The organism is Serratia sp. AKBS12, from assembly GCF_024793895.1.
Lineage (GTDB): Bacteria > Pseudomonadota > Gammaproteobacteria > Enterobacterales > Enterobacteriaceae > Serratia_F.
On the sequence record NZ_JANUSB010000015.1, the window covers coordinates 286,615 to 342,693 of the forward strand.

Here is a 56,079-nt window from a genome sequence, read left to right on the forward strand (position 1 = left end):
ATTGATGCTGAAATTGCTGCGCCCGGCCGGTGTCGTCTGTTCCTGCGTCGTTACCGCCGCGGGCCGCTGATGCAGGGCTTCCAGCTTTTGCAGCATGGTAATGATACGCGCTTCGTGATAGGGCTTGAGAATGTAATCAAAGGCCTCGATTTCAAACGCTTCTACCGCATGTTCCTTGTAGGCAGTAATGAAGATAATCGAGGGGCGCTGCGCGAATTTACTGATGTTTTGCGCCAGCAGCACGCCGTCAAGCGACGGAATGTTGATGTCGAGGAAAATGGCGTCCACCTGGTGATTCTGCAGGTATTTCAGCACGTCCAGCCCGTCTTCGAAGGTCGCTTCGATGCTGATGTTGCTGTGTTTCTTGATCAGATAATGCAGCTCTTCCTGTGCGAGAAATTCATCTTCGACAATTATGGCTTTCATCAATGTTCCCCCGCCGGTAATACGGCAGCGTCGTGATGCAGTTTGTTGCCGTTTTTGGTGATGACAAATGAAATTTCGGTGCCCGGCTCCAGGCGCCGGATCTGCAAGCCTTCGCCATACAGCAGCGATACGCGATGATGCACGTTGAGCAAGCCGATATTATGGCCAGGCATTTCGTTGCGCGCTACGCGGTCGATGACCTGCTGACTGATGCCGTTACCGGTGTCCTTTACCGAAATCTTGACCCGGTCAGCCAAATCTTTTACCGCAATCACCACGACTCCTTTGCCTTTGCAGGGCTGTATGCCGTGCACAATGGCATTTTCCACCAATGGCTGGATCAGCAGACTGGGGATGCGCACCGCAATATCGTCGTCCACGTCATAAATCACCGTCAGCTTGCTGCCGAACCGCGCCTGCTCGATGGCGATATAATCCTGGATCTGGTGCAGTTCCTTGCGGATATCAATCAGTTCGTCGCTGAGCTCCAGATTGTAACGCAGATAGCGCGACAGGTTGATGATCAACTGACGTGCGATGTCCGGATTGATGCGAATCGATGATGAAATGGCGTTCAGCGCGTTGAACAGAAAGTGCGGGTTGATCTTGCTTTGCAGCGCGCGCATTTCGGCTTTGTCGGCCATTTGGCGCAGCTGTTCAATACGTGATACTTCCATTTGTGTCGAGATAATCTGCGATAGTCCGACGGCCATCACCTTCAGCGTGTTGGTGATCTGGTGGGCGTGGCAGTAGTAAATTTTCAACGTACCGCTGACCTCGCCCTTTTCCCATAGCGGGATCACCAATTGTGAATGTATCTGCGGCGTAGCCGGGTTTTCCAGGTTGTTTTTTATGATGATCTTGCCGTGGCGCAGGCTTTCACGCGTCACGCGGCTCAGGCTTTCACGGCCCACCGGATAATGCTCTTCGCCAATGCCGACGTAGGCCAGCACGCGTTGGGTATCGGTCATCGCCACCGCATCCGCCTGAATATCGCGGCGGATAATTTCACAGATAGTGCTCAGCGATTCACTGTTGAAATTACGAAAGTACGGCAGCGTTTTACGAGCAATATCCAGCGCCAGCTTGGCCTGCCGCGCGGCGATCACCTCTTTTTCATCCTCGACGCTTTGCACCAGCAGCACGATCAGGCCTATACAGACGGTACCGAGGATCATCGGCAGGGCGATTTTCGCCACGATGTCCAGCCCGAGCTCGGTGGGCCTGGCCCACAGTACGATCAACAACATGGTCAGGCTTTCACATAGCATGCCGCCGAGGATGCCCACCCGCCAGCGCTGTTCCTTCTTGACCTTCAGGTGGATATACGCCGCGCAGATACCGGCGATGATACTGGTGATCAGGCAGGGGACCGAGGTAATGCCGTCGATATCGATCAGATAGCGGTGCGTACCGGCGATGATGCCGGTGACGATACCTACCCAGGGGCCGAACAGGATGCCGCCCGCCATGATGGCGATAACGCGCACGTTGACCAGCGATCCTTCGACGTTAATGCCGGAATAGGTACTGAAAATGGCGAACAGCGAAAAGATGGCGGTTACCGCCGCCAGTTCCAGCGGCGTATGATGCTCTTTTTGCAGTAATTGCCGGAACTGCCGGGTGCGGGTGAGGAAAAACAGGCAAATCAACATCAGTGCGGCGCGATCGAACACCGCTAACAGCATTTCAAAAACTGAGTGCACAACCGGTACTCGCTGCGGCGAAAAGATGCGGCAAGTATATCACAGCGCGGGCGACGCCCAGAACCGCCTCGGCCTGTCAGGGCTGAGGCGATGCTCGCCGCCGCTGCCGGATCCGGCCAGCCGCCAGAGGACAAAAGCGCGCGCCGGCCAGCAGTCTGCGCGCGGAGGCGATTATTTGATGCCCAGTTGCGTTCTGCCCAACGGCGTGAGCAAGGCTTCGGTTGCCCGGCCGACAAAGTCCACCTCGAAATCATCCGGGGCAAAGTCTGGCGGTGTGCGGCCAGTCAGGAAGCTCGGCAACTGGCGTTGCAGATAGGCGTCGTTTTTCTCGCAGCCTGGCGCGGCGGCGATATACATCACGTTGCTGTCGAATTCACCATTGTGCTGGTTTTCCACCGCATGGATCACGTCACAGTGCCAGAATACCGTATCACCAGGTTCTAAATCGGGAATAGGGGAAATCCCTTGCAGTAAAAGGGGATGCCATTTTTCGGAAATCGACAAGGCTCGGCCCGGCGCGGCGTCGCACAGATCGTCGTCGGCGACGTCATCTTGCAGGGCGCGCAGCAAGATATAGGCCATGGCGTTGGCGATCGGCACCAGATTCAGCGTGCCGGCATTGGTGCGCTGCGGTGTCAGTGCGGTCCAGCCCTGGAAGGTGCGGAACATCGAACAGACCGCCGGCGAGGCGATTTCACGCACTGCGGTGCGGCCATCGGCGGCAAACGGATCGTATTGCTGCCAATCACCGGAAAAAACGTGGCGGTAAACGTAGCGGAAGTTTTCATCCAGCCAGCGTTCGATAGTGCCGCTGTCGACGTGCGGTGACAGGCCGAGCGAGGACGAATTTGGCGGGCGGCGGCGCGTACGGTCGGCGTAGGTAGCGACGCGCTGCGGATCGAAGTGCTGTTTGCCGTTGCTTTCGGTTTCCCACAGGCCGTTGAGGAACACCTGCACCGCATGCATGCGTTGATCCTGACGGGCCTCTACCTGCGGCTTTGACCAGTAAATGCCGTAAATCTGCGGTTTGCTGGCGGCCAGCTTGCCAAAGTAGTTGTCTTCGGCGGCGTTTTTCAGCCGTTCGACGAAGTTATTGCGCTCCAGATAGTCACCAATTTCACGGTTCCACTCTACGGCCTGATCGCGGGGAAAGACGCCGCGAATGGCACAGGCGCCGCGTTGTTTGATCAAGGCTATCTGCCGTTGGCTGACGCGCTGTTGCAGAATGTCTTCCGCGTCAATTTGCGGTACCGGGTTCTGCCCGGCGGCCAGTTCACTGCGGATCTGTTCCACCTGTTGGCGGATGTTGTCCTCCAGCGCCAGGAAAACCTGGTGATAGTTGGGCAAAGCCTGACGCAATTGCTGTTTGACGCGTTTAATGGCGGTTGGAATATCGTCAATGACCAGTGATGCCATGATGTTCTCCTCATGTCGCCGGCGACGGCGGCAGGTGTTGTCGGATACCGGGGTAAAGGGTTATGGTTTTGTTGTTTTGACGTTAACGATTATCTAAATTTAATTGCGGAAAATAAAGGGTTGTCTTTCATTCGTAACTTCCCCTTTTTCGCTTTTCGGAGGTAAAGCATGAAACTGGAAACAGAACGGCTGATGCTGCACAGCCTGACTGAAGAAGACTGGCCGCTGTTTTTGCAGCTGTATCGTGACCCACAGGTGATTCGTTATCTGGCCGACCCGCTGGACGAGGCGGAAATCCATGCGCGCTTTGCCGGTCGATTACCGGCCTGGAACAAACATAGTCAACACTGGTTGTGCCTGGTGATGCGTGAAAAGGCCAGCGGCGCTGCGCTGGGATTGACCGGCTTACGTGCCGAATGGCTGCCGTTTCAGCAGGCGGAGGTGGGCTTTGCCAGCCTGCCGGTGGGTCAGGGCAAGGGCTACGGTAAAGAATCGCTGCGCAAGCTGGTGGACTTTGCTTTCCACGCTTGCGGTTTTCACAAGCTCAACGCCACGGTAACCGAAGGTAACATTGCGTCGCGGCGTCTGCTGGAAAGCTGTGGTTTTCAGCTTGAAGGCACGCTGCGCGATAATTTCCGTCTGGCAGGGCAATGGTGTAACGACTGGCAGCTTGGCTTGCTGGCGAATGAATACGCTGTTGCCAAAAAGTAAAAAATTGCGCCAGGAGACTCGACAGCCTGTCGGCGCTGCGATATGTTCGTCGTCAGGCCAAAAATTGGCCAGCGTCGCTCGGACGGTCCGGGCGCTAACGTATCTTCGAGGATCCTATGGCTGACAATAACAGTCCACGCCGCTTTACGCGTATTGAACGTCTTCCCCCTTATGTATTCAACATCACCGCCGAACTGAAGATGGCCGCACGCCGTCGCGGCGAGGATATTATCGATTTCAGCATGGGCAACCCCGATGGCCCGACGCCGCCGCACATCGTTGAGAAACTGTGCACCGTGGCGCAGCGCGACGATACTCATGGCTATTCAACCTCGCGCGGCATTCCACGCCTGCGCCGCGCTATTTCACGCTGGTATGCCGAACGCTACCAGGTGGAAATCGATCCGGAAGACGAAGCCATCGTTACCATTGGCTCGAAAGAGGGGCTGGCGCACCTGATGCTGGCGACGCTCGATCACGGCGATACCGTGCTGGTGCCGAACCCGAGCTATCCGATCCATATTTACGGAGCGGTCATCGCCGGTGCGCAGGTTCGTTCGGTGCCGCTGGTGGAAGGCGGCGACTTCTTTGGCGAGCTGGAACGTGCGATCCGCGAAACCATTCCGCGGCCAAAAATGATGATCCTCGGCTTCCCCTCCAACCCGACCGCGCAGTGCGTGGAGCTTGATTTCTTTGAGCGGGTGGTGGAACTGGCGAAGCAGTACAACGTGTTGGTAATCCACGATCTGGCCTACGCCGACATCGTTTATGACGGCTGGAAAGCGCCGTCGATCATGCAGGTGCCCGGCGCCAAAGACATTGCGGTGGAGTTCTTTACTCTGTCGAAAAGTTACAACATGGCCGGTTGGCGCATCGGCTTTATGGTTGGTAATCCGGAACTGGTGAGCGCGCTGGCGCGCATCAAGAGTTATCACGACTATGGCACCTTTACGCCACTCCAGGTGGCAGCGATTGCCGCGTTGGAAGGCGATCAGCAATGCGTGCGCGATATTGCCGAACAATATCGCCAGCGTCGCAACGTACTGGTAAAGGGCCTGCACGAAGCCGGCTGGATGGTGGCAAACCCGAAAGCGTCAATGTACGTGTGGGCGAAAATCCCGCAGCCCTATGCGCATCTCGGATCGCTGGAGTTTGCCAAGCGCCTGCTGGCGGAGGCCAAAGTCTGCGTATCGCCGGGCATTGGTTTTGGCGACTATGGTGACGATCACGTGCGCTTTGCCTTGATCGAAAATCAGGATCGGATCCGGCAGGCGGTGCGGGGTATCAAAGCGATGTTCCGTGCCGATGGGCTGATTGCGCCATCGGTCAAGGCGGCGAAAAGCGCGGTGAAATAAACTGCCCGTTGGCGGTAAAACAACAAAGGGGCGCTAATGCGCCCCTTTGTCCATGTTCCCGGTACGGTTACCGTTAAGCAACCATCAGCATGAAAGTGCCGACCCATGCAACCAGCATGAATGAAACGCCCATCAGAAAATATTTCACAAATCACTCCCCTATGGAGTTCCTCGCAAGCCAACGATCCCGATTGTTGTGCTGAGTATTATAAGGAATGCCAATCAGCATCAGCGGGTTGTTTATCAATAACAACAATGGCTTGAATTAGCGGCATTCCGGTCGTCGCGTTTCGCTTGCTGCAGACTGGGCAGCAACCACGACAGGATCGGCGCTAATGTACTCCCAATTCACGCTTGATTTCAATACTGTGTTTTTGATCACACTTTTTGCGCATTTTTTAACCGCTGATTACTGTTTTTACACACTTTTCATTGTCATCCGGTTTTATGGCAAACAGGCAATAAAGCCCGCTTCTACGGGCTTTGTCATGTTTGCAGGTCGGGTGGGGAAGGCTTAGGCGACGGCGTTGATGCCGGTCAGCAGCATGGCCCAGAAGACAAGGCACGTCAGCAGAATAACGCACCAGATATTACGGCGGCTCCACTCCATTTTGGCCTTTACTACCTTTATTGTTATTGGGTAGCGATTACATCGGCGTAAAACGGAGAATATTTAGCCCGCCGCGATAATATTTATTTCCCGTTGATTGCGTTGACCGTCAGCCGGATTTCATGACCCAGCAGGTATAACGCCTGCTCCAGCGCTTCCACTTTGGAGGCATAGCCAATATCCAGCAGGCGATCTATTTGCGCCGCGTTGTAACCCAGTTTGCGCGCCAGGTCGGCTTTGGAGGTCGTTTGCGCCAGCATGATATTGTGCAGTTCCAGTTTCAGCGTCACCAGCACCGGCAGATGAATGGCGATCTCGTCAGGCCGCGGGGCTGAGGCCGGCGGTAACGGGCGGCGCTCGGCCATTTCGCTGGCGATGGCGATCAGCAGGCTTTCCTGTGCCTCCAGCTCAATGTCATCACGGCTATAGCACGCCGCCTGCTGTTGTGGGAAATCGCGAAAGGTAATGTGCCAGGCATCGCTTTCGTCGTCGAAGGCGTAGCTGGCAGGGTAATCATGGGTCATGGCATATCCAAATGGAAAACTGCGGCTGAAAGGACGGTGCGGTGACCGCGTGACATGTTGGCATTAGGGTACAGGAAGTGGCGTAACGATGGGAATGGAATTCAGAAAATGCATAAATACATAAGCTATAGTAGGTAACATGATCGGACAAAGGAATGCGAATAATGTCCAAGTGGCATTGGTTATTGAGTCAGTTAACGCGCAAGTTATGGTTCCGCACCTGCTTGTTTGCTTTGCTTGCCGTGCTTTCGGCACTAGTTTCCATTGTGCTTAAACCGATTATTCCCACCAGTATCGGTGGGGTGGTTGGAGCCGATGCGGTTGATAACATACTCAACATTTTGGCGTCCAGCATGCTGGCGGTAACCACGTTCTCGCTGAATATCATGGTATCAGCATACAGTTCGGCAACCACCAGTGTTACGCCTCGAGCAACACGTTTGGTGATGGAAGACAGCACCACGCAAAACGTACTGGCTACCTTTATGGGCTCCTTCTTATTTAGCCTGGTGGGGATTATTGCACTCAGCATGGGAGCCTACGGAGAGCAGGGCCGCGTGGTTCTCTTTGTGGTGACACTGGCCGTTATCGCTCTGATCATTATCACGCTATTACGCTGGATCCAGCATCTCTCGCTGCTTGGACGCGTTGGTGAAACCACCTCACGGGTAGAAGATGCTGCGCGAAAAGCGCTGGAAAGCCGTATAAACATTCCTTATCTAGGGGCCAATCCCTGGCCTTCACATATTCAACTCCCTCAGGATGCGCTGGCGATATATCCGCGAGACATCGGCTATATACAACATATTGATATGCAGATACTTGATGACTACGTTCAGAGTATTGAAGGTCAACTCTATTTGGCATGTCAGACCGGGGCGTTTGTGCATCCGGGGCAACCCGTGGCTTTGTTGTTGTCGCCTCAGCGAAACATCGAGACAGCAGCATTATTGCGTGCCATCACTATCAGTACAGAACGTTCATTTGATCAAGATCCGCGCTTTGGTTTGTCGGTGTTGGCAGAAATCGCCTCGAGAGCGTTATCGCCAGCGGTCAATGACCCTGGAACAGCGATTGATGTCATTGGCCGTGCCGTGAGGCTGTTAGCGATGTGGGGCAATAAACTGCCACAACAGGAAGAGGTCATCTATCCGAGCATCTACGTAAAGCCGATTTTGACCGCAGACCTGTTCGATGACATTTTTAATCCTATCGCGCGTGACGGGGCCGCTCTTATAGAAGTACAACTACGCTTGGTAAAAGGCCTGTTGGCACTGTACCAGATTAATAAAACGATATTTTCCGCTGACGTGCACAGATATGTCTTGATAGTAAAAACATTGGCAGAGAGTCAGATGGTATCTCAAACGGATGGCGATAAACTAAATGAATGGATACAGCAGTCTGGCTTGATGGAAAAAGATAACAGTGGCTAGAGCAGTAAAACATGCGCAATGTTTGGTACCCGACGCCAAGGTTCCAGCGGTTGCTTATGCGATGAATTTTCTATCGTTGGGCGTAATACACCTGGTCGGCATCAACGCTAATGGTGGCCGGTAATAATCCGACGCTCTGTTACTCACTCGGGGGGCACCGCTTGTCGTCAATAAATCCCGCTTGCTATTTATCTCTGATGTTGGTCAAAAGAGCCTTGCCGCGGGAGGTAGCTCAAAAGGGGTGATAGATGGCAGAGGTTGGCAAACCCAAAGTGGCGTCCCCGACTGGAATCGAACCAGTAACTAGCCCTTAGGAGGGGCTTGTTATATCCGTTTAACTACGGAGACACTGCGAGCGGAAGTATTATACCCTTTTTTCGTCGCAGAATAAGCGCTTAGCGGTTCGTTTGCTCAATCCCTCACCAATTGGCCGTGTTTTTGTCGCTTGGCGAGGGGGGAGTCAGGGTTTGTTTGCCGGGTCGGCTTCTCGCTGTGCCTTTGTCCGTTCGGCTTCCCGCTTGGCTTTGGCTTTGTTGCTCATGTCGTTACGGATTTGTGCGTGGCTGATCAGCGCAAAGATAAACGATCCGCCGATGATATTGCCTGCCAGCGTCGGGATCGCGAAGGGATAGAAGAAATCCTGCCAGGGGAGCGCACCGCTGAACACCAGATACAGTATTTCCACCGAGCCCACCACGATGTGCGTCAGATCGGCGATCGCCACCAGGTAGGTCATCAGCACGATCACCCAAATCTTGGCGGCGCCAGATGATGGAAACATCCAGACCATGGTGGCGATGATCCAGCCGGCCAAGATGCCGTTGGCAAACATTTCTTCGGGACTATTTTGCATTACCTCCTCGGCGAGTTCGGTAAACGCCTGACGGGTAGCGTCGTCGAACAACGGAAGCTGGATAAACGCTTCGGCGGCCAGCCCGGTGCCAATCAGGTTGCCGAGCAGCACCACCCCCCATAACCGGAACAGGATCAGGAAGTTTTTCGGCGTGGGTTTATGCATGATTGGCAACACCGCGGTGACGGTATTTTCAGTGAACAGCTGCTGGCGCGCCATGATCACGATGACAAAACCGAAGGTGTAACCGATATTCTCGATGAAAAATCGACTGGGGTCGTCCGGCAGTCGGGCGTGGAAGATGCCCTTGGCCATTAGCGATGCTCCCATTGACAGCCCGGCCGCCACCGCTGACCATAACAGCGCCAGCCAATCGCGCTCCAGCTCCTTTTCCCCTTCCATGCGGATCTGCTCATGCACGGCAGCAGCGCGTGACGGCAGTTTTTCCTCATCGACTTCTATTTCTGCCTTGCCCTGTTCCTGTTCTTTGCTTTCGACCTTGACCTCACCTTCGGCGTCGTGTTTCTCATTACCCAATCCGAGATTCGGTTTATCGCTCATCTTCATTTCCCTCTGGCAGCAAAAATCACGTGGTTGATTTAAGCGTAGTTGCCGTTACGCTCGGCTGAAAGTGAGGGCCGCTATTGCAATAAAAAGTAACAAGATTTTAACCGAGGCGTTTTTTTCTACGCATTATTGATCTTGTACAGGATATTACCCCCATTGGAGTAGTTGCGCGGGCTTTGGCAGGCTACGTGAGCCCTGTCGCTTATGCTATGATTCGCATTCCCAACGAAAACTGTCGAGTCCCCTGATGCTGGAAGTCAGAAACCTGAGTTGTGTCCGCGATGAACGCGTCCTGTTTAGCGGGCTGAGTTTTTCGCTAAGTTCGGGAGAGATTGTCCAGATTGAAGGTGCCAACGGCGCGGGCAAAACCAGCCTGCTGCGTATTCTCGCCGGGCTGGCGCGGCCTGACGGCGGTGAGGTGCTGTGGCACGGCGAAAGCACGCTGCGCAGCCGCGAACGTTATCACTGGGAACTGCTGTATCTGGGGCACCACCCCGGCATCAACGCCATGCTGACGCCGTTTGAAAACCTGCATTTTTATCAGCAGGTTCGGCGCGCTACCGACGGCCAGGCTATCTGGCAGGCGCTGGAGCAGGTGGGGTTGGTGGGATACGAAGACTTGCCGGTCGGGCAGCTTTCTGCCGGTCAGCAACGGCGAGTTGCGCTGGCGCGTCTGTGGCTGAGCGACTGCCCGTTGTGGATCCTCGATGAGCCGCTGACGGCCATCGACAAGCAGGGGGTGGCTGACTTGATTCGCCTTTTTGATCAACATGCGCGGCAGGGGGGAATGGTATTGTTGACCTCCCATCAGGATGTCGTCGGTACTACCCAGGCGGTTGAGAAAATTCGCCTGGTTGACGCAGGCGGGGAGCATCTCTGATGTTTTTGACCCTGGTGCGCCGTGAACTGAAAATCGCCTTTCGCAAAGGCGCGGAAATAGTTAACCCGCTGTGGTTCTTTTTGATCGTTATTACGCTGTTTCCGTTGGGCGTTGGCCCCGAACCGCAGTTGCTGGCGCGGATTGCGCCGGGGATCATCTGGGTGGCGGCATTGCTGGCTTCGCTGCTGTCGCTGGAAAGGCTGTTTCGTGATGACCTGCTGGATGGTTCGCTGGAGCAATTGTTGCTGTTGCCGACGCCGTTGCCGATAACGGTGTTAGGCAAAGTATGTGCTCACTGGGTAGTGACCGGCCTGCCGCTGTTAATTTTGTCGCCATTGGTGGCGTTGCTGCTGTCGCTGGACTTCAATAGCTGGCTGGCGGTGGCATTGACCTTGCTGTTGGGCACCCCGACGCTTAGCCTGATCGGCGCCATCGGCGTAGGCTTGACCGTTGGGTTGCGTAAGGGCGGCGTGCTGCTCAGCCTGCTGGTGCTGCCGTTATATATTCCGGTGCTGATTTTTGCTACCGGCGCCATTGACGCCGCTGCGATGAACATGCCGATTGACGGTTATCTGGCGATCCTGGGCGCGATGCTGGCGGGCAGCGTGACGTTGGCGCCTTTTGCCACCGCGGCTGCACTTCGGGTTAGCGTACACTAGCCAACCGTATGATGCGCTGAATAACGTCGCCAAGAACGTTGCAGCCAGGATGCTTTTTCACCGCTTTGCCGGCGCAAGGCGGACCGAATTTTCATTTATCGTGAGCAATGACAACAATGTGGAAATGGTTACATCAATTTGCCAGGCCTGAGCGGCTCTACCATGTCTGCGGGCGTTTTGTTCCCTGGCTGGGCATGGCCGGAGCGGCATGTTTGCTGATTGGCTGGGTGTGGGGCTTTGGCTTTGCGCCCAGGGATTATCAGCAGGGCGACAGCTTTCGCATCATGTACATTCATGTCCCTGCCGCCATGTGGTCGATGGGCATCTATGCCTCGATGGCGGTGGCGGCATTTATTGGCCTGGTATGGCAGATGAAAATGTCGGACACCGTGGTGGCGGCGATGGCACCGGTGGGTGCGGTGTTTACCTTTATTGCCCTGGTCACCGGCTCTGCCTGGGGTAAACCGATGTGGGGCACCTGGTGGGTCTGGGACGCGCGTCTGACCTCGGAGCTGGTGTTGCTGTTCCTTTATATGGGTATCATCGCCCTGTATAACGCCTTTGAGGACCGCCGTCTGGCGGGCCGGGCCGCCGGTATCCTGGTGTTGGTCGGGGTGGTTAACATTCCGATTATTCATTTCTCCGTTGAATGGTGGAACACGCTCCACCAGGGCTCAACCAATATGCAGCAAAGCATCGCGCCGAGCATGCGCACCCCGCTGCGCTGGGCGATCCTCGGCTATCTGCTGTTCTTCGTGACCCTGACGCTGATGCGCCTGCGCAACCTGATTCTGGTGCAGGAACGTCACCGTCCGTGGGTTGCCAACCTGGTGAACAAGGAGCGTCAGCCATGAGTAATAGCGCATTTGACTCCTGGCAGGCCTTCTTCGCCATGGGCGGCTATGCCTTCTACGTCTGGCTGGCGGTGGCCGCTACCCTGATCCCGCTATTGGCATTGATGCTGCATACCTGGTGGCAGCGTCGGCAACTGCTGGCTGATGTCAGTCGCCGTCAGGCGCGCGAGCGCCGCATTCGCCAATCGCAGCAGCATAACCACGCCATCGAGCCAACCGAGCCATCCGCCAGGCCGCGGGAGAAATCATTGTGAATCCACGTCGTAAAAGTCGTCTGTATCTGGCGATTGTCGTCCTGATAGGCGTTGCGCTGACCGCAGCGCTGGCGCTGTACGCGCTGCGATCGAATATCGATCTGTTTTATACCCCGAGCGAAATTTTGCAGGGGAAGGGTGAAAACCACCTGAAACCGGAGGTCGGCCAGCGCCTGCGCATCGGCGGTATGGTGATGCCGGGCTCGGTGAAGCGTGACCAGCAAACGCTCCAGGTCAGTTTTAAAATCTACGATGCGCGCGGTGCCATCGACGTCACTTATGTCGGCATCTTGCCGGATCTGTTCCGTGAAGGGCAGGGCGTAGTGGCTCAAGGGGTGCTGGCTGCGGGCAACGTGGTGCAAGCCAAAGAGGTGCTGGCGAAGCATGATGAAAAATACACGCCGCCAGAAGTGGCCGACGCGATGAAGGAAAATCACCAGGGCCCGGCTTCGGCCTATGCCGCTCCGCAGGAGGGCCGCAAGTCATGATGCCGGAAATCGGGAGTTTTCTGCTATGTCTGGCGCTGGCGATATCGCTGCTGCTGAGTATCTATCCACAGTGGGGGGCGTCGCGGCAGGATCGGCGCATGATGGCGGTGGCTCGTCCGCTGACCTATGGCATGTTTGTCGCCATCGGCCTGGCGTTCTTCTGCCTGGTTTACGCGTTTGTGGTCAATGACTTTACCGTCGCCTACGTGGCGGCCAACTCCAACAGCCAGTTGCCGGTATATTATCGCATCGCCGCAACCTGGGGTGCGCACGAAGGTTCATTGCTGCTGTGGGTGCTGTTGCTGAGCTGCTGGTCACTGGCGGTGGCGTTGTTCAGTCGTTCGATGCCGCAGGATGCGGTGGCACGCGTGCTGTCGGTGATGGGGATGATTACCGCCGGCTTCCTGCTGTTTATCATCATGACGTCCAACCCCTTCACGCGCACCTTGCCAGACTTCCCGATCGACGGGCGCGATCTCAATCCGCTGTTGCAGGATATCGGGCTGATTTTCCACCCACCGCTGCTGTATATGGGGTACGTCGGCTTCTCGGTGGCCTTTGCCTTTGCCATTGCCTCGCTGATGGCCGGGCGGTTAGATACCGCCTGGGCACGCTGGTCACGGCCATGGACTACCGCCGCGTGGGTATTTTTGACCCTGGGCATCGTGTTGGGCTCCGCCTGGGCCTATTACGAACTGGGCTGGGGCGGCTGGTGGTTCTGGGATCCGGTGGAAAACGCCTCGTTTATGCCTTGGCTGGCCGGCACCGCGCTGATTCACTCGCTGGCGGTGACCGAAAAACGCGGCACCTTCAAGGCCTGGACCGTGCTGCTGGCGATTACCGCGTTTTCACTCTGTCTGCTGGGCACCTTCCTGGTGCGCTCCGGCGTGCTGGTCTCGGTGCATTCGTTCGCATCGGATCCGGCGCGCGGCATGTTTATTCTCGCCTACCTGGTGATCGTTATTGGCGGGTCGCTGCTGTTATACGCCTTCAAGGGCGGGCAGGTGCGCAGCCGGGTACAGCATGAGACTTTTTCACGCGAGACCTTCCTGCTGGGCAACAACGTATTGCTGATTGCCGCGATGCTGGTGGTACTGCTCGGTACGCTGTTGCCGCTGGTGCACAAGCAACTGGGGCTCGGCAGCATTTCGATCGGCGAACCGTTCTTCAACACCATGTTCACCTGGTTGATGGCGCCGTTGGCGCTACTGCTGGGGATTGGGCCGCTGGTGCGCTGGCGTCGCGATGAGCCGGGCAAACTGTGGCGTCGTTTGGGCGTAGCGCTGCTGGTCACATTGGCACTGTCGATCGCGCTGCCGTGGTTGCTACAGGACAGTATCGCCGGCATGACGGTGGTGGGGCTGATCATGGCCATTTGGGTCATCGTGCTGACGTTGATGGAATTGCATGAGCGCGCCACCCACCGTCACGGTTTCTGGCGCGGCCTGGCGCAGCTTTCCCGCAGTCACTGGGGGATGGTGCTTGGCCATCTCGGGGTGGCGGTGACGGTGATCGGCATCGCCTTCAGCCAGAATTACAGCGTTGAGCGTGATGTGCGCATGAAGGCTGGCGACAGCGTGGATATCCACAGCTACCACTTTGTGTTCCGCGATGTGTATGACATTCGCGGGCCGAACTACACTGGCGGCGTCGGTATCATTGATGTTACGCGCAACGGCAAACCGGAAGCCACGCTGCATGCCGAAAAACGCTATTACAGCGTGGCGCGCAGCATGATGACCGAGGCGGCAATTGACGGCGGCCTTAGCCGCGATCTGTATGCCGCGCTCGGCGAAGAGCTGGACGATGGCTCATGGGCGGTGCGTCTGTACTACAAACCTTTTGTTCGCTGGATCTGGTTCGGCGGGGTGTTTATGGCGATTGGCGGGCTGCTGTGCATTCTCGATCCGCGTTACCGCATGAAGAAGAAACTGGCGCGTGAAGGCAAACCGGAGGTGCAGGTATGAACCGCAAACTGCTGTTTATTCCCCTGATTGTGTTTCTGCTGCTGGTGGCGGCGTTTATGGTGCAGCTCACGCGCAATGCCGGCGGTGAAGATCCGACCATGCTGGAGTCGGCGCTGATCGGCAAGCCGGTGCCCACCTTTACGTTGGAATCGCTCGAACAGCCGGGCAAAACCTACGATCAGGCGGTGCTGCGCAACGGCAAACCGATGCTGCTGAACGTGTGGGCCACCTGGTGTCCGACCTGCCGCGCCGAACATCAGTATCTCAATACGCTAGCCGCCAAGGGCGTGCGGGTGATCGGCTTGAACTACAAGGACGATCGCGCCAAAGCGGTGACCTGGCTGAACACGCTGGGCAACCCGTATGCGCTCAGCCTGTTCGACGGCAATGGCATGCTGGGCCTGGATCTGGGGGTCTACGGCGCGCCTGAGACCTTCCTGATCGACGGCGAGGGCATCATTCGCTATCGCCACGCGGGTGACATGAATCAGCGCGTTTGGCAGCAGGAAGTGTTGCCGCTGTACCGTAAGTACGGAGGAGACGCATGAGACTTATCATGCTGATATTGGTCGCGCTATGCAGTTACAGCGCCGTGGCGGCCATCGATACCTACAGCTTCAATTCGGTAGAGCAGGAACAGCAGTATCGCGAATTGACCGAACAGTTACGCTGCCCGAAGTGCCAGAACAACAGCATTGCCGATTCCAACGCCATCATTGCTGCGGATATGCGCAGCAAAGTGTATGAATTGATGATGCAAGGGCAAAGCAAACAGCAAATCATCGATTATATGGTGGCTCGCTACGGCAATTTCGTCACTTATGAACCACCGGTGACGCCGGCAACGCTGATCCTGTGGTTAGGACCATTGCTGTTTGTGCTGATTGGCGGCGCGGTGGTGATTATGCGCAGCCGTCGTCGGGGCGGTGTCGGGAGCAATGAGCAATTCTCCGAGCAGGAGCAACGGCGTCTGGCGGCGCTGCTGAAAGAGACTGACAGGAAGAAACCCTAATGGCTTTTTGGCTGATTATTATTGCACTACTGATCGGCGCTGCGGCGTTGCTGGTGGTGCCGGCGATGCGGCAGGGCAAGGCGGATGCAGCCACCAGCCGTGATGCCTTGAACGCGGTATTTTATCGCGATCGTCTTGGCGAACTGGAAAGAGACGAGCAGCAGGGCGTGGTAACCGAGCGGCCGGAACTGGTAAAAGAACTGCAACAGAATCTGCTGGACGACATCCCCGGTCAGCAAGACGCCCAGGCGCAGCCGATAACTCGTTGGGCGCTGGTTCCCGGCGTGGTGGTGCTAGTGGCGGTGGCGGTTGGCTTTTATCTGAAAACTGGCGGGCTGGCGCAGGTGGCTGCCTGGCACCAGGTTGAAGCGCAAATGCCGGAGTTACGTGAGCGGGTGGCGAATGAGCGCGCCAAGCCGCTGAGCATGGAAGAGATTGCCCGCCTTGGTTTGGGGCTGCGTACCGCGCTGCAACAGGACGATCGCAATATCAACGACTGGATGATGCTTGGTCGGGTCGGCATGGCGCTGAATAACGCCACCACCGCGACGCAGGCATTTGCCCATGCTTACCGGTTGGATCCGAATAATCTGGAAGTACGGCTCGGTTATGCCGAAGTCTTGACGCGCTCCAGCGATCCGGAGGATAACAAACAGGCCACTGCGATGTTACGCAAGATGATCGCTGAAGATCATACCGATCTGCGCGTATTGAGCCTGCTGGCGTTTAATGCCTTTGAACAGGGTGATTATAAACAGGCGATAGGTGCCTGGCAGGTAATGCTCAAATTAATGCCTGCCGACGATCGACGTGTCGAAGTGCTAAAGCGCAGTATTGAACAAGCAAAAATACAGGCAGGCGAGGAAACTGTTAAACTTGCTGTCAATGTGACGTTGTCTCCAGAGGCAGCGAAGGCATTACCACAACAAGGAACGCTGATTATTTCGGTTACCGACGGCAATAGCCCGGTACCGGTTGCCGTAAAACAATTGCCCATGAGCCGCTTCCCATTGTCGTTCTCGCTGGATGACAGTAATGCCATGATGCCGGAACGTCTGCTTTCGGCGTTGCAGCAGGTGAAGGTGCGCGTACGCATCTCTCACGACGGCCTGGCGACGCCGCAGGCCGGAGACTGGTTTGGTGAAAGCGCCGTGCAGGGCTTTAGCGGTAAAGGGCAGGTTGGCGTTCAGATAGACAAGCAAGTTCCTTGATAAGAAGACTGAACGTATTTGTGTTTATGGAGAAAAGTATGAACTTTCGCCTGACTGGGCTGGCTTTCGCAACGGTATTGCTTGTCGGGTGCGCCAGCACCCCTGAGAACGAACCCCAAGGGCGCTCCGATCCTCTGGAAGGGTTCAACCGCACCATGTTCGATTTTAACTACAACGTGCTGGATCCTTATCTGCTGCGTCCCGTGGCGGTTGCCTGGCGTGATTATGTGCCGATGCCGGCGCGTAACGGCCTGAGCAACTTCACGTCGAACCTTGAAGAACCGGCCAGTATGGTCAACGAATTCCTGCGTGGCGAACCGTACCGGGCCATGATTCACTTTAACCGCTTCTTCCTCAATACCCTGCTTGGCATGGGTGGGTTGATTGACGTGGCTGGCATGGCCAACCCGAAACTGGCGCGTGAAGAGCCGCGCCGCTTCGGCAGTACGCTGGGTTATTACGACGTTGGCTACGGCCCTTACGTGCAGTTGCCGGGCTACGGCAGTTGGACCCTGCGTGAAGACGGCGGCGAATGGGTTGATAAGCTCTATCCGGTGCTGAGCTATCTGACCTTCTGGATGTCGGCCGGTAAATGGGTGGTCGAAGGCATAGAAACGCGTGCTCAGCTGTTGGACTCTGACGGCCTGCTGCGCAACTCTTCCGATCCGTACCTGATGATGCGTGAAGCCTACTTCCAGCGTCACGACTTCCTGGCCAACGGCGGTGTGCTGAAGCCGGAAGAAAACCCGAATGCCAAGGCGATTCAGGGCGATCTGGGCGAGATAGATTCAGCCGATTGAGTGGCGAATGAATAAAGAAAAACCCGCCGATTGCGGGTTTTTTTATACCGTTCACACCTGCGATCAGAAGGTATAGTTGAAGTTGGCGCCGTACAGCCAGGCCTTGCCTTCAGACTCAAAGGTATATGGACCTTCCTTGACGGTAACATGCTGGCCGTGCATGTAGGACACGCCGACGTCAACCGATGCATTTTTGTTAAACGCATAGGTGGTACCGGCGCTCAGCCAGAAGCGGTCCTGATCCGGAATGGAAATCGAGCGGTTCTGTGCTGGAACCGGGCTGTCATCGAAGGCGATACCGGTACGGAAGGTCCAGTTATCATCGTAGTAATAAGTGGTACCCAACGCGATGCGGTAAGCATCTTTGAAGCCTTCATGTTTTTCGAACAACGTCTGGCCATTGTTGCCGGTGGCGCGCAGCTCCTGGAACTGGCTCCAGCTGGTATAGGCCAGGCTGTAGTGGATGGCCCACTGCGGCGCAACCTTGTTGTAACCTGAAATTTCCCACATTTCCGGCAGGTGCAGAGTCAGAGAACCCGGAATGGTGTTACCGTCGGTGCCCCACGGCAGGCCGGTTCTACCCTGCAATGGATTGTACCGTGAAGGAATGCTGCTCTTGTAATCGCCGTCGAAGTCGATTTTGATTTCAGAGCGGTAGGTGAGGCTATAGCGGTTGTTGTCGTCAACTTCGTACAACAGACCCGCGTTCCAGCCGTAGCCCCATTCGTCGCCTTTCAGGTGCGAGATTTGGGTATCGGCCGGCATGCCGAGAGCGGGGCCGCTTTCACCGGCATAACGTTCCAGTTTGGCCTTGGCGTAAACCGCGTCAAAGCCCAGGCCGAAGCTGAAGTGCTGATTCAAGCGGTAAGCAGCGCTCAGGTTGAGGTTTACCGTGGTCAAGTCGGTTTTACCGCCGTACGGGCCTGCGGTATAACCATCGTTGAATTCGGTTGCCAGGCCATAGTTACTGGTCACGGAACCGCCAACCGCCCATTGATCGTTCAACGGATGAATGTAGTGCAGGTTCGGGATCCACTGGGCTGGCGCAATGTTTTTCGAGTCGAGGCTGGCACCGGAAGACGACGTGCCGGAAATATCTACGTCCGGATCGACGAAGATCGCACCGACGGAAAGCGCTGGGCTATCAAACATCATCATGGTGGCAGGGTTGCGGCTTGCCGCTGTGGCATTATCCGCGACTGCGCCTTCGCCAGAAAAAGAACGGCCTAAACCAGATGAAGAGTACTCATTCAGCTGGAATCCTGCGGCAGACACGTTTGATGAAATAATTGCCACTGCAGCTGCGAGAGCTGATTTAGTAAATAGGTTTTTCTGGCTCATGACCAAAACCTCATTATGTGTTTATTATTTAAACTATGTTACACAAGGTAACAAGGAGCGCGGGATTGTAGGGTCCGTTATCCATCAGACAAATCAGACCAGTGGCTGAATTATAGGTCTGACCTGTCAAAATGTTGCAACTATGTTTTTCTAATATTTCAAAATTGATATCAAAAAAGAGATCTGCTTAACAAAACACCGACGGTAAATAACAAAATTCTGATACTTCATTAGCAGCCAACCATTTTCGTTTGTGATTTCCATCGCTTAAAACACCTACTAACAGTAAGTGCTAGTGCTGCGCGCCAGGGGGGAGTAAAATAGCCCTCAGATTATTGTGATTATGCGGCCGATCAAATTTGGCACTTTAGGCGGTATTGACGCTGCCCGGTGAGGAGAATTGAACATGTCAGATGCAATAAACAAATGCAGTGCGCAAGAAACGGCAGCCTGCTGCTGTGTGGATGTCGGCACCGTGATGGATAATACCGATTGCACCGCGTCCTACAGCCAGGTCTTTACAAATCAACAACAAGCACAACAGGCGTTGATGACGTTGACCGACAAGGCTCGCGCGGTGGAATCCGATCCCTGTGACATCAACAGTAGCATTAATCCGGTTGACGGCGGCTTCCAGCTGGATGTCGACTTTATCTTCTGCTGCCAGGCGGAAACCCTGATCTTCCAGCTTGGCTTGCGTTAATTAGCGCGAGTCGACGTCGCTGCGCGGGTTCGCCGCGCAGCTTTTCCTGCCTCCTGCCTATCCTGGGTTACCGTTAGAAAGTTGCTCCTGCTCGCAGATTTCACTTCTGCCGGTTTGCCAAATATCAACATCTGGTTAACAATGGCCTCATCAGGTCAGACCTGTTTTGATGGTTGCGCTGACGTCTTTTTCTTCAGGAGCGTTTATGAGTAAGGCACTGCCGCTGGTTACCCGACAGGGTGACCGTATTGCAATTGTAAATGGACTGCGTACCCCCTTCGCCAAGCAGGCGACCGCTTATCACGGTATTCCGGCGGTGGATCTTGGCAAAATGGCGGTAAGTGAATTATTGGCGCGTAGCGGTATCGACCCGAAATTAATCGATCAACTGGTGTTTGGCCAGGTGGTGCAAATGCCGGAAGCGCCAAATATCGCGCGTGAAATCGTGCTGGGTACCGGCATGAGCGTACACACCGACGCCTACAGCGTTTCCCGTGCCTGCGCCACCAGCTTCCAGGCCATAGCCAACGTGGCGGAAAGCATCGTCGCCGGCAGCATCGGTATTGGCATTGCCGGCGGTGCCGATTCCTCTTCGGTGCTGCCGATTGGCGTCAGCAAAGCGCTGGCGCGCACTCTGGTCGATCTGAACAAAGCGCGTACGCTGTCGCAACGCCTCAAGCTGTTCAGCAAACTCAAGTTCCGCGACCTGCTGCCGGTGCCACCGGCGGTGGCGGAGTATTCCACCGGCCTGCGTATGGGCGACACCGCCGAGCAGATGGCCAAGTCGCATGCCATCAGCCGTGAGGAGCAGGACGCGCTGGCGCACCGCTCGCACCAGCTGGCTGCCAAGGCGTGGCAACAGGGACTGCTGCGCGCAGAGGTGATGACCGCCTATGTGCCGCCGTACCAGGCGCATATCGCCGAAGACAATAACGTGCGCAAGGATTCCAGCCTTGCGTCATACGCCAGATTGAAACCGGCATTCGATCGCCAGCATGGCAGCGTTACCGCCGCCAATAGCACACCATTGACCGACGGCGCAGCCGCGGTGCTGATGATGAGTGAATCGCGCGCCAAAGAACTGGGGCTGGCACCGCTGGGTTACCTGCGCAGTTTCGCCTTTGCCGCCATCGATGTATGGCAGGACATGCTGCTCGGGCCATCCTATGCCACGCCGCTGGCGCTCGATCGCGCGGGTATTACCCTGGCGGATCTGACGTTAATCGATATGCATGAAGCCTTTGCGGCGCAGACGCTGGCCAACCTGAAAATGTTTGCCAGCCGCGAGTTTGCCCAGCAAAAACTGGGGCGCAATGAAGCGATTGGCGAGGTCGATATGGATAAATTCAACGTGCTGGGCGGCTCTATTGCCTACGGACATCCGTTTGCCGCAACCGGTGCGCGCATGATTACCCAGACGCTGCACGAGCTGAAACGTCGCGGCGGCGGGTTGGGGTTGGCTACCGCCTGTGCAGCCGGTGGTTTGGGCGCGGCGATGGTGGTGGAGGTAGAACAATGAGCGTCACAAATGCCCTGCATGAACAGCGCGCCACGCCGACGGCTTTTCGGCTGACGCTGCGACCGGACCATATTGGCGTGATCACCATCGACGTCCCGGACGAAAAGATGAATACGCTGAAGGCGGAATTTGTCGATCAGGTCAACGAGGTGCTGAACAAGGCGCAGCAATATGCCGCACTGGAGGGGTTGGTGATCGTATCAGGCAAGCCGGATTCGTTCATTGCCGGTGCGGATATCACCATGATCGCCGCGTGCAGCAACGCCAGGGAAGCTGAAGAGCTGGCGCGCAAAGGCCAAAGCACGTTGGCGAAAATTGCCGCCTTTCCGGTGCCGGTAGTGGCGGCCATCCATGGCGCCTGCCTCGGTGGTGGTCTGGAACTGGCATTGGCATGCCACAGCCGCGTCTGTTCGCTGGACGACAAAACCGCGCTTGGCCTGCCGGAAGTACAACTGGGGCTGCTTCCCGGCTCTGGCGGTACGCAGCGTTTACCGCGCTTGGTCGGCGCCAGCAAGGCGCTGGACATGATGCTGACCGGTAAACACATTCGAGCGCGCCAGGCGGTGCGCATGGGGCTGGTCGATGATGCGGTGCCGCACGCCATCTTGCTTGATGCGGCGATCGCACGGGTCAAACAGGGCTGGAAGAGCAAGCCGACGCTACCATGGCAGGAGCGGCTGCTGAACGGGCCGCTGGGGCGGAGCCTGCTGTTCAGCGTCGTGCGCAAGAAAACGCTGGCAAAAACCCACGGTAATTACCCGGCGGCGGAGCGTATTATTCAGGTGGTACGTACCGGACTGGATCAGGGCAGCGGTCATGGCTATCAGGCCGAGGCGCGGGCGTTTGGTGAACTGGCGATGACGCCGCAATCCGCGGCGCTGCGTAGCCTGTTTTTTGCCTCCACCGCGTTGAAAAAAGAGCGTGGCGGCGACGCGCAGCCGCGAGAACTGCACCGCGTAGGCGTTCTGGGCGGTGGCCTGATGGGCGGCGGTATTGCCTGCGTTACCGCCACGCGTGGCGGTTTGCCGGTGCGCATCAAGGATATCAGCGAGCAGGGCATCAACCATGCGCTGAAGTATAGTTGGCAGGTACTTGGCAAACGGGTGCGCAGCAAGCGCATGCGGCCTGCCGAAAGGCAAAAGCAGATGATGCTGATTTCCGGCACCACCGATTACAGCGGTTTTGACCGGGTGGATATCGTGGTGGAAGCGGTGTTCGAGGATCTGGAACTGAAACAGCGCATGGTGGCAGAAATAGAACAGCACGCCGCACCGCACACGGTATTTGCCTCCAACACCTCGTCACTGCCGATTGGCCAGATTGCCGCCAAGGCGCAGCGGCCGCAGCAGGTGATCGGCCTGCATTATTTCAGTCCGGTGGATAAAATGCCGCTGGTGGAAGTGATCCCGCATGCCGGTACCAGCGAGGAAACCGTTGCCACCACCGTCGCGCTGGCGCACAAACAGGGCAAAACGGCGATTGTGGTGGCCGATCGGGCCGGATTTTACGTCAACCGCATTCTGGCGCCCTATATCAATGAAGCTGCCCGTTGCCTGCTGGCCGGCGAGCCGATGGAGTCTCTGGATAAGGCACTGGTGGATTTCGGTTTCCCGGTTGGGCCCATTACGCTGCTTGATGAGGTCGGCATCGATGTCGGCACCAAAATCATCCCGGTGCTGGTCAACGAACTGGGCCCGCGTTTTGCCGCCCCGGCGGCGTTTGATGCGTTATTGAAAGACGGCCGAAAAGGGCGCAAAAACGGGCGAGGTTTTTATCTCTACCCGAGCGAAGGCCAGCAGCGGCAACGCGGCAAACGCGCCGACAGCGAGGTTTATTCCCTGCTGGGCGTGACGCCAAAGGCGCATCTTGAACCGGCGCTGATTACCCAGCGCTGCGTGATGATGATGCTGAACGAGGCGGTGCGATGCCTGGACGAAGGGGTGATTCGCAGCGCGCGCGACGGTGACATTGGCGCGGTGTTCGGCATAGGCTTCCCGCCGTTCCTTGGTGGACCGTTCCGGTATATCGACCAGCTCGGTGCGGAAAAGGTGGTGAAAACCCTGCTCTATCTGCAACAGCAATATGACGAGCATTTTGCGCCTTGTGAGCGCTTGCAGCGTATGGCGCAGCAGGGGGAGCGCTTTTATCCGCGCTAAATACACGGCGGTTAACGGCATGGCGGCCCGATTTGCACTACAGTTGCAATAAGGCTGCAATGTGATCCTCATCACTCCTTGCAACAGCGTCAATTCCGGACGCTGTACAGGGAGATTAGGGCGAGGTAACGTAACCGCTTGGTGATGAATATGGCATCACGATAAAAAACTTTCATCAGGGGTTGGTTAAAATTTCAACCCGTTGAATTGGTTGTCAAGTGAACGATGGATTCACGCTACGCTGCCGTTGGTGCAAAAAACAGCGTTTTCTTTACGTGAACTTTCAGGCAAAATGCCCGGCCGCCATAGAGAGACGGCGCGTTATCGTTTTGAAGCACTTGTGCTCTTGAGCTAAAGGTATTCGGCGATACAGCACGCTCTGCGTTTCTGTATAGCGTTATTTTGTCAACAACAGCGGTGCAATATGCAAGTTTTGATTATGCGTCACGGAGAGGCGGCACTCGAGGCGGCCAGCGATGCGGTAAGGCCTCTTACCGTTTGTGGCCGTGATGAGTCACGTCAGATGGCGGCCTGGTTAAATGCCAAGTCAGTGGATATTGAACGCGTGCTGGTCAGCCCTTACCTGCGAGCCGAACAGACGCTGACAACGGTGCGTGAAGCGTTGGCGCTGCCGGAGGGCCAAGAGGTGCTGCCGGAACTCACCCCGGGCGGCGATGCCTCTCTGGTGGGCAGTTACCTGCAATTGCTGGCGCAACAAGGGGTAGGCGCGGTGTTGATCGTCTCGCATCTGCCGCTGGTGGGCTACCTGGTGGCGGAACTCTGCCCGGGTGAATGCCCGCCAATGTTCGCCACGTCGGCGATTGCCAACGTTGAACTGGCCGCCGACGGCAGCCAGGGGAAACTGGAATGGCAGGTCAGCCCGTCGCAGCTGATGGCCAAAGTCTAATACGGCCAATGCGACGATGACCCCAAGGGCGATGTTCATCATCGCCCTTGGTCATTTTTGCGCGCAATTATTCAGCCAGTTCGACCAACACCAACAACGCCGCGCTGCCGCCCCATTCTTTCGGTGCCTGATGGAACGCCAGTACGTCCGGGTGTTGCGCCAGCCATAACGGCGTCTGCTGCTTAAGAATATGCTTACCGTGGCCGTGCATCACACAGGCGCAATGCACATGCTCGCGTTTGCACGCGGCGATCAGTGCCCCCAGTTCCTGTTTGGCCTGCAGCTGCGTCAAACCGTGCAGATCGAGGAACAGGTCCGGCAGGTAATCGCCACGCCGCAGTTTTTTCAATTCAAAATGGCTATAGCCGGGGCGCACATAGCGTGCCGGGCCTTCATTATCCAACTGCGGCTGGAATTCATCAGAAAAATAAAAACTGGCATCAACCTGTTCCTGCATCAGCCGTTGCGGTGCGGCCTGCCTGGCAACGGCTTTGGGCTGCCGGTGGACGATGGTGTCCTGACGCAGCTTCTTAGCGCCTGTCACCGACTCTCTGAAGAGCTGCAATTCGTCTTTGCTCAGAGGGTGTCTGTTTTTCATTAATTCATTCACCGGAAATTATTCATCACGACAGTTTAGCCTGTGCCCGTGGTCTGGCGAAGCAAAACCGTCATCAGGGCATCACTGCTGCCTGCCATCTCGCCGTTGGCGGCGCATGCGCCCCGGCAACGCGGCGGCGGCAGGGCGTTTGCCTAGCGCCGGATGTTGCGCCAATTATTTAGGGTATCGAAGCTGATTTGTCGCGGGCTTCATGGCAAACTATGCGGCTATCTCATGAATCACAGCCGCCTGCCGGAGGGCACATTGGACAAAATTTTCGTCGACGAAGCAGTGAACGAACTGCATACCATTCAGGATATGCTGCGTTGGACCGTAAGCCGTTTTAACGCCGCCAATATCTATTATGGTCACGGAACCGATAATCCGTGGGACGAAGCGGTGCAGCTGGTTCTACCGAGTTTGTACCTGCCGCTGGATATTCCTGAAGACATGCGTTCAGCGCGCCTGACCTCCAGCGAGCGCCATCGTATCGTTGAACGCGTGATCCGCCGCGTCAATGAACGTATTCCTGTCGCTTATCTGACCAATAAGGCCTGGTTCTGCGGTATGGAGTTTTACGTCGATGAACGCGTGTTGGTGCCGCGCTCGCCGATCGGCGAATTGATCAACGACCGTTTCAGTGCGTTGATCCCGCGCCCACCGCGCCATATTCTGGACATGTGCACCGGCAGTGGCTGCATCGCCATCGCCTGCGGTTATGCCTTCCCGGAGGCAGAAGTGGACGCGGTTGACATCTCCAGCGAGGTGCTGGCGGTTACCGAGCGCAACATTCAGGCGCACGGCGTCGAGCATCAGGTGATCCCGATCCGCTCCGATCTGTTCCGCGATGTCCCGGCGATCCAGTACGATCTGATCGTTACCAATCCGCCGTACGTTGATGCCGAAGACATGTCCGATCTGCCGCAGGAATTCCGCTTCGAGCCGGAGCTGGGGCTGGCTGCGGGCAGCGACGGTCTGAAACTGGTGCGCCGCATTCTGGCCTGTGCGCCGGATTTCCTCAGCGACGACGGCGTGCTGATTTGTGAAGTGGGCAACAGCATGGTACATCTGATGGAGCAGTATCCGGACATTCCGTTCACCTGGCTGGAGTTTGAAAACGGCGGCGACGGCGTGTTCATGCTGACCAAACAGCAGCTGATTGACTGCAAAGCCCATTTCAGCATGTACCGCAGCTGATGATTTCCCCGGGCCTGCCGCGGCGGGTCTGATAACAAAAATGAGTATCCCTCAGCGTTTTCACGCCGCCGTCGGGCGTCGGGTTTGCCGAACCAACGGATGAGCCTGAACAGCCCTTCGCCAGCGGCGTGAAAACGGCAGGGAAGTAAGGAGCCGTGATGGCAGGCAACAGTATTGGACAGTTATTCCGCGTCACTACATTCGGTGAATCGCACGGTGTGGCGCTGGGATGCATCGTTGACGGCGTGCCTCCGGGCATTCCACTGACCGAAGAAGATTTGCAGCATGACCTGGACCGCCGCCGTCCGGGTACCTCGCGCTATACCACCCAACGTCGCGAGCCGGATCGGGTGCGCATTCTTTCCGGCGTGTTCGAGGGCGTCACCACCGGCACCAGCATCGGGCTGCTGATCGAAAATACCGATCAACGCTCCCAGGATTACGGCGCGATCAAGGATCTGTTTCGTCCGGGCCATGCGGATTATACCTACGAACAGAAATATGGCGTGCGCGACTATCGTGGCGGCGGCCGTTCTTCGGCACGAGAAACCGCCATGCGCGTGGCGGCAGGGGCGATCGCCAAAAAATATCTTGCACTGAAGTTTGGCGTAAAAGTGCGCGGCTATCTGGCGCAGATCGGCGACGTAGCCTGCGAGCTGAAAGACTGGCAGCAGGTTGAGCAGAACCCGTTCTTCTGCCCGGATCCGGACAAGCTGGAAGCGTTGGACGAACTGATGCGCGCGCTGAAAAAAGAGGGCGACTCCATCGGTGCCAAAGTCAGCGTGATTGCCGAAAATGTGCCAGTTGGCCTTGGCGAGCCGGTATTTGACCGTCTGGATGCCGATCTGGCGCATGCGCTAATGAGCATCAATGCGGTGAAAGGCGTCGAAATCGGCGACGGATTTGCCGTTGTCAGCAAGCGCGGCAGCGAGAACCGTGATGAAATTACCCCGCAAGGTTTCCAGAGCAACCACGCCGGCGGCATTCTCGGCGGTATCAGCAGCGGTCAGCCGGTCATCGCGCATCTGGCATTGAAACCTACCTCCAGCATCATGGTACCGGGCCGTACCATCAACCGTCAGGGTGAAGCGGTCGAAATGGTGACTCGCGGCCGTCACGATCCGTGCGTCGGTATCCGAGCGGTGCCGATCGCCGAGGCGATGATGGCGATCGTACTGATGGACCACCTGCTGCGCCAGCGTGCGCAAAACGGTGATGTGGTGTCCGACGTACCGCGTTGGTAATACGGGATTTCGCAATCGGGTGGCGATAACAATGAAAAAATGGATGTTGGGCCTGGCGGCCCTGATGGTGTCGGGGGCTGCGCTGGCCTTGACGCCGTGGCAGCAAATCTCGCATCCGGTGGCCGGCTCGGCGCAGGCTATCGGCGGTTTTGCCAACGGGTGCATTATCGGCGCACAGCCGCTACCGCTGAACGCGGCGGATTATCAGGTGATGCGCCAGGACCAGCGTCGTTATTTTGGCCACCCGGATCTGCTGGCGTTCATCCAGCGTCTTGGTCATCAGGCCAGCCAGCAACGGCTTGGCACGGTATTGATCGGCGACATGGCGATGCCGGCCGGCGGGCGTTTCAGCAGCGGCCATGCCAGCCACCAGTCGGGGCTGGACGTCGATATCTGGCTGCAGTTGCCACGCCAGCGCTGGAGCTCGCAGCAACTGCTCAAACCGCAACCGATCGATTTGGTGACCGGCGACGGCAAGCGTGTACGTGACAGCCAGTGGCAGCCGCAAATCGCCTCGTTGATTAAACTGGCGGCGCAGGACAGTGAAGTGACGCGCATCTTCGTCAACCCGGCGATCAAGCAGCGGCTGTGCGACGACGCGGGTAGCGATCGCGCCTGGCTGCACAAGGTGCGTCCGTGGTTCGGCCATCGTGCGCATATGCACGTGCGCTTGAGTTGCCCGCCGGGCAGTCTGGAATGCCAGGATCAGGATCCGCCGCCGGCCGGAGATGGCTGCGGCGCTGAATTGGCCAGCTGGTTCGAGCCGCATCAGCCAAGCGCGAAACCGGGTAAACCGGTGGTGCCGCCGTTACCGCCGTCTTGTCAGGCGTTGTTGGATAATCATTTCGCTGCGGAATAAAAAATGGATTGGTTTATGGTCGGCCCCGAAATGCTCGGGGTATTGTTTGCCGTGGCATTACTGGCAGGGTTTATTGACTCTATTGCCGGTGGCGGTGGTCTGCTGACCGTACCGGTGTTGCTGGCGGTAGGGGTTCCCCCGGCGGAAGCGCTGGCCACCAATAAATTGCAGTCGGTGGGCGGGTCGTTCTCCGCAAGTTTGTACTTCATTCGCCGCAAAGCGGTGAGTCTGAACGATCAGAAACTGACCATCCTGCTGACGCTGCTCGGCTCGATAGCGGGCGCGATCCTGGTTCAGCATATGCGCGCCGATCTGCTGCGCCAGATGTTGCCACTGCTGGTGATTGGCATCGGGCTGTATTTCCTGTTGACGCCACGTTTGGGGGAAAACGATCGCCAGCGCCGCCTGAGCGCTCTGCCGTTTGGGCTGGTGGCTGGCGGTTGCGTCGGTTTTTACGACGGGTTTTTCGGCCCGGGTGCCGGCTCGTTCTACGCGCTGGCTTACGTCACGCTGTGCGGCTTCAATCTGGCTAAATCCACCGCGCACGCCAAAGTGCTTAACTTCACCTCCAACTTCGGCAGCCTGATATTTTTTATCATGGGTGGCAAAGTGCTGTGGGGGATCGGCCTGGTGATGCTGGTTGGACAGGTGCTGGGTGCACGCATCGGCGCACATATGGTGCTGACGCGCGGGCAGAAGCTGATTCGGCCGATGATCGTTATCGTTTCACTGATTATGAGCCTGAAATTGCTGTACGATAACCACGGCGTGGAGATCCAGCATTGGTTGTCGATGCATTTTTAACAAGCCAAAACAGCGCTGAAGTGGAATAATTGCCGCTTTATTTTTGTGGTTATCGGGTTTTACCTATGTCAGACGTACAAAACACACACCAGTATACCGACCTGATCGACATTTTTAACCGCTGTTTCAGCGACGACTATCAAACGCGCCTGGTCAAGGGCGATGACGAACCGATCTATTTGCCGGCGGACGAGCAGTTGCCGTATCACCGCATCGTGTTTGCCCACGGCTTTTACGCCAGCGGCCTGCACGAAATCTCCCATTGGTGCATTGCCGGCGCCGAGCGCCGCAAACAGGTGGATTTCGGCTATTGGTATTGTCCGGATGGGCGCGATGCACAGACACAAAGCGAATTTGAAGCGGTAGAGATCAAGCCACAGGCGTTGGAATGGATGTTCTGCGTTGCCGCAGGCTTCCCGTTCAACGTCAGCTGCGACAATCTGAACGGCGATTGTGAGCCGGATCGGATCGCGTTCCAGCGAAAAGTGCGTGAGCGGGTGCTGGAACTGCTGGAAAAAGGCATACCCACACGACCGGCGCGCTTTATTCAGGCGTTGCAATCGTTTTACAATACGCCACCGCTGGCGGCAGAGCATTTCCCGTATCCGGAAGATCTCAACTGATGTTGCCGCTTTAATTTAATGAGGAAAAACAATGATCGCTGAATTCGAAGCGCGCATTTTGGCGCTGATTGATGACATGGTAGACCACGCCAGTGACGATGAACTGTTTGCCGGTGGCTATCTGCGCGGTCATCTGACCCTGGCGGTGGCAGAAGCGGAAGAAAACGGTGAACACAGCGCCGAAGGGCTGAAAGTCCGGGTCGAGCATAGCCTGCATCAGGCGATTCGCGCCGGTGAGCTTTCGCCGCCGGATCAGGCGCTGGTTGAAGGTATGTGGGAAAATCTGTACCAGACCGCGCTGGCCAACGCCTGAGGTACGCCTTCCTCTCACTCCCGGTTTGCCTGGGCGTGCGAGGAAGGGTAAACAATAGCCCTTACACCGGGCGTCCCTTCAGTAGTTTTCTCACCCACATGCGGTTTGGGTTCAACGCCGCCAGCATTTCCCCGTCGCCCGGCAGCGGTTCACCAAACATTTGCGCCGCCAGAATCTCCGCCGCCAGCGGCGCGGAGCACAAACCCCGTGAACCCAACGCGCCCAGCATAAACAGATTCGGGTAGCTTGGCGCTTCGACAATACTTTCTGCGCGTTGGCGCTGGCGTTGCAAATGCTGATACTGGCTCAGCGTTTGCGCATAATCCGGCACTGCGCCGACCATTGGCAAATGATCGCGCGACGCGCTGCGCACTCCGCAACGCGCCTGTCGGTCGCTGACGTCCACCTGTTGCGTCCAGTCTTGGTCGGGCAGGCAGCGTAGCAGACGTGCGCGGTTTTCCTGTTGTTCCGCTTCACGATAGTCGCTAGCGGTATCGCCGCGTTGATAACTGGCACCGATGCAATGTTGCTGATTACGCGGGTTCACTGGCGTCAGATAGCCTTCATAACATAGCACCTGTTTCAATTGACCGAGTGCTGGCGCGGTGGGGATATGTGATACCTGTCCGCGCACGGCGACGACCGGCAGCGCGGCGGTGAACGGCAAGCCGGGCAGTTGATGGCCGTTGGCCAGTATCACGCAGGCATGCTGCGATCTAACCCCGTTTTCGAAGGACAATTGCCAGCCGACGCTGGACGGCGTCAGACCGTCGAGCCGGTGGTGATAGTGGCACACCAGCCCTTGCTGCTCGGCAAAGGCAATGGCGTTGCGGGTCAGTTCGGCCGGGCACAGCCAGCCGCCCTGCGGGTAGTTGATGCCGCCAAACCCGCTATCCACGCCGCACAATGCGCTGAGCGTGGCGCGGTCGGCGGCAAATGCCAGCGCGTCCGGCCACTCCGTTGCCAGCATATTGGCGATTTTACCGGCGCTTTTGTCGTCATAGCCCAACTGGGTGACGCCGCACCATTGATGATCGAACTCAATGCCTTGCTCGGCCAGCATGTCATACAGTCGGCGTGCGAATGGGAAAGCGGCGCTGAAAAAACGCTCCAGCGGGTCGTTGCGGCCATTGAGCAAGGGATACAGCGCACCCTGGCGATTGCCGGAAGCACCGGTCGCCGGCGCCTGGTCGGCGCAGTACAGCGTGACTCTGGCGCCACGGCGCAGCAAGGCCAGCGCGGTGAGGGCGCTGGCGATGCCGCCGCCGATCAATGCAACGTCATCGACCGTTTCGGCGGCGGGGCGGCAGTACCAGGGGGTCGGATTGGTGGCTGGCGGCGTTTCGGTCGCGAGTGTGCCGATCAGCATTTCGCGTTTTTGGCCGAATCCCTTGCTGCGTGTCACCTCAAAGCCGGCCTGCTGCAAACCGCGGCGCACAAACCCGGCGGCGGTGAAGGTGGCGAAACTGCCTTGCGGGCGGGCAAAACGCGCCATGGCGTCAAACAGTTGCCCGGTCCACATATCGGGATTTTTGGCGGGCGCGAAGCCGTCAAGGAACCAGGCATCTATCTGATTGTCCATGCTGTGGTCAAAATGCGGCAGCAGCGCGTTGACGTCGCCAAACCACAGGTCGAGCGTAACGCGACCGCCGTCCAGCAACAGGCGGTGACAGCCGGGCAACGGCAGAGGCCACTGGGCGCGCAACCGATCGGCAAACGGCGCCAACTCTGGCCAGCGCGCGTGCGCGGCGGCAAGATCCGCCGGTTGCAGCGGGAACTTTTCAAAACTGATGAAGTGCAGTCGTTGCAGCGTGGCGTCCGGCGTGGCGCGGTGGAAGCGGTCGAACGCTTGCCACAGCGTCAGGAAATTAAGCCCGGTGCCGAAGCCGGTTTCCGCAACGATAAACAGCGCGCGTGGGTGCTCGGCGAAACGCGCAGGCAGCCGATTACCGTTAAGAAAGACGTAACGGGTTTCTTCCAGCCCATCCTGATTGGAAAAATAGACGTCATCAAACTGTTTCGAAACAGGTGTACCCTGTTCGTTCCAGGATAATGCGGCGGTTTGGATGGGGGCGTGGCTCACGGTCAGTTGCTCATAATTCAAGGGGGTGACGCGATTCTAACGGCGCTGGCGCTGTGGCGCAAACTGGATCAGAATTACACTGAAAAACGCTGATCGGACTTGTTCGGCGTACAACTGTACGCTAGAGTGCGATGCAAAATCCCGAAAGCAACAATTGTGGAAGAGGTATTGAATGAAACGTGCAGTGATTACTGGCCTGGGAATCGTCTCCAGCATTGGTAACAACCAGCAGGAGGTCCTGGCGAGCCTGCGGGAAGGACGTTCTGGGATCACATTTTCCCAGGAACTGAAAGATTCCGGCATGCGTAGTCACGTATGGGGCGATGTTAAACTGGACACGACGGGTCTTATCGATCGTAAAGTGATGCGCTTCATGAGCGATGCGTCGGTTTATGCCTTTCTTTCCATGGAAGAAGCCATCAAGGATTCCGGTCTGGCCGCCGATCAGGTTTCTAACGAACGCACCGGTCTGGTGGTAGGTTCTGGCGGTGGTTCGCCACGTAACCAGGTTGCTGGTTCCGACGGCATGCGCGCCAAGGGGCTGCGCGGCGTGGGGCCTTATATGGTGACCAAGGCCATGGCATCCGGCGTTTCTGCCTGTCTGGCGACGCCGTTCAAAATCCGTGGCGTTAACTACTCGATCAGCTCCGCCTGTGCGACCTCGGCACACTGTATCGGCCATGCGGTTGAACTGATTCAACTGGGCAAGCAGGACGTGGTGTTTGCCGGCGGTGGTGAAGAACTGTGCTGGGAAATGGCCTGTGAGTTCGATGCGATGGGCGCACTGTCCACCAGCTACAACGACACGCCAGAAAAAGCCTCCCGTACCTACGACGCAGCGCGTGACGGTTTCGTCATTGCCGGCGGCGGCGGCATGGTGGTGGTTGAAGAACTGGAACACGCCCTGGCGCGCGGCGCGCATATCTATGCGGAAATCGTCGGCTATGGCGCGACCTCCGATGGCGCCGACATGGTTGCGCCATCAGGCGAAGGCGCGGTGCGCTGCATGCGTATGGCAATGCAGGATCTGGACACCCCGATCGATTACATCAACGTGCACGGTACGTCTACGCCGGTCGGCGATGTCAAGGAGCTGGGTGCTATCCGTGAAGTGTTCGGTGACACCACCCCGGCCATTTCGTCCACCAAGGCCATGACCGGTCACTCGCTGGGTGCGGCGGGCGTTCAGGAAGCCATCTACAGCCTGTTGATGGTTGAGCACGGCTTTATTGCGCCTAGCATCAACATTGATAATCTGGACGAAAAAGCGGCTGGCATGGACATCGTGACTCAGCCAACCGAGCGTGCGCTGACCACCGTCATGTCCAACAGCTTCGGCTTTGGCGGCACCAACGCCACGCTGGTAATGCGTAAACTGGCCAAATAAGCCGTTCAGCATCAACTACTCATCAAGCCCGCGATCGCGCGGGCTTTTTATTTTCCACTGCCGTCGGCGGGTGGTTCAGAGTTTTCCCAAATCACAGCGGTTGCAGCATCATCGATTCGTTCCCGTTATATTTGCGCATACAATAGGCAGGTAGCGTGATTATCGCTCGGCGTAGCGTTTACTAGTGATCGAACATTGAGGCAAAAAAGTATGAAAAAGTTAATTGCGGTTGGGTTACTGTCGGCCGTTTTGGCCGGTTGCGCCACCAACTCACCGTGCGTCCCGGTTTATGACGATCAGGGGCGACTGGTGCATACCAATACCTGCATGAAGGGCACCACGCAGGACAACTGGGAAACCGCGGGCGCCATCGCCGGTGGTGCCGCGGCCGTTGCCGGTCTGACGCTGGGTATTATTGCGTTAACCAAATAATGGCTGCCAGCAGCGTTCCATCCTGCGATGCCGGATGGAACGCTGCGTCATCGCCGCCGCGCTACGCCCATCGGCGCCAAAAGCGAGATAGACGGCGCGCCAGGCGGTATACCAGACTACTGCACCAGGAACGCCTTGAATTGTGGCGTCATCACGGCACTGAAGCCGTTATCGGTTTTACCGATCAAATACACCGCCAGGCCTTTCTCTTGCGCCAGTTTCAGCGCTTTTTCCGTTCCCAGTACCATCAACCCGGTATCCCAGCCGTCGGCTTCCAGCGCGGTCGGTGCAATTACCGTGGCTGAAACCAGTTGATGAACGATCGGCCGGCCGGTCGTCGGATCGATGACGTGCGAATAACGCTGGCCATTCTGCTCGAAATAATTGCGATAGCTGCCGGCGGTACTGATGCCGTAACCGTGCAAGTCCACCAGCGCCTGCACCGCGTTTTCGCGATCGGTCGGTTTCTGGATCGCCACCCGCCACGGCTTACCCTGGCCATTCACCCCGCGAGACGATACCGCGCCGCCCACGGACACCAGATAATTGGTAATGCCTTTGCGCGTCATCAGCTTGACCAACTGGTCAACGCCGTAGCCTTCGCCGAGGGTGGAAAGATCAACGTAGAGATCCGGCAAATCCTTTTGCAGCCATTCGCCGCGCTGGTCAGCGATCAATTTCAGGTGTTGCAGCCCGACGTTGTTCTTCGCCGCGTCGATTTGCCGTTGGCTGGGGATGGTTACCGGGCGCTTGTCGGGGCCGAACCCCCACAGATTCACCAGCGGGCCGACGGTGATGTCCATTGCACCGCCGGTGTCACGGCCGATACGCTGGGCGGTGAGAATGATGTCGGCCATGCCCCGCGGGATCGGCTGTGGCTCGGCGCTGCGTGACTGGTTAAAGCGCGATAGCACCGAATTGGCACGGTAGGTGGAGATGTCGTCGTTGGCCTGTTCCAGCAGGGCGTCGATTTCCTGTTGCAACTGCTGGCGGCTTTCGCTCAACTGACCGCTGATTTTTACGCTGTAAAATGTCCCCATCGTTTTGCCGTCAATATCGAGCTGCGGGCGGGTTTCGGTGTCGTTACAGGCGGTCAGCAGGCCAAATGCGACGCTCAGTAACAGGCCTTTGGCAAAAAAGTTGGCCATCGGAAAATCCTTTAACGTGAACAAGGGCGCTACAAATAGAGCAAAGCACGGCAAATGAAAAGGGGCCGGCGGCAAAAAATGTCTTCCAGCATCACACGCCGCGCCGCCTGGCGTCCCGGTCTATCTGGCTGCCAGCAGGCAAATGCTGCGGGTGACCTGATAGGATTTCACGAATGCGTTGATCGGCAGGAATTCGAAGCGTGAATGGAAATTGTGCGCGCCGGTAAAGTAGTTCGGCGTCAGTACGCCACGGCTGGACAGTGCAGCGCCGTCGGTACCACCGCGCATCGGGATCACTTTCGGCGGGATGCCGTGCGCCGCCAGTGCGCCAAAAATCAGGTTGATCGCCCGTTTATCCTCGCCAATCGAATTGCTGATGTTGCTATAGATATCGTTAACGGTACAGCTGACTTTGGCGCGTGGGTAATTGGCTGCCACTTGCTGTACTACTGCGGCGAGTTTCGCTTTGCGGGCGTTGAAGGCGGTCAAATCAAAGTCGCGGATCGAGACTTTCAGCGTGGCGTGACTGGCATTGGCGGTGATGTCGTTGAACCAGAAATAGCCTTCGCGGCCGTCGGTATGCTCCGGTGTGTCTTTGCTGTCAAAGTGATTGATGATGTCGGTTGCAACGCGGATCGGGTTAATCAGCACGTTTTTGGCCGACATCGGGTGGGCCGGTACTCCTTCGATATCAATCACCGCCGCGGCGGCATTGAAGTTCTCATACACCACTTCGCCCAGTTCACAGCAGTCGATGGTATAGGCGAAATCCACCTCAAAACGCGCCAGATCCAACGCTTTGGCACCACGTAGGCCAATTTCCTCGTCGGGCACAAACGCCACCACGATATCACCGTGGCGATCGGTGCTGGTCAGATTAGCCAGCAGGGTCATCACTACCGTCACCGCTGCCTTGTTGTCGGCACCCAGCACGCTGGTACCGTCGCTGAAAATGATCTGCTGATCGCGATAGGGCAGAATTTCAGGATGTTCGGCTGTACGCAGCCAGATGTCCTGCGTGGCGTTGAGGCACAGATCGTCACCGGTAAAGCGCAGCACCTGCGGGTGAATATCCGGCGACAGGCCGACATCTACGGTATCAATATGCGTAATGAAACCGATGCACGGTGCGCCGGGCTGATTGCCGGGTTTACGCGCGGTCACGGTGGCATGCTGGTCGATCTGCACCTGCTCCAAGCCCAGTTGCGTCAGTTCTTCTGCCAGCAGCTGCGCCATGTGGTGTTGGCCCGGGCTGCTTGGCAAGCTGGTTGCGGCAGCATCGCTCTGGCTGGAAATGGCCAGATAACGGAAAAAGCGTTCGGTCAGTTGGTCGGCTATGGCACGGGTCATGAGGGGTCCTCGCTGTGGATGTATTACGGTTTTAAAGCGAAACGGCGGCGTTGTCCATTCAATACCGGGACTTGAGCCGTGCCAGCCGCTCAACCGCGTTGCCGATTTCTCCCGGGGTCAGGGCCGCAAAGCCCAGCAGCCAGCCGTCTCGTCGGTTTGACGCAGTTGAGTACAGTCCCGCCAGCCCTGGCGTGAGCGTCCCGGCTTGCTGCGCCTGGCGGCTCAGATCCACTTCTTGCCCGGCCGGCAGCCAGACGCACAGCTGCAACCCGCCAGGTGTGGGTTGTGGCACGGCAAAGTGTGCCCAGTGCTGCTGAATCTGCTGTTGCAGACAATCGCGTCGGCTACGATACAGTTGGCGCATGTAGCGAATATGGGCAGCGAAGTGGCCCTGACGGATAAACTCGGCGGTGGTCGCCTGTGCCAACTGGGCGCAGTGGCCGTCATAAACCGTACGTGCGGTGACAAAGGCATCCACCAGCGCTGGCGGTACAATCAGATACGCCAGCCGTAGCGAAGGGAATAATGCTTTGGAAAAGGTACCGAGATACAACACCTGGCCGTGGCGATCCAGACCTTGCATGGCGGGCATCGGCTGGCCGTCGTAATGAAACTCGCTGTCGTAGTCGTCCTCGACGATCCACGCCTGCTGCCGTTGCGCCAATGCCAGCAGTTCCAGCCTGCGTTCCAGGCTAAGCGCCACGCCGGTCGGGTAGTGGTGCGACGGCGTCAAATAGATCAGACGCGGCGTCGGTAACGCCGGCGACGGCGCGAGTCCGGCATCGTCAACTGCCACGGGGATCAATTGCGCCCCGGCGCTGACAAAGGCGTTACGCGCCCCGGTATAGCCGGGTTCTTCTATCCACACACGATCGCCGGCGTCGAGCAGCAGAGTGGCGATCAACTGCAGCGCCTGTTGAGAACTGGTAAGTACCACTACCTGCCGCGCATCGCAGTTCACGCCGCGGGTTTGACTGACGTGGCCGGCAATGGCTTCACGCAGTGGCAGATAGCCTTGCGGATCGCCATAGCGCAGCAGTTTTTCGCCATGCGATCGCAACTGCTGGGCGCTGAGCTGTTGCCACAGTTTCAGCGGAAAGGCGCGCAGGTCGGGCGAACCGGCGGCGAAAGGCAGCGGTTGTTGCGGATCGCGACAGCCGCCGGTGTGGAGAATCTGCTCGCCGCGCTGCGATAGCCGGGGGAGACGGTGTGGCAGCCGGGAAGGGGACGATCGGGTGACGGTAATCGCCACAAAAGTGCCCTGGCCGATGCGGCGTTGTAAATAGCCTTCGGCTTCCAGTTGCCCGTAGGCCGCTTCGGCGGTAACGCGTGAAATGCCTAAATCGGCGGCCAGCAGGCGCGAGGAGGGCAGGCGTTGGCCGCTGACCAGCGTACCGCCATGAATGGCACGGCGCAGCGTACTGCAAACCCGATCGCGCAGGGTGGCGGCGGCCTGTTCCGGCTGTTGGAACAGCGTAAGCAGCGTTTGAGGCATAATCGGTCTTATCCATATAACGGAATGGGTATCATTCATAAGACCAAATTCGGGCATGATTGTCACCTGACGATACCAACAACAGGACAATGCCATGGCACAAGATTCACAGGTTTTAGCTTTTCCGGCCGCCGACCCGGCCGACAGTCTGGCCTATTTGACGGCCAAGCTCGGCTATTACGCCGATGCATGGGATATAGCAGAAGATTTACGTCAGGCGATTGATAGCATCGTGGTGATTGATACCCGCTCGGCACAGCAATATGCCGCCGGACATATCCCCGGAGCTATCGGTTTTCCACATGGGTTGATGGATGAGGTCAGTACCCGGCAGCTATCACGTGACAAAGTGTATGTCACCTATTGTGATGGCATCGGCTGCAACGGTTCCACCAAGGGGGCTTATAAGCTGGCCAGGTACGGTTTCAGAGTTAAGGAGCTGATTGGTGGATTGGATTTCTGGTTGCGCGACGGCCATCCGTTGGCCGTTGGTGAATCCAGCGGCACGTTGCTGGATTGGGCGACGCCGCAAGATTGCGGCTGCGGCTGAGGTTAAAACACCATCGCCAGCACCAGCAGCAGCACCACGATCAGTGCAGCAAATGCCAGCGTGCGTTTACCGAGCGCCGCTTGCCACGGCTGCGGCAGCGCAGCGATCAACGGGTTGAGCAACGGTGTCGGTGAGTCGCTGTGAATGGCCGATACGGCACCGGCTTTTTCCAGCCGACGGGCAAACAGCTGGTTGATCACGTCGTTGATCTGCGTGTGGGTCAGCGGGGCATTAGCGGCGCAGTGAAAACGCGATTGGCAATAGTCGATCACCTGCTGCTGCTCTTGCGGGTCCGCCGGTTGTTTTAGTAGGGCCAACAGGTTGTGCAGCGTGGGTGCGCTTTGCGAGCTGAGCGCCACCCTGGCCTGCAAGTACTGGCTTAGTAGCTGGAAATGTCGTGCCGGCAGCGGCTCGCTGGTTTTAACGCCGGTCAAATCAAGCAGGCTCTGCCAGATTTTAGCCGGTGATTCGCCGGTGGCGGCGCTGAGCCGGGTAACCTGCTGCTGCAGGTTCTGGTGCTCGGCCGGCAACAGCGGACGATCGCTGGTGGCGCTCTGCTGTGGGTGCGGAATGGTCAGTTCGCCAGTTTGCAGCAGGTTGAACACCTGTTGCAGCTGTTCATGACTTAGCTTGCTCAGCACGGTATGACCAAATTGCTGCCGAATGAAATCGCTGACCGCCTGGCGATTATTACCCTGCGGCAGCAGTTCGGTGAGCTGTTGTAGTAGCTGGCGGTTGGCATGACTGCGCTGGGCCTGATCCAGACGATCCTGCAACAGTCGCTCGGCCGGTTCAAAGTGGCGAGCCTGCAACTCCTGATTGGCCGCAGGACGGTTTGCCCCAAGGTCGTGGCGCAGCGTGGCCCATATTTCGGCCGATTTGGCCGGACTGAGCGCCATGATTTTCACGATCAGTTTTTCCAGCCGGGTGCGCTGTGCCGGCGAGAGCGGCTGTTCGTCAGCGACAGTGGTTTTCCCCCCGGTCGGAGGGCGGTCGGAAACGTTGTGGGTACCGGAGCCACTCAAAGGTTGCATATCACCCGTCCTTCGCTGTGCAGAAATAAAGTCAAACCCGGCGAAAAGCACAGGTGCAAGAAAACGTACGCTGTCTATGATACCTGTTAATTGATGCCATCAATACCGTCTGACAGACATTTCTTTACAGGCAAAACGTTGCGAATAATTCCGTTGCCACTAAGATAAGCGCATTACCGAACAGAGGGTGCCATGATCAAACGGCAACGAATTGCAAAATGGTTTTTATGCCTGGCTTGCCTGGTGGTGCTGACCTGCATCACTCAGCGCATGGCGGGCTTGCATGCGTTGCAAATCATGCTTGGCGTTCCTACGGTTAGCGCCGCAACCAGCAGCGATGACAACGCCGAAGCGCCGGGTAGTTCGCCGTGCGAACTGAGCGCCAAGTCGCTGCTGGCCGCGCCGCCGGTGATGTTTGAAACCGTACTGCTGGGCCTGGGTCTGTTACTGGCACTGCTGGCTCCAACGCTCTCTGCCCGGCTGCGCATTCCACCTCCGCGCGCCATTTCTCCTCCAACCCTCAGGGTACATCTCCGATTATGCGTCTTCCGTGAATGAGCCGATCGCCCGTTTTGGACGATTACTGACTCATTGATGGAGAAACAACATGTTGAATATCATCAGACTGGCCGTGGCCTGTCTGTTACTGCTGTGGCTGCCTGCTTCTCAGGCGGCGGACAGCGGCTGGCTGCAAAATCCGAGCAACGAGCATGCCAAAGTGCGGCTGCGGGCCGATACTTCGCAAGCCGGCCAAACCCGCCTGCTGCTGTCGGTCGAGCTGCAAAACGGCTGGAAAACCTATTGGCGTTCACCCGGCGAGGGCGGCATCGCGCCGGCCATCCGTTGGCAGGGCAATCCGCCACCGGCCCAATGGTACTGGCCAACGCCGCAACGGTTTGACGTTGCCGGTATTTCCACCCAGGGCTATCACCAGCGGGTGAGCCTGCCGATCGTCATGCAGGGTGAGGTTCCCGCCCGGCTGGCGGGGACGCTGACGCTTTCTACCTGCAGCAACGTCTGCATTTTGACCGACTATCCGTTTAGTCTCGATATGAGTGCGCCAAACGATGCGCAGTTCAACCATGACTTTGCCCAGGCGATGGGGCAGGTGCCGATTGAGCGCGGCCTGGCGGAAAACCTGCGCGCCGGCTACCAGAATGGCGAATTGCAGATCGGCGCCGAACGCAGTGCAGGCTGGCGGCAGCCAGCGCTGTTCTTCGACAGCCTGGACGACGTCGATATCGGTAAACCGAGCATCAGCAGCGACGGTACGCAACTGCTGGCGCGGGTGCCGGTCAGTGACGGCTGGGGCGACAGCGCACCCGATCTGCGCGGTAAAACCCTGACGCTGGTGATCGGCGACGGCGGCGTTGCGCAGCAGGCAACGCTGACCATCGGCGAACCGTTGGCCGCTGCCGATTCGGCCGCGTTCCCGTTGTGGCAGGCGGTGTTGATGGCATTGGCCGGTGGTCTGATCCTGAACCTGATGCCGTGCGTGCTGCCGGTATTGGGCATGAAACTGGGCGCTATCCTGCAGGTGGAGCAACGTGACCGACGCGGCGTGCGGATGCAGTTTTTGCTTTCCAGCGCCGGCATCGTGGCATCGTTTATGGCGTTGGCGCTATTGATGACCCTGCTGCGGCTGAGCAACCATGCGCTTGGCTGGGGCATCCAGTTTCAGAACCCGTGGTTTATCGGTTTCATGGTACTGATTACCCTGTTGTTCAGCGCCAATCTGTTTGGCCTGTTTCATCTGCAACTCTCCTCCGGTCTGAATACCCGCCTGGCGACGCAGGGCGGGCAGGGGATGAGCGGGCATTTCTGGCAGGGCGCCTTTGCCACGCTGCTGGCGACGCCGTGCTCTGCGCCGTTCCTCGGCACGGCGGTCGCGTTCGCGCTGGCCGCGCCGCTGCCGGTGTTATGGGGCATGTTTGTGGCGCTGGGCGTCGGGATGAGCCTGCCGTGGCTGGTGATTGCCGCCTGGCCAGCGTTGGCGTTGCGCCTGCCACGCCCGGGGCGCTGGATGAATACGCTGCGGCTGGTACTCGGCCTGTTGATGCTGGCCTCTTCGCTGTGGCTGCTTAGCCTGATGACCAATCATATTGGCGCCGTGCCGACCAGGATCGTTGCCGGCGTATTGCTGTGCTGTTTGCTGCTGGCGGTCTGGTATCGGCACGGTGCGCGGCTGGCGACCATGGCCGGCGCCGGCGTGCTGGTGTTGACCGGCGTGGCGCTGTTGGCCGGTTCGCTGAGCGCTTCGGTGTGGCGGCAGCCGCTGGTGGATCGCATTAACTGGCAACCCCTGTCCGAACAGGCGATCGAGCAGGCGTTGGCGCAGCATAAGCGGGTATTCGTTGACGTTACCGCGGACTGGTGCGTGACCTGTAAAGCCAACAAATTCAACGTGCTGCTGCGTGATGACGTGCAACAGGCGCTGAGCGCCGATGACGTGGTGGCGCTGCGTGGCGACTGGAGCCGTCCTTCTGCGGAGATCACCGCCTTCCTGCAACGTCGCGGCAGTGTTGCCGTGCCGTTTAACCAGATTTATGGCCCTGGCAAACCAAACGGCACGGTGCTGTCACCGTTATTGACCCGCGATGCCGTTTTGCAAACCCTTAGCGCCGCTCAAGGAGCTGAAAAATGAAAAAATTTCTGATTGTATTGATGATGCTGGTTTCCCCGGTGTGGGCTGCTGCGCCGTTTACCCCTGAACAGGAGGCGCGCATCAAGGAGATCGTGCGTGAAACCATGGTATCGAACCCGGATATATTGGCGCAGGCGGTGGATGCCTGGCAGCAGCAGACCGCCAGCCAGCAGGTCAGTCAGGTTATCGCGGCCAATGCCAAAACGCTGTATGACGATCCGGCCAGCCCGCGCATGGGGGCGAAAAACGCCAAACTGACGCTGGTAACCTTTACCGATTACAACTGCCCTTACTGCAAACGTTTTGACCCGATGCTGGAGAAAATCGTCAAGCAGTATCCGCAGGTGGCGCTGGTGGTGAAACTGCTGCCATTCAAAGGGGAGAGTTCGGTCAGTTCGGCGCGTATCGCACTGACCGCCTGGCAACAGCACCCGGAGCAGTTCTGGGCGCTGCACCAGCGGCTGATGGCGAAGAAAGGTTTCCACGATGATGCCAGCATCGCCGCCGCGCAGCAGAAGACCAACGTCAAGCCGGTTGCACCAAGCGATCGCAGCATGGAAACATTGCGTACCAACATGCAATTGGCGGAACAGTTGGGGGTGCAGGGAACGCCTGCCACGCTGATCGGCGATCGGCTGCTGGCGGGAGCGGTCTCGTATCAAGAACTTGAGAGCATGGTAAAGCAGCAGCTGGCGCAGGCGAACGATGGTTAGGTTGAAGCGCTGGGCGCGCGAAATACTGCTATTGCTGCTGATAACCGGCGGCATCGTGTGGCTGATGGATACGCTGCGCGCGCCGCAGGCGCCGGACGCCTTCGCTTTGCAGCAGTTAGTCACGCTCGACGGTTCGGCGGTTTCGCTGGCACAGCTCAGCCAGCAACGGCCACTGCTGGTCTACTTTTGGGCTTCGTGGTGCGGCGTCTGCCGTTACACTACCCCCAGCGTGGCCAAACTGTCTGCGCTGGGCGGCAACGTGCTGAGCGTGGCGTTGCGTTCCGGTGACGATGCGCAGGTTGCCGGGTGGCTGGCGAGCAAGCGGGTGTCGATGCCGGTTGTCAACGATCCGGGCGGGACGCTGGCGGCACGGTGGCAGATTGGCGTTACGCCCACCTTCGTCATTATTGATAAGGGCAGGGTGGTGCACGGCACCACCGGCTGGACCAGCTACTGGGGGATGAAACTGCGTCTGTGGTGGGCCGGTCTGGATTATTGATCGCCGTTTATCTGGCGTAAGTGCATAAAAAGGGGCCGGATTATCCGGCCCCTGATGTTGATGCAGGTAACGTTTATTCGGCCTTGGCCGCCTCAACCGTGTGGTTGCGGCGCTTGCGCAGCTTACGCAGGATTGGTGGCAGCACCAGCACCGCTACCGCCAGTATCAGCAGGCATTGCGCGATAGAACTGCTCCACAGAATACCGAACTCGCCGTTGCTGATCGACAGCGCGCGGCGCAGATTCTGCTCCAGCATCTCCCCCAGTACGAAGCCGAGGATCAGCGGTGACATCGGGAAGTGCATTTTCCGCAATATGTAACCAAATACCCCCAGCCCGACCATCAACAGCAGGTCAAAGGTGGTGCTGTGTACCGCGTAGACGCCAACCGCCGATACCGCCGCAATGGCCGGCACCAGGAACCACAGCGGGATGGTCAGCATGCGGGTGAACAGGCCAATCAACGGAATATTCATGATTAACAGCATCACGTTGGCGATCAGCAGCGCGGCAATCAGTCCCCAGACGATATCCGGTTGCTCGGTGAACATCGCCGGGCCCGGCGTGATGTTGTACAACGTCAGTGCGCCCATCATCACCGCTGTGGTGCCGGAACCGGGTACTCCCAGCGTCAGCATTGGAATGAACGATCCGCATGCCGAAGCGTTGTTGGCCGCTTCTGGCGCCGCAACGCCGCGAATATCACCCTTGCCGAAGGTATCGCTGTTGCCACTGATTTTCTTCTCGGTCATGTAGGTCAGGGCGCTGGCGATGGTAGCCCCGGCACCCGGCAAAATGCCGACAAAGAAGCCGACTACCGATGAACGCAGGGTCGGGCCGACGCACTGCGCAGCTTCCTTTCGATTAAACAGCAGACGACCGGTCTTGCGTACCAGTTTCTGGCCGGTGCCGGTACTTTCCAGCATCAGCAGGATTTCACTGACCGAGAACAGGCCGATCACCACCACGATAAACTGAATGCCATCGGAGAGGTGCACGCTGTCAAAGGTAAAGCGGTAAACGCCGGTGTTGGCATCCACGCCTACCGTCGCCAACCCAAGGCCGATCAGCGCCGCCAGCAGCGACTTCAGCGGATTCTGGCTCATCATGCTGCCCAGACAGGCAATGGCGAACACCATCAGCGCGAAGTATTCCGCCGGGCCAAATGCCAGTGACCAGCGAGCCAGCAGCGGGGCAAACAGAATAATGCCGCCGATGGCGATTATTGAGCCGACGAACGAACTGACCGCCGAAATCGACAGCGCCACGCCAGCACGCCCTTGCTGCGCCATTGGGTAGCCGTCCAGCGCGGTCATGATCGCTGCGGCATCACCCGGCACGTTCAGTAATATTGAGGAGATGCGTCCGCCGTATTCACAGCCGATATACACCGTCGCCAGCAAAATCAGTGCCGATTCTGCCGGCAGCTTCAGCGCGAAGGCCAACGGCAGCAGGATCGCCACGCCGTTAATCGGCCCCAATCCCGGCAACAGGCCGACAATGGTGCCGACAAAACAGCCGATCAGGGCGATCACCAGGTTCTGCGGTATCAGCGCTACCTCGAACCCTTGAGATAAATACATCCAGGTTTCCATTATCGCCCCCGTTAACTCAGCCAGACGCCGAGCGGCAGTGTGACATCAAGCAAGCGGTCAAAGGCGTAATACAGCGCTACGCCCATCACCACACCGGAAATGGCTGCCGCCGGCACGCTTGCCTGGAACAGCAGGGCAACGCTGAAGGTCAGCAGGGCGGTGGCCAGCGGAAAGCCCAGCCATTCAAAACCCCAGGCATACAACACCAGCGCGATCGTCAGGACGATAAGCCGCTGCAGGATTTTATGATGCGGCCATTCGACCACTTGCGGACGGCGCAGCAGCAGCAGCGCGGCACACAGCGCCATCAGGCCGAGAATGGCCAGTGGGAAGGGGCGAGGCCCCAACGGTTCATAGCTGTATTCGCTCTGAATGCCCCAGCCGACCATCAGACCGCCGATACACAGCAGCAGCCACAGTCCGGCAAAGATACGATCGCTCATGGTATATGCCCCCGAGATTACTTGGCCAGACCGAAGGCTTTCGCCTGTTCACGGTATTGATTGACCTGATTTTTCACGTAGCTATCCAGCTCTTTGCCGGTCAGGTTGAATTCAAACAGGCCGCGCATATCCCGCTGCTTTTTGAACTCCTCGGTTTGCATCATCTTGGTGAAGGTGTCTTGCCACCATTGATACTCTTCGTCGCTGACCTTCGGCCCAACGTAGAAACCACGGATGATTGGCCATACCAGGTTGTAGCCCTGCTCTTTGGCGGTCGGCACGCTGGCCAACTGACCCGGCAGACGCTGGTCGGCGTATACCGCCAGCACGCGAATTTTATCGCCTTGCAGATAGGGCACCATTTCGCTCAAGTCGCCGGAAACCGCCTGAATGTGGTTACCCAGCAGCGCCGTGACCGGCTCGCCGCCGCCTTCAAACGCGACGTAGCGCATCTTGTGCGGATCGACACCGACCTCACGCGCCAACAGTGCCGTTTTCATCCAGTCCTGGCTACCAATCGAGGCACCGGCGCCGAATACCACGCTATTGGGATCCTTCTTGAAGGCCTCCATTAGATCTTTCAACGACTTATACGGTGAATCTGCGCGCACGGCGATCATGCCGTAATCGGTGCCGACCGCCGCCAGCCACTTCACGTCGTCGACGCTGTAACGGCCGAACTTGCCCTGAGACAGGTTGAGCAGTGAACCACCGGAAAATGCCACGACGGTACCGAACTCGGCCGGACGTTGCGCGACAATGGCGTTATAGGCTACCGCGCCGACGCCACCGGGCATGTAGGTTACGCGCATCGGTTTGTCGATGGCTTTGGTTTCCTGCAGCGAAACCTGGATCAGTTTGCAGGTCAGATCGAAACCGCCGCCGGGCTTGGCCGGGGCGATACATTCGGTTCGCTTGGGTGCTTCGATGGCAAATGCCTGATTGGCTGCCAGCAGCAGCGCGGTTGCGGTCAGAGTATGGGTAATTATTTTTTTCATTGCCTTCCCCTAGGTATTTGTCTTCAGACGGTGAAACTCCCCGCTGGTGCGAGGTTGCTGAATTGTTAAAACAACAACCTTTCATTTACCTTTCAGCGCGTGGGAAAGTTTGCAGGGTGTGATACGCGTCTCCCTGATTGGACAAATTGGCGGCAAATCCAGCGTGGGTTTATCGGCGCTAGCATAGAATGCCCCGCGACAACCGCCGGCAAACTCTGCAAATAACATGCGTAATGTCATTTTTGCCGCATTTCCCCTGGGATAAAATGGCAAAAAAATATTATTCCAGGTACACAGACATGTTTTCTTTGAGTAAGTTATTTGCCAGTAAAGACTGCACCAGAATCAAGGCGATCAAGATGTTGCCACAAGCTTATGCCGAGATAGTCGGTGACGCGGGGCAATGTAAAATCAAACGTTTGCGGCCAAGCATCGGCGTGTTTGAACTGCACTTTTCCTCTGATAGCGGCGTTAGCCATGTCTGCCATATGACCGTCTGTATCACCGGGGTAGATCTGGTGTTTGCCGCCAACAACCGCAACGTACTGGTTTCTCCGCCGCTCACCCCGGCTAAACTGCGCCCAGTGTTTGCCATTGCCCTGGCGGACAGTGAGATCGCGTTAAGGTAAAACGCTACGTTGCCATGCGCCGTAATTGTGTGCCAGCTCTCAAAATGACGGCGGTGACGCTCTTCTCTCCGTTTCTCTTCCATGCCATTCTTCGTTATAAACTTGTTAACGGTGTTGCAATGACGCCGGGTTGATCGAATCATCAATGGAATGGGCAAAATGCGTTTGTTACTGGTTGAAGACCACCCCGAACTGTCACACTGGCTACAAAAGGCGCTGACCGGCGCTGGATTTGCCGTCGACGTTGCTGCGGATGGCGTGGCGGCCGATCATATGCTGCTGAATGAAAACTATGTACTGGTGGTGCTGGACGTGGCGCTGCCGCGTTTGAACGGGCTGGATCTGCTGGCCCGCTTGCGCAAGCGCGGACAAAATATGCCGGTATTGTTGTTGACCGCCAGAACCGACGTCGCCGATCGCGTCAGGGGATTGAATCTCGGCGCAGACGACTACCTCACCAAGCCGTTCGAACTGGATGAACTTGAGGCGCGCATCCGCGCGTTGCTGCGCCGCAGCGTAGGCGTGACCCAACAGGCGTTGCAGTTCGGTGCATTGACCTACCACGATGAAGGCTATTTCCTGCTGGATGACAAACCGCTGGCGTTGACACCGCGCGAGCTGGCAGTGCTGACCACCCTGATCCATCGGCGTGGGCGGCCAGTGGCGAAACAGCAGCTGTTTGAGCAGGTATTTACCCTGTCGGACGAGGCGAATCCGGAAAGCATTGAGCTGTATATCCACCGGGTGCGTAAAAAACTGCATGGCAGTAATGTGGCGATTGTGACGCTGCGCGGCCTGGGCTATAGCCTGGAGCTGTGCAATGAAATGGTTTAACCCGCCGCGTTCGCTGTTCAATCAACTGTTACTGTTCTTTGGTCTGCCGCTGGTCGTGCTGGGCGGCATCTCGATTTATACCCACTATTTTAGCGCGATGAGCGCTGCGACGCTGGCCTATGACCGTACGCTGCTGGCGTCGGCGCGTACCGTGGCCGAACGGCTGATCGTGCGCGGTGGCCGGCTGGAAGTGGATGTGCCGTATGTGGTGCTCGACAGTTTTGAGCGCAACATGAACGACCAGCTGTATTACGAAGTGATTTCACCCGAGGGTGTCAGTATTTCCGGCTATGACGATCTGCCGTTGCCGCCGAAGAATATCCCACGTTCCAGCCTTTATCCGGCATTGGTGCACTTTTATGACGCCAGCTATTTTGGTCGGCCAATTCGCGTTGCGGCGCTGTATCAGCCGATTAACGAATCCGGCGTGATGGGGATGGCGATGATCCTGGTGGCGGAAACGCTGGAGTCCCGCAAGTATCTGGCGCGACAGATGATGCTGGCTGCGTTGGCCAGCCAGGGTACGGTGGTGGTGTTGACGCTGCTATTGGCCTTCGTGTTGTTGAAGAAACTGCTCAAACCGCTGCGCAAGCTGTCAAGCCTGATGATGCGACGCGACCCGGGCGAATTGACGCCGGTACCGATGGTGCTGCCCTGGTCGGAAATGCAGCCGTTGCTGTTGGCGTTTAACCGCTACATTGAACGGCTACGGGTGATGGTGGCGCGACAGGAGCGGTTTAGCGCCGATGCGTCGCACCAGTTACGTACGCCGCTGGCGGTGCTGAAAACTCAGGTTGGCGTTGCACTTGCCAGTGACCGGCCGGAACAGTGGCGCGAAAGCCTGCTGGCGATGAGCACCACCCTGGACAATACCGTGGCGCTCACCGATCGCCTGTTGTACCTGTCGCGGTTGAAAGCGCATGAGCATACCGTTGAGCGCAGGTTGCAGCCGGTGGACCTGGCGCAACTGCTGCGCGATGCCTGTTTTTCGCGTTTACCGCAGGCGCGTAGCAAGCAGATTGATCTGGGCTATGAGGGACAGGCGGCCTGCTGGATTAACGGTGAAGCGCTGTTACTGACCGAAATGTGCGCCAATTTGCTGGATAACGCGCTGAAATACACGCCGCGTAACGGCGTAGTCACCGCGCGGGTATTGTGTCAGCAGGCGTCAGGCGACTGCCTGCTGGAAATTGAAGACAGCGGACCAGGCATTGCGCAGGAAGATGCATTACAGGCGCTGCAACCGTTCCACCGGCTCGACAACGTCGGCAGTCAACCAGGGGCCGGATTGGGGCTGGCGTTGGTAAAGGATATTTTGACCTATCACGGCACCCGCCCGCAGCTGTTGTCGTCGGACGAGCTCGGTGGTTTGCTGGTGCGGGTGCGTTTTACGCCGTTGCCCTGCTAGGGTAGGTGGTTATGAATCCTTGACGTCGGCGTTCGGCGCGGTTGTCGATGCCTTGCGGCCCAGCGGCGTGCGCAGGCGCTGTGAGAGGATCACACCCAATAGGGTGATGCCGCCGCCAATCAGGTGGTAACTGTGCAATTGCTCATGCAGGAACAGCACGGCGATAATTGCGGTAAATACCGGAGCCAGATTCATAAAGATCGACGCGGTATTCGCGCCAAGACGCATTACGCCCTGGATCCACAGATACGGTGCGATGATTGAAGCCGGAATGCCGGCAAACAGCACCAGCGGAATATTGTGGCCATTCAGCGCCACGTCCTGCGCCAGCAGGAAGTTCGGCAGCAGCAACAGCACGCCGAACAGAATCTGCACGTACAGTGCTTGCCAGTTCGGTATGGCGATTGCCCAGCGCTTGGTCAGCACGCCATACAGTGCGTAGGACGCCGAGGCGGCGAACATCATCAATTCACCTTTGCCGATGCCATGTTGCAGTAATTGCCCCGGTTGGCCACTGCTGACCAGCCATACCAATCCGCCCAGCGACAGCACGCTACCGATGGCAATACCGACCGTGGGTGCCACGCGCAGCAGCCAGATGCTGATCAATACCGTCAGCAACGGGATCAGCGAGTTGAGGATGCCCATAAATAGCGCGCTGACGCTGTGTGCGGCGTAATACGCCAGGCTTTGATACAGCACCATGCCCAATAGACCGAGGATCAGCAGCTTCCACCAGTGGGTGCGCACCGTTTTCCAGTTGCGGATCACGCCCGGCAGCACAAACGGCGTCAGCGTCACCAATGCCAGCAGCCAACGGTAAAAGGATATGGCGGCCGGATCGATTGCGCTAGCCGATACTTTGCTGACTACGGCGTTAATCGACCAGATAAGTACCGCCAGCAGGGGAAATAATACGTTCATGATAATCATTCTCAATAACAAACCGATTACTGGCTAGTCTACCCGTGTCTGGTTTATTATATATAGTGAAAAACCGACACCCTTTAGCGAAATCAAGACAACCTTAGCGATGGCCGAGACGCGTAACTATCCGACCAGCGGCGTGGACGCACCGCGTACGCTGTTCTTCCGCAGTGAAGAAACCAATGCAGATACCGAATATTTGCCGCACAGCCATGCATGGGGTCAGGTCATTTGCGTCAAGAGCGGGGTGGTTGCGCTGATGATCGCCGGCCAGCGATTTCTGGCCCCGCCGGAGTTTGCCGTCTGGTTGCCGCCGGGCATGGAGCATTCCAGCTATAATCGCAAGCCGGCGCTGTTTCGCACCATCAATATCGCTCGCCATTTGTGCAATAACCTGCCGCAGCAGGCGTGCCTGCTCAATGTGTCGCCGGTGTTCAACGCTATCGTTGACCAATGCCTGACGCGCAAAATGCTGGTCCCGCAGAATAAAACCGAATTGCGGCTGTGCCGGGTGCTGATCGATCAACTGCATCAGGCGCCGGTCCAGCAAACCTATCTGCCGACCTCACAGGACAAATTTCTCGGCCCGGTGTTGCAGGCGCTGGAGCGCTGCCCATCGGACAACACGTCGCTGGCGGTCTGGGCGAGCCGGGTCTACACCACCGAACGTACGCTGTCACGGCGTTGTCAGCAGCAACTGGGGATGTCGTTCAGCGAATGGCGACAGCGCCTGCGCTTCCTGCATGCCATTTCGCTGCTGGAAAAGGGACATACGGTGCAAGAAGTGGCGCTGGAAGTGGGCTACAGTTCGGCGTCGGCCTTTATTGTAATGTTCCAGCAGATCGCCGGCACCACGCCTGAACGTTTTCGCCGCGCCTAGCGCTGTGGCTGGCTAACAACGTTGGGTTTCTGGCGGATTCGGTGGCAAACTGTGCGCAGTCAAATCGCCGTATGCTGTCGGAGAAAGCTGTGAAAATACTGGTTGATGAAAATATGCCCTATGCGGTTGACCTGTTCAGCCGTTTGGGAGAGGTACAGGCGGCGCCGGGGCGTCCTATCCCGCAGGCTGCGCTGGCGGACGCCGATGCGCTGATGGTGCGATCGGTAACCAAAGTGAATGAAGCGTTGCTGGCCGGCACCCGCGTCGGTTTTGTCGGCACTGCGACCGCTGGCACCGATCACGTTGACGAACGCTGGTTGCAGCAGGCCGGCATCGGTTTTTCTGCCGCACCGGGTTGTAACGCCATTGCGGTAGTGGAATACGTGTTTGCTGCCTTGATGCTGCTGGCGGAGCGTGACGGCTTCCATCTACGGGATAAAACCGTGGGGATTATTGGCGTTGGCAACGTTGGCTCGCGTCTGGATGCGCGCTTGAAAGCGCTGGGGGTGCGCACCCTGCTGTGCGATCCGCCACGCGCCGATCGCGGCGATGCCGGTGAGTTTTGGCCGCTGGAAAAACTGGTGGCGGAAGCTGACGTACTGACCTTCCATACGCCGTTGAATAAAACCGGTCCTTACGCCTCGTTGCATATGGCGGATGCGCAGCTGTTGGCGGCGCTGCCGGATAACCGCATCCTGATTAACGCCTGTCGCGGTGAAGTGGTGGACAACGCCGCGTTGCTGCAGGCGCTGCAACAGGGAAAAAAACTCACTACCGTGCTGGACGTATGGGAACCGGAACCGGATCTGTCGCTACCACTGCTGGCGCGAGTGGACATCGGTACCGCGCACATCGCCGGTTACACTCTGGAAGGCAAGGCGCGCGGCACCACCCAGGTGTTCGAGGCCTACAGCCGGCATCTGGGCAATCCGCAACACATCGAACTGTCCTCGCTGCTGCCGGTGCCGGAGTTCAGCGAAATCCGACTTAACGGAGCGCTGGACGAAGGCAAGTTAAAACGATTGATGCACTTGGTGTATGATGTGCGCCGTGATGATGCGCCTCTGCGCAAGGTGGCGGGGCAGGCGGGCGAATTCGATCGCCTGCGCAAGCATTATCAGGAACGTCGTGAGTGGTCGTCGCTGCGCGTCCTGTGCGACGACAGCGCCAACGCGGAGCTGTTGCACCAGTTGGGCTTCAGCGTGCGATAAGCCGCGAGCGTTATCGTTCCACGGGCCGGTTTACCAGGCCCGGAATTATCGGGCGGTGGGGACACTGCCCGTCTGCTTTTACATGAAACATTTTGGAGAAACCCAATGTCTGACGGCTGGAATATCGCTCTGCTCGGCGCTACTGGCGCGGTAGGTGAAGCGTTGCTGGAACTTTTGCAGGAACGCCAGTTCCCGGTGGGCGAACTCTATCCTTTGGCCAGCGAGCGCGGCGCCGGCGAGACGGTGCGTTTCAATGGCAAATCGCTGATGGTGGAAAACGCGGAACAGTTCGACTGGTCGCAGGCACAGCTGGCGTTCTTCGTCGCCGGTAGTGAAGCGTCCGCTCGTTACGCCGTTGAGGCCGGTGATATGGGCTGTCTGGTGATCGACACCAGCGGCCTGTTTGCGCTGGAACCGGATGTGCCGCTGGTGGTGCCCGGCGTCAACCCGCAGGTATTGGCGGATTACCGCAATCGCAACATCGTCGCCGTGGCCGACAGCATGGTCAGCCAGTTGCTGACCGCGATCGGACCGTTGACCGAACAGGCCGGATTGTCGCGTCTGCATGTCATCACGTTGATGTCGGTTTCTTCACAGGGTAAGGCGGCAGTAGACGACCTGGCCGGTCAAAGTGCCCGTTTGCTGAACGGCATTCCGGCCGAGGCTGGCGTATTCGCCAAGCAGTTGGCCTTCAACCTGCTGCCGCTGGTGGCAGACGAGCAGGGTAGCGTGCGCGAAGAGCGTCTGATCGTCGATCAGGTACGCAAGGTGCTGCAGGACGAAGGCCTGCCGATCTCCGTCAGCTGCGTGCAGTCGCCGGTGTTTTACGGTCATGCGCAGGTAGTGCATCTGGAAGCGCTGCGTCCGATGGCCGCCGAGGAGGCGCGTGCCGAACTGGAACAGGTCGACAACATTCAGCTGAGCGAAGAAGACGACTACCCGACCCAGGTTACCGACGCTTCCGGCAGCGATGCGCTGAGCATTGGCTGTCTGCGCAACGACTACGGCATTCCGGAAGTGTTGCAGTTCTGGTCGGTAGCAGACAACGTGCGCTTCGGCGGCGCGCTGATGGCAATTGAAACCGCAGAGCGTCTGGTGCAGGAGCAATTTCACTGATGACCGAGGTTGCAGTACCGGTATTGAAAATCGCACTGGGGATTGAGTATGACGGCAGCCGTTATTACGGCTGGCAGCGTCAACAGGAAGTGGCCAGCGTGCAGGGCTGCCTGGAGCAGGCGTTGAGCAAGGTGGCCGATGCACCGATCGGGGTGTTTTGCGCTGGCCGGACCGACGCCGGGGTACACGCTACCGGCCAGGTGGTGCACTTTGAAACCACCGCCAGGCGCAAGGACGCCGCCTGGACCATGGGGGTAAATACCCATCTGCCTCCGGACATTGCGGTACGTTGGGTGAGTGAAGTGCGCGAGGATTTCCACGCGCGTTTCAGCGCCACGGCTCGCCGCTATCGCTACCTTATTTTCAATCATCGGTACCGTCCGGCGGTGTTGCAGCAGGGCGTGACGCATTTCTACCATCCGCTGGATGCCGATCGCATGCAGCGCGCGGCACAGGCACTGCTGGGCGAAAACGATTTCACATCGTTCCGGGCGGTACAGTGTCAGTCGCGCACGCCGTGGCGGAATGTAAAACACGTTAAGGTCACGCGCCACGGACAATATATCGTGGTAGATATTAAGGCGAATGCCTTTGTGCATCATATGGTTCGCAACATTGTCGGCAGCCTGATGGAAATCGGCTGCGGCAATCAGGATGAAAACTGGATGGCTGAACTGCTGGCGCTAAAGGATCGTAACCTGGCGGCGGCAACGGCAAAGGCGGACGGCCTGTATCTGGTTAGCGTGGATTATCCCGAGCATTTCGGCTTGCCACGCGCACCGATGGGGCCGCTGTTTTTGGCCGATGATTGAGCGTTATTTACCGTACTCCCTGATTAATCTGCCGGGTGGGTGAGACACCCGGCACCAAGAGAGAACTTATGGACATCATCAAGTTTATTATTGATTTCATTCTGCATATCGATGTGCACCTGGCGGAGCTGGTGGCGCAATACGGTATGTGGATTTACGCTATTCTGTTCCTGATTCTGTTTTGTGAAACCGGTTTGGTGGTCACCCCGTTCCTGCCAGGCGATTCTCTGCTGTTCGTCGCCGGTGCGCTGGCGTCGCTGCCGACCAACGATCTGAACGTGCATACCATGGTGGCGCTGATGGTGGTGGCGGCGATTATCGGGGATGCGGTCAACTACACCATCGGCCGGCTATTTGGCGAGCGTTTGTTCAGTAATCCGAACTCGAAGATTTTCCGTCGCAGCTATCTGGACAAAACCCATCAGTTCTATGAAAAACACGGTGGGAAAACCATTATTCTGGCGCGCTTTGTGCCGATCGTTCGAACCTTTGCGCCGTTCGTGGCCGGTATGGGGCACATGTCCTATCGCCATTTTGCCGCTTATAACGTGATCGGCGCGCTGCTCTGGGTGTTGCTGTTCACCTACGCGGGTTATCTGTTTGGCAACGTGCCGGTGGTACAGGAAAACCTGAAATTGCTGATTGTTGCTATTATCATTGTGTCAATTTTGCCGGGCATCATTGAAATCTGGCGGCATAAGCGGGCGGCGGCCCGCCAGCAAAAACAGTAAAAACATCGCTTAACCTATCGGTTCGACCAGTTTTTTATCCACAGCGCCGAGCCGATATGGTTTAATGAGCGACATTTATGGTCTGTTCCTGCGAACAACCCTGAAGCCAGTGCCTCGGTCGCGCGCATGCCGCGCTTGGCTCGGGCACTTTTTCATTGGGTGTTGCTGCGGGGGGATTGTTAAAGCATGAACTGCGGACTGGCGTCTGCCAGGTTCAAACAGAAAGGTCATCGATGAGCTGGATTGAACGAATTCTTAACAAGAGCAATATCACCCAAACCCGTAAGGCGAGCATTCCCGAAGGCGTTTGGACCAAATGTGACAGCTGCGGTCAGGTTCTCTACCGCGCCGAGCTGGAACGTAATCTGGAAGTCTGTCCGAAGTGCGACCACCACATGCGCATGTCTGCGCGTATGCGTCTGCATACTCTGCTGGATGAAGGCAGTGAAGTGGAGCTGGGCAGCGAACTGGAACCAAAAGACGTTCTGAAGTTCAAGGATTCCAAGAAGTATAAAGATCGTCTGGTGGCAGCCCAGAAAGCCACTGGCGAAAAAGACGCGCTGGTAGTGATGAAAGGTACGCTGTACGGCATGCCGGTGGTCGCCGCAGCTTTCGAATTCGCCTTTATCGGCGGTTCGATGTCTTCGGTGGTCGGTGCGCGTTTCGTTCGTGCGGTCGAGCAGGCGCTGGAAGACAACTGCCCGCTGGTCTGTTTCTCCGCCAGCGGTGGCGCGCGTATGCAAGAAGCGCTGATGTCGCTGATGCAAATGGCGAAAACCAGCGCGGCGCTGGCCAAGATGCAAGAGCGTGGTCTGCCGTATATTTCGGTACTGACCGACCCGACCATGGGTGGGGTTTCCGCCAGTCTGGCGATGCTGGGCGATATCAACGTTGCCGAGCCAAAAGCGCTGATCGGCTTTGCCGGCCCACGCGTTATCGAACAGACGGTGCGCGAAAAACTGCCGCCGGGCTTCCAGCGCAGTGAGTTCCTGATCGAAAAAGGCGCGATTGACATGATCGTTCGCCGCCCGGAAATGCGCCAGCGGCTGGCCAGTATTCTGTCCAAGCTGACCAATCAGCCGCAGCCGGCCCTTGACGACGACGCGCAGACCATCGCGCCGGAAAATCAGCCAGACGCCTAAGCCGTTGGCCGCGCCGCTGCGGATAT

Annotated in this window: 56 protein-coding genes and 1 tRNA gene (1 of these 57 only partly in view); 39 read left to right on the forward strand and 18 right to left on the reverse strand. The window is 57.7% G+C overall.

Translation table 11 applies throughout. The features are described from left to right. The 3 genes from NYE85_RS11240 to NYE85_RS11250 form a co-directional block, all read right to left on the reverse strand. Positions 1-426: the 5' portion of a LytTR family DNA-binding domain-containing protein gene (locus NYE85_RS11240; RefSeq protein ID WP_259004821.1), read on the reverse strand. The gene continues 315 nt to the left of window position 1, outside the view; 426 of the gene's 741 nt are visible here — the first part of the coding sequence; the start codon lies at positions 424-426; its stop codon lies off the left edge, out of view. Then, complete coding sequence (locus NYE85_RS11245; RefSeq protein ID WP_309600875.1) at positions 426-2,114, reverse strand: sensor histidine kinase; 1,689 nt, start codon at positions 2,112-2,114, stop codon at positions 426-428. Before NYE85_RS11245 ends, NYE85_RS11240 begins: the two co-directional genes overlap by 1 nt. Positions 2,115-2,303: 189 nt before the next feature. Further along, entirely contained in the window at positions 2,304-3,548 is a 1,245-nt protein-coding gene (locus tag NYE85_RS11250; protein ID WP_259004823.1) for a DUF1479 domain-containing protein, read from the reverse strand. Between the two features lie 168 nt (positions 3,549-3,716). Here NYE85_RS11250 and NYE85_RS11255 point away from each other — a divergent pair, with 168 nt between their 5' ends. Then, positions 3,717-4,259 (forward strand): GNAT family N-acetyltransferase, encoded by a 543-nt coding sequence (locus NYE85_RS11255; RefSeq protein WP_259004824.1) that lies wholly within the window; start codon positions 3,717-3,719, stop codon positions 4,257-4,259. Between the two features lie 116 nt (positions 4,260-4,375). Beyond that, positions 4,376-5,614, forward strand: coding sequence for an alanine transaminase (alaC, locus tag NYE85_RS11260; RefSeq protein WP_259004825.1), 1,239 nt, complete (start codon positions 4,376-4,378; stop codon positions 5,612-5,614). A 73-nt stretch (positions 5,615-5,687) separates the two neighbouring features. Here the strand turns inward: alaC and ypdK are convergent, their stop codons facing one another. Continuing rightward, positions 5,688-5,762, reverse strand: a complete 75-nt coding sequence (ypdK, locus tag NYE85_RS11265) for a membrane protein YpdK (protein WP_099782600.1) — start codon at positions 5,760-5,762, stop codon at positions 5,688-5,690. Between the two features lie 545 nt (positions 5,763-6,307). After that, a complete protein-coding gene (locus NYE85_RS11270) occupies positions 6,308-6,748 on the reverse strand; it encodes a hypothetical protein (protein ID WP_259004826.1) in 441 nt (146 codons plus the stop codon). Between the two features lie 164 nt (positions 6,749-6,912). Between NYE85_RS11270 and NYE85_RS11275 the strand changes: the two genes are divergently transcribed. Beyond that, positions 6,913-8,184 carry a DUF2254 domain-containing protein gene (locus tag NYE85_RS11275; RefSeq protein WP_405050662.1) on the forward strand — a complete coding sequence of 424 codons (1,272 nt, stop codon included), beginning with the start codon at positions 6,913-6,915 and terminating at the stop codon, positions 8,182-8,184. 273 nt (positions 8,185-8,457) lie between these two features. On the opposite strand, the gene NYE85_RS11280 is transcribed toward NYE85_RS11275, so the two are convergent. Together NYE85_RS11280 and NYE85_RS11285 are read right to left on the reverse strand one after the other, a co-directional pair. Then, a tRNA-Arg gene (locus NYE85_RS11280) sits at positions 8,458-8,532 on the reverse strand. 112 nt (positions 8,533-8,644) lie between these two features. Beyond that, positions 8,645-9,598, reverse strand: a complete 954-nt coding sequence (locus tag NYE85_RS11285; protein WP_259004827.1) for a formate/nitrite transporter family protein — start codon at positions 9,596-9,598, stop codon at positions 8,645-8,647. Between the two features lie 253 nt (positions 9,599-9,851). Between NYE85_RS11285 and ccmA the strand changes: the two genes are divergently transcribed. The 10 genes from ccmA (at position 9,852) to mlaA (ending at position 17,729) form a co-directional block, all read left to right on the forward strand. After that, positions 9,852-10,484, forward strand: a complete 633-nt coding sequence (gene ccmA / locus NYE85_RS11290; protein WP_259004828.1) for a cytochrome c biogenesis heme-transporting ATPase CcmA — start codon at positions 9,852-9,854, stop codon at positions 10,482-10,484. Then, entirely contained in the window at positions 10,484-11,143 is a 660-nt protein-coding gene (gene ccmB / locus NYE85_RS11295) for a heme exporter protein CcmB (protein ID WP_259004829.1), read from the forward strand. The genes ccmA and ccmB overlap by 1 nt, the downstream gene beginning before the upstream one ends. 116 nt (positions 11,144-11,259) lie before the next feature. Continuing rightward, the gene (locus NYE85_RS11300) at positions 11,260-11,997 is read left to right on the forward strand and encodes a heme ABC transporter permease (protein ID WP_259004830.1); all 738 of its coding nucleotides are present in this window, start codon (positions 11,260-11,262) and stop codon (positions 11,995-11,997) included. Further along, positions 11,994-12,251 (forward strand): heme exporter protein CcmD, encoded by a 258-nt coding sequence (ccmD, locus tag NYE85_RS11305; protein ID WP_259004831.1) that lies wholly within the window; start codon positions 11,994-11,996, stop codon positions 12,249-12,251. Before NYE85_RS11300 ends, ccmD begins: the two co-directional genes overlap by 4 nt. Then, positions 12,248-12,739: a cytochrome c maturation protein CcmE gene (gene ccmE, locus NYE85_RS11310; RefSeq protein ID WP_259004832.1), complete on the forward strand. Its 492-nt coding sequence runs from the start codon at positions 12,248-12,250 to the stop codon at positions 12,737-12,739. Before ccmD ends, ccmE begins: the two co-directional genes overlap by 4 nt. Further along, the gene (locus tag NYE85_RS11315; protein WP_259004833.1) at positions 12,736-14,706 is read left to right on the forward strand and encodes a heme lyase CcmF/NrfE family subunit; all 1,971 of its coding nucleotides are present in this window, start codon (positions 12,736-12,738) and stop codon (positions 14,704-14,706) included. Before ccmE ends, NYE85_RS11315 begins: the two co-directional genes overlap by 4 nt. After that, positions 14,703-15,254: a DsbE family thiol:disulfide interchange protein gene (locus NYE85_RS11320; protein WP_259004834.1), complete on the forward strand. Its 552-nt coding sequence runs from the start codon at positions 14,703-14,705 to the stop codon at positions 15,252-15,254. Before NYE85_RS11315 ends, NYE85_RS11320 begins: the two co-directional genes overlap by 4 nt. Continuing rightward, entirely contained in the window at positions 15,251-15,718 is a 468-nt protein-coding gene (locus NYE85_RS11325; RefSeq protein WP_259004835.1) for a cytochrome c-type biogenesis protein, read from the forward strand. Before NYE85_RS11320 ends, NYE85_RS11325 begins: the two co-directional genes overlap by 4 nt. Continuing rightward, a complete protein-coding gene (gene ccmI, locus NYE85_RS11330) occupies positions 15,718-16,929 on the forward strand; it encodes a c-type cytochrome biogenesis protein CcmI (protein ID WP_259004836.1) in 1,212 nt (403 codons plus the stop codon). The genes NYE85_RS11325 and ccmI overlap by 1 nt, the downstream gene beginning before the upstream one ends. Positions 16,930-16,967: 38 nt before the next feature. Then, positions 16,968-17,729 carry a phospholipid-binding lipoprotein MlaA gene (gene mlaA, locus NYE85_RS11335; protein ID WP_259004837.1) on the forward strand — a complete coding sequence of 254 codons (762 nt, stop codon included), beginning with the start codon at positions 16,968-16,970 and terminating at the stop codon, positions 17,727-17,729. A 63-nt stretch (positions 17,730-17,792) separates the two neighbouring features. Here the strand turns inward: mlaA and fadL are convergent, their stop codons facing one another. Then, positions 17,793-19,070: a long-chain fatty acid transporter FadL gene (gene fadL / locus NYE85_RS11340; protein WP_259004838.1), complete on the reverse strand. Its 1,278-nt coding sequence runs from the start codon at positions 19,068-19,070 to the stop codon at positions 17,793-17,795. 406 nt (positions 19,071-19,476) lie between these two features. On the opposite strand from fadL, the gene NYE85_RS11345 reads away from it, so the two are divergent. The 4 genes from NYE85_RS11345 (at position 19,477) to sixA (ending at position 24,355) form a co-directional block, all read left to right on the forward strand. Beyond that, the gene (locus NYE85_RS11345; protein WP_259004839.1) at positions 19,477-19,773 is read left to right on the forward strand and encodes a YfcZ/YiiS family protein; all 297 of its coding nucleotides are present in this window, start codon (positions 19,477-19,479) and stop codon (positions 19,771-19,773) included. Positions 19,774-19,978: 205 nt separating this feature from the next. Continuing rightward, a complete protein-coding gene (fadI, locus tag NYE85_RS11350; RefSeq protein WP_259004840.1) occupies positions 19,979-21,292 on the forward strand; it encodes an acetyl-CoA C-acyltransferase FadI in 1,314 nt (437 codons plus the stop codon). Further along, the gene (fadJ, locus tag NYE85_RS11355; protein ID WP_259004841.1) at positions 21,289-23,448 is read left to right on the forward strand and encodes a fatty acid oxidation complex subunit alpha FadJ; all 2,160 of its coding nucleotides are present in this window, start codon (positions 21,289-21,291) and stop codon (positions 23,446-23,448) included. Before fadI ends, fadJ begins: the two co-directional genes overlap by 4 nt. Positions 23,449-23,872: 424 nt before the next feature. Then, positions 23,873-24,355 (forward strand): phosphohistidine phosphatase SixA, encoded by a 483-nt coding sequence (gene sixA, locus NYE85_RS11360; RefSeq protein ID WP_259004842.1) that lies wholly within the window; start codon positions 23,873-23,875, stop codon positions 24,353-24,355. Positions 24,356-24,422: 67 nt separating this feature from the next. Here sixA and smrB read toward each other — a convergent pair whose 3' ends face one another. Continuing rightward, positions 24,423-24,953: an endonuclease SmrB gene (smrB, locus tag NYE85_RS11365; protein ID WP_259004844.1), complete on the reverse strand. Its 531-nt coding sequence runs from the start codon at positions 24,951-24,953 to the stop codon at positions 24,423-24,425. A gap of 264 nt (positions 24,954-25,217) precedes the next feature. Here smrB and prmB point away from each other — a divergent pair, with 264 nt between their 5' ends. From prmB to NYE85_RS11395, 6 genes are all read left to right on the forward strand, one after another. Further along, positions 25,218-26,150: a 50S ribosomal protein L3 N(5)-glutamine methyltransferase gene (gene prmB, locus NYE85_RS11370; RefSeq protein WP_259004846.1), complete on the forward strand. Its 933-nt coding sequence runs from the start codon at positions 25,218-25,220 to the stop codon at positions 26,148-26,150. A 158-nt stretch (positions 26,151-26,308) separates the two neighbouring features. Beyond that, complete coding sequence (gene aroC, locus NYE85_RS11375) at positions 26,309-27,394, forward strand: chorismate synthase (RefSeq protein WP_259004847.1); 1,086 nt, start codon at positions 26,309-26,311, stop codon at positions 27,392-27,394. A 31-nt stretch (positions 27,395-27,425) separates the two neighbouring features. Further along, positions 27,426-28,253, forward strand: coding sequence for a penicillin-insensitive murein endopeptidase (gene mepA / locus NYE85_RS11380; protein ID WP_259004848.1), 828 nt, complete (start codon positions 27,426-27,428; stop codon positions 28,251-28,253). A 3-nt stretch (positions 28,254-28,256) separates the two neighbouring features. Then, positions 28,257-29,057, forward strand: a complete 801-nt coding sequence (locus NYE85_RS11385) for a sulfite exporter TauE/SafE family protein (protein ID WP_259004850.1) — start codon at positions 28,257-28,259, stop codon at positions 29,055-29,057. Positions 29,058-29,122: 65 nt separating this feature from the next. Then, positions 29,123-29,680 (forward strand): elongation factor P hydroxylase, encoded by a 558-nt coding sequence (locus NYE85_RS11390; RefSeq protein WP_259004852.1) that lies wholly within the window; start codon positions 29,123-29,125, stop codon positions 29,678-29,680. A 31-nt stretch (positions 29,681-29,711) separates the two neighbouring features. Continuing rightward, positions 29,712-29,993, forward strand: coding sequence for a YfcL family protein (locus tag NYE85_RS11395; protein WP_004960346.1), 282 nt, complete (start codon positions 29,712-29,714; stop codon positions 29,991-29,993). Between the two features lie 61 nt (positions 29,994-30,054). Here the strand turns inward: NYE85_RS11395 and mnmC are convergent, their stop codons facing one another. Beyond that, a complete protein-coding gene (gene mnmC / locus NYE85_RS11400; protein ID WP_259004853.1) occupies positions 30,055-32,076 on the reverse strand; it encodes a bifunctional tRNA (5-methylaminomethyl-2-thiouridine)(34)-methyltransferase MnmD/FAD-dependent 5-carboxymethylaminomethyl-2-thiouridine(34) oxidoreductase MnmC in 2,022 nt (673 codons plus the stop codon). Positions 32,077-32,248: 172 nt separating this feature from the next. Between mnmC and fabB the strand changes: the two genes are divergently transcribed. Both fabB and NYE85_RS11410 read left to right on the forward strand, forming a co-directional pair. Then, on the forward strand, positions 32,249-33,463 hold the full coding sequence (gene fabB, locus NYE85_RS11405; protein WP_004960351.1) for a beta-ketoacyl-ACP synthase I: 1,215 nt from the start codon (positions 32,249-32,251) through the stop codon (positions 33,461-33,463). A 210-nt stretch (positions 33,464-33,673) separates the two neighbouring features. Beyond that, positions 33,674-33,895: a membrane protein gene (locus tag NYE85_RS11410; protein ID WP_004960354.1), complete on the forward strand. Its 222-nt coding sequence runs from the start codon at positions 33,674-33,676 to the stop codon at positions 33,893-33,895. A 116-nt stretch (positions 33,896-34,011) separates the two neighbouring features. Here the strand turns inward: NYE85_RS11410 and apbE are convergent, their stop codons facing one another. From apbE to NYE85_RS11425, 3 genes are all read right to left on the reverse strand, one after another. Further along, positions 34,012-35,043 carry an FAD:protein FMN transferase ApbE gene (gene apbE, locus NYE85_RS11415; protein ID WP_259004854.1) on the reverse strand — a complete coding sequence of 344 codons (1,032 nt, stop codon included), beginning with the start codon at positions 35,041-35,043 and terminating at the stop codon, positions 34,012-34,014. 120 nt (positions 35,044-35,163) lie between these two features. Then, positions 35,164-36,393: a peptidase T gene (gene pepT / locus NYE85_RS11420; protein ID WP_259004856.1), complete on the reverse strand. Its 1,230-nt coding sequence runs from the start codon at positions 36,391-36,393 to the stop codon at positions 35,164-35,166. Positions 36,394-36,451: 58 nt separating this feature from the next. After that, complete coding sequence (locus tag NYE85_RS11425; RefSeq protein ID WP_405050664.1) at positions 36,452-37,888, reverse strand: PLP-dependent aminotransferase family protein; 1,437 nt, start codon at positions 37,886-37,888, stop codon at positions 36,452-36,454. 94 nt (positions 37,889-37,982) lie between these two features. On the opposite strand from NYE85_RS11425, the gene NYE85_RS11430 reads away from it, so the two are divergent. Further along, positions 37,983-38,438 (forward strand): rhodanese-like domain-containing protein, encoded by a 456-nt coding sequence (locus NYE85_RS11430; RefSeq protein WP_259004859.1) that lies wholly within the window; start codon positions 37,983-37,985, stop codon positions 38,436-38,438. 2 nt (positions 38,439-38,440) lie between these two features. Here the strand turns inward: NYE85_RS11430 and flk are convergent, their stop codons facing one another. Beyond that, positions 38,441-39,472 carry a flagella biosynthesis regulator Flk gene (gene flk, locus NYE85_RS11435; RefSeq protein ID WP_259004860.1) on the reverse strand — a complete coding sequence of 344 codons (1,032 nt, stop codon included), beginning with the start codon at positions 39,470-39,472 and terminating at the stop codon, positions 38,441-38,443. Between the two features lie 192 nt (positions 39,473-39,664). Here flk and NYE85_RS11440 point away from each other — a divergent pair, with 192 nt between their 5' ends. The 4 genes from NYE85_RS11440 to NYE85_RS11455 are packed head-to-tail and all read left to right on the forward strand — an operon-like array spanning position 39,665 to position 43,328. Beyond that, positions 39,665-40,030, forward strand: a complete 366-nt coding sequence (locus tag NYE85_RS11440; protein WP_259004861.1) for a copper resistance protein — start codon at positions 39,665-39,667, stop codon at positions 40,028-40,030. Between the two features lie 49 nt (positions 40,031-40,079). Further along, a complete protein-coding gene (locus tag NYE85_RS11445; RefSeq protein ID WP_259004862.1) occupies positions 40,080-42,116 on the forward strand; it encodes a protein-disulfide reductase DsbD in 2,037 nt (678 codons plus the stop codon). After that, positions 42,113-42,829, forward strand: a complete 717-nt coding sequence (locus NYE85_RS11450; RefSeq protein ID WP_259004863.1) for a DsbA family protein — start codon at positions 42,113-42,115, stop codon at positions 42,827-42,829. Before NYE85_RS11445 ends, NYE85_RS11450 begins: the two co-directional genes overlap by 4 nt. Beyond that, complete coding sequence (locus NYE85_RS11455) at positions 42,822-43,328, forward strand: protein disulfide oxidoreductase (RefSeq protein WP_259004864.1); 507 nt, start codon at positions 42,822-42,824, stop codon at positions 43,326-43,328. Before NYE85_RS11450 ends, NYE85_RS11455 begins: the two co-directional genes overlap by 8 nt. A gap of 73 nt (positions 43,329-43,401) precedes the next feature. On the opposite strand, the gene NYE85_RS11460 is transcribed toward NYE85_RS11455, so the two are convergent. From NYE85_RS11460 to NYE85_RS11470, 3 genes are read right to left on the reverse strand one after another with little or no spacing between them, the layout of a single operon-like run. Further along, a complete protein-coding gene (locus NYE85_RS11460) occupies positions 43,402-44,922 on the reverse strand; it encodes a tripartite tricarboxylate transporter permease (protein WP_259004865.1) in 1,521 nt (506 codons plus the stop codon). A gap of 11 nt (positions 44,923-44,933) precedes the next feature. Continuing rightward, positions 44,934-45,365 (reverse strand): tripartite tricarboxylate transporter TctB family protein, encoded by a 432-nt coding sequence (locus tag NYE85_RS11465; protein ID WP_259004866.1) that lies wholly within the window; start codon positions 45,363-45,365, stop codon positions 44,934-44,936. A 17-nt stretch (positions 45,366-45,382) separates the two neighbouring features. Then, a complete protein-coding gene (locus NYE85_RS11470) occupies positions 45,383-46,363 on the reverse strand; it encodes a tripartite tricarboxylate transporter substrate binding protein (protein ID WP_259004867.1) in 981 nt (326 codons plus the stop codon). Between the two features lie 359 nt (positions 46,364-46,722). Here NYE85_RS11470 and NYE85_RS11475 point away from each other — a divergent pair, with 359 nt between their 5' ends. From NYE85_RS11475 to NYE85_RS11485, 3 genes are all read left to right on the forward strand, one after another. Continuing rightward, on the forward strand, positions 46,723-46,992 hold the full coding sequence (locus tag NYE85_RS11475; protein WP_259004869.1) for a hypothetical protein: 270 nt from the start codon (positions 46,723-46,725) through the stop codon (positions 46,990-46,992). 159 nt (positions 46,993-47,151) lie between these two features. Beyond that, complete coding sequence (gene tctD / locus NYE85_RS11480; protein WP_259004870.1) at positions 47,152-47,826, forward strand: transcriptional regulator TctD; 675 nt, start codon at positions 47,152-47,154, stop codon at positions 47,824-47,826. Further along, positions 47,813-49,234: a sensor histidine kinase gene (locus NYE85_RS11485; RefSeq protein ID WP_259004871.1), complete on the forward strand. Its 1,422-nt coding sequence runs from the start codon at positions 47,813-47,815 to the stop codon at positions 49,232-49,234. Before tctD ends, NYE85_RS11485 begins: the two co-directional genes overlap by 14 nt. 9 nt (positions 49,235-49,243) lie before the next feature. On the opposite strand, the gene NYE85_RS11490 is transcribed toward NYE85_RS11485, so the two are convergent. Next, on the reverse strand, positions 49,244-50,158 hold the full coding sequence (locus tag NYE85_RS11490) for a DMT family transporter (protein WP_259004872.1): 915 nt from the start codon (positions 50,156-50,158) through the stop codon (positions 49,244-49,246). Positions 50,159-50,267: 109 nt separating this feature from the next. Between NYE85_RS11490 and NYE85_RS11495 the strand changes: the two genes are divergently transcribed. The 6 genes from NYE85_RS11495 (at position 50,268) to accD (ending at position 56,053) form a co-directional block, all read left to right on the forward strand. After that, a complete protein-coding gene (locus NYE85_RS11495; RefSeq protein WP_259004874.1) occupies positions 50,268-51,041 on the forward strand; it encodes a helix-turn-helix domain-containing protein in 774 nt (257 codons plus the stop codon). 89 nt (positions 51,042-51,130) lie between these two features. Beyond that, a complete protein-coding gene (pdxB, locus tag NYE85_RS11500) occupies positions 51,131-52,252 on the forward strand; it encodes a 4-phosphoerythronate dehydrogenase PdxB (protein ID WP_259004876.1) in 1,122 nt (373 codons plus the stop codon). A 105-nt stretch (positions 52,253-52,357) separates the two neighbouring features. Continuing rightward, a complete protein-coding gene (locus tag NYE85_RS11505; protein ID WP_259004878.1) occupies positions 52,358-53,368 on the forward strand; it encodes an aspartate-semialdehyde dehydrogenase in 1,011 nt (336 codons plus the stop codon). Further along, positions 53,368-54,180, forward strand: a complete 813-nt coding sequence (gene truA / locus NYE85_RS11510; protein ID WP_259004880.1) for a tRNA pseudouridine(38-40) synthase TruA — start codon at positions 53,368-53,370, stop codon at positions 54,178-54,180. Before NYE85_RS11505 ends, truA begins: the two co-directional genes overlap by 1 nt. A 68-nt stretch (positions 54,181-54,248) precedes the next feature. Next, positions 54,249-54,911 (forward strand): DedA family protein, encoded by a 663-nt coding sequence (locus tag NYE85_RS11515; RefSeq protein ID WP_259004882.1) that lies wholly within the window; start codon positions 54,249-54,251, stop codon positions 54,909-54,911. Between the two features lie 233 nt (positions 54,912-55,144). Next, a complete protein-coding gene (accD, locus tag NYE85_RS11520; RefSeq protein WP_259004883.1) occupies positions 55,145-56,053 on the forward strand; it encodes an acetyl-CoA carboxylase, carboxyltransferase subunit beta in 909 nt (302 codons plus the stop codon). The last annotated feature ends 26 nt before the right edge of the window (positions 56,054-56,079 follow it).

Excerpts from the sequence above, each read along its gene's own strand:
- ccmD (WP_259004831.1), top strand. The coding sequence starts at position 11,994 with ATGAGTAATAGCGCATTTGACTCCTGGCAGGCCTTCTTCGCCATGGGC.
- tctD (WP_259004870.1), top strand. The coding sequence starts at position 47,152 with ATGCGTTTGTTACTGGTTGAAGACCACCCCGAACTGTCACACTGGCTA.
- NYE85_RS11440 (WP_259004861.1), top strand. The coding sequence starts at position 39,665 with ATGATCAAACGGCAACGAATTGCAAAATGGTTTTTATGCCTGGCTTGC.
- NYE85_RS11445 (WP_259004862.1), top strand. The coding sequence starts at position 40,080 with ATGTTGAATATCATCAGACTGGCCGTGGCCTGTCTGTTACTGCTGTGG.
- apbE (WP_259004854.1), bottom strand. The coding sequence starts at position 35,043 with ATGGCCAACTTTTTTGCCAAAGGCCTGTTACTGAGCGTCGCATTTGGC.
- NYE85_RS11390 (WP_259004852.1), top strand. The coding sequence starts at position 29,123 with ATGTCAGACGTACAAAACACACACCAGTATACCGACCTGATCGACATT.
- NYE85_RS11485 (WP_259004871.1), top strand. The coding sequence starts at position 47,813 with ATGAAATGGTTTAACCCGCCGCGTTCGCTGTTCAATCAACTGTTACTG.
- smrB (WP_259004844.1), bottom strand. The coding sequence starts at position 24,953 with ATGAAAAACAGACACCCTCTGAGCAAAGACGAATTGCAGCTCTTCAGA.
- NYE85_RS11245 (WP_309600875.1), bottom strand. The coding sequence starts at position 2,114 with ATGCTGTTAGCGGTGTTCGATCGCGCCGCACTGATGTTGATTTGCCTG.
- NYE85_RS11505 (WP_259004878.1), top strand. The coding sequence starts at position 52,358 with ATGTCTGACGGCTGGAATATCGCTCTGCTCGGCGCTACTGGCGCGGTA.
- flk (WP_259004860.1), bottom strand. The coding sequence starts at position 39,472 with ATGCAACCTTTGAGTGGCTCCGGTACCCACAACGTTTCCGACCGCCCT.
- NYE85_RS11285 (WP_259004827.1), bottom strand. The coding sequence starts at position 9,598 with ATGAGCGATAAACCGAATCTCGGATTGGGTAATGAGAAACACGACGCC.
- NYE85_RS11275 (WP_405050662.1), top strand. The coding sequence starts at position 6,913 with ATGTCCAAGTGGCATTGGTTATTGAGTCAGTTAACGCGCAAGTTATGG.
- ccmB (WP_259004829.1), top strand. The coding sequence starts at position 10,484 with ATGTTTTTGACCCTGGTGCGCCGTGAACTGAAAATCGCCTTTCGCAAA.
- NYE85_RS11425 (WP_405050664.1), bottom strand. The coding sequence starts at position 37,888 with ATGCCTCAAACGCTGCTTACGCTGTTCCAACAGCCGGAACAGGCCGCC.
- mlaA (WP_259004837.1), top strand. The coding sequence starts at position 16,968 with ATGAACTTTCGCCTGACTGGGCTGGCTTTCGCAACGGTATTGCTTGTC.
- NYE85_RS11270 (WP_259004826.1), bottom strand. The coding sequence starts at position 6,748 with ATGACCCATGATTACCCTGCCAGCTACGCCTTCGACGACGAAAGCGAT.
- NYE85_RS11315 (WP_259004833.1), top strand. The coding sequence starts at position 12,736 with ATGATGCCGGAAATCGGGAGTTTTCTGCTATGTCTGGCGCTGGCGATA.
- NYE85_RS11395 (WP_004960346.1), top strand. The coding sequence starts at position 29,712 with ATGATCGCTGAATTCGAAGCGCGCATTTTGGCGCTGATTGATGACATG.
- NYE85_RS11465 (WP_259004866.1), bottom strand. The coding sequence starts at position 45,365 with ATGAGCGATCGTATCTTTGCCGGACTGTGGCTGCTGCTGTGTATCGGC.
- NYE85_RS11475 (WP_259004869.1), top strand. The coding sequence starts at position 46,723 with ATGTTGCCACAAGCTTATGCCGAGATAGTCGGTGACGCGGGGCAATGT.
- NYE85_RS11410 (WP_004960354.1), top strand. The coding sequence starts at position 33,674 with ATGAAAAAGTTAATTGCGGTTGGGTTACTGTCGGCCGTTTTGGCCGGT.
- fabB (WP_004960351.1), top strand. The coding sequence starts at position 32,249 with ATGAAACGTGCAGTGATTACTGGCCTGGGAATCGTCTCCAGCATTGGT.
- NYE85_RS11250 (WP_259004823.1), bottom strand. The coding sequence starts at position 3,548 with ATGGCATCACTGGTCATTGACGATATTCCAACCGCCATTAAACGCGTC.
- NYE85_RS11495 (WP_259004874.1), top strand. The coding sequence starts at position 50,268 with ATGGCCGAGACGCGTAACTATCCGACCAGCGGCGTGGACGCACCGCGT.
- NYE85_RS11320 (WP_259004834.1), top strand. The coding sequence starts at position 14,703 with ATGAACCGCAAACTGCTGTTTATTCCCCTGATTGTGTTTCTGCTGCTG.
- sixA (WP_259004842.1), top strand. The coding sequence starts at position 23,873 with ATGCAAGTTTTGATTATGCGTCACGGAGAGGCGGCACTCGAGGCGGCC.
- truA (WP_259004880.1), top strand. The coding sequence starts at position 53,368 with ATGACCGAGGTTGCAGTACCGGTATTGAAAATCGCACTGGGGATTGAG.
- NYE85_RS11255 (WP_259004824.1), top strand. The coding sequence starts at position 3,717 with ATGAAACTGGAAACAGAACGGCTGATGCTGCACAGCCTGACTGAAGAA.
- pepT (WP_259004856.1), bottom strand. The coding sequence starts at position 36,393 with ATGACCCGTGCCATAGCCGACCAACTGACCGAACGCTTTTTCCGTTAT.
- NYE85_RS11430 (WP_259004859.1), top strand. The coding sequence starts at position 37,983 with ATGGCACAAGATTCACAGGTTTTAGCTTTTCCGGCCGCCGACCCGGCC.
- NYE85_RS11385 (WP_259004850.1), top strand. The coding sequence starts at position 28,257 with ATGGATTGGTTTATGGTCGGCCCCGAAATGCTCGGGGTATTGTTTGCC.
- fadI (WP_259004840.1), top strand. The coding sequence starts at position 19,979 with ATGAGTAAGGCACTGCCGCTGGTTACCCGACAGGGTGACCGTATTGCA.
- ccmA (WP_259004828.1), top strand. The coding sequence starts at position 9,852 with ATGCTGGAAGTCAGAAACCTGAGTTGTGTCCGCGATGAACGCGTCCTG.
- NYE85_RS11460 (WP_259004865.1), bottom strand. The coding sequence starts at position 44,922 with ATGGAAACCTGGATGTATTTATCTCAAGGGTTCGAGGTAGCGCTGATA.
- fadJ (WP_259004841.1), top strand. The coding sequence starts at position 21,289 with ATGAGCGTCACAAATGCCCTGCATGAACAGCGCGCCACGCCGACGGCT.
- accD (WP_259004883.1), top strand. The coding sequence starts at position 55,145 with ATGAGCTGGATTGAACGAATTCTTAACAAGAGCAATATCACCCAAACC.
- alaC (WP_259004825.1), top strand. The coding sequence starts at position 4,376 with ATGGCTGACAATAACAGTCCACGCCGCTTTACGCGTATTGAACGTCTT.
- NYE85_RS11490 (WP_259004872.1), bottom strand. The coding sequence starts at position 50,158 with ATGAACGTATTATTTCCCCTGCTGGCGGTACTTATCTGGTCGATTAAC.
- fadL (WP_259004838.1), bottom strand. The coding sequence starts at position 19,070 with ATGAGCCAGAAAAACCTATTTACTAAATCAGCTCTCGCAGCTGCAGTG.
- NYE85_RS11470 (WP_259004867.1), bottom strand. The coding sequence starts at position 46,363 with ATGAAAAAAATAATTACCCATACTCTGACCGCAACCGCGCTGCTGCTG.
- NYE85_RS11515 (WP_259004882.1), top strand. The coding sequence starts at position 54,249 with ATGGACATCATCAAGTTTATTATTGATTTCATTCTGCATATCGATGTG.
- NYE85_RS11455 (WP_259004864.1), top strand. The coding sequence starts at position 42,822 with ATGGTTAGGTTGAAGCGCTGGGCGCGCGAAATACTGCTATTGCTGCTG.
- NYE85_RS11300 (WP_259004830.1), top strand. The coding sequence starts at position 11,260 with ATGTGGAAATGGTTACATCAATTTGCCAGGCCTGAGCGGCTCTACCAT.
- mepA (WP_259004848.1), top strand. The coding sequence starts at position 27,426 with ATGAAAAAATGGATGTTGGGCCTGGCGGCCCTGATGGTGTCGGGGGCT.
- NYE85_RS11325 (WP_259004835.1), top strand. The coding sequence starts at position 15,251 with ATGAGACTTATCATGCTGATATTGGTCGCGCTATGCAGTTACAGCGCC.
- NYE85_RS11450 (WP_259004863.1), top strand. The coding sequence starts at position 42,113 with ATGAAAAAATTTCTGATTGTATTGATGATGCTGGTTTCCCCGGTGTGG.
- ccmI (WP_259004836.1), top strand. The coding sequence starts at position 15,718 with ATGGCTTTTTGGCTGATTATTATTGCACTACTGATCGGCGCTGCGGCG.
- NYE85_RS11345 (WP_259004839.1), top strand. The coding sequence starts at position 19,477 with ATGTCAGATGCAATAAACAAATGCAGTGCGCAAGAAACGGCAGCCTGC.
- aroC (WP_259004847.1), top strand. The coding sequence starts at position 26,309 with ATGGCAGGCAACAGTATTGGACAGTTATTCCGCGTCACTACATTCGGT.